Here is a 54,367-nt window from a genome sequence, read left to right on the forward strand (position 1 = left end):
CGGTCTTCGCCGGCTTCATGTTCGCCCCGGACCCGGTGATCAAGACGGTCGGCTTCGGTCTCACCATCGGCGTACTGATCGACGCCTTCGTCGTCCGGATGACCCTCGTCCCCGCCGTCCTCACCCTCCTCGGCAACCGCGCCTGGTTCTTCCCCCAGTGGCTCGACCGGATCACCCCAAAGGTGGACATCGAAGGCGACTCCCTGCACGTCCGCGAAACCCCCGACAAACAGCTCGTCACCGTCGACTGAGGTACAGCCGCCCACCCAGCAGCCATCGCGAGGTGAAGCAACCGGACCACCACCTACGAATACGGCCCGGCGGATCACCCTCCGCCGGGCCTTTTTCTTCTAGGTTCGTTCGACGATCGCCAGTGCTAGCTCAAGCGTGTCGTTCGAGGATGCGTTTCGTGTTCTGCCTGATCCAGCTGTCGGGGTGCTCTGCAGCTATGCGGCTGAACGCCTCGGCGTCAGCGGATTCCCATGACTTGGCCGCGGCCCGCAGGGCGTCGATGAGTCGGAAGTCGGACCAGGCCCCGAGGTCTTCCTGGATGATGGTGCGGCAGAAGTCGCCAACTCGGCGGTCCTTGATCTTGGCCAGGGAATCGAACCAGTAGGCGCGGAGATCTTCGACGTTGCCTGTGTTCTGTGACGCGAAGGTTGGTTCGCTGCACATCTCGAGTACGAAGTCGAGGTCTGCAGGCTTCACCCCGTAGCGATAGGCCTGGCTCACGCGACGCAGCAAGTCGCGGTTGGCAAAGCCACGGTCACCGCTTCGCCACGTCTCGGCGGCGGTCGCCGCGATCTGAGTCAGCAGCGTATGCACTCGGCGCAGGTGGTACGACTCCCGGAGCGCAGCCACCAGGACCTCAAGAACAACAGGTCCGGGCGAGGAGTCAATGATCCGCCGGCATCCCGCAAGGCGCACCTCGTCAGGTGTGAGCACCCAGTCGTCCCCCAGGTGCTCGCCCTTGTCGAGGTCGAGGTGGAGTTCCCTCGCCACGTAGGACTCGGACTCCAACCATGTCGAGCCATAGTCGAGGTTCGCCAGGAACTCGTCAGTATCGCGAGATGGTGACACCCGTACTCCTTTCGGATCCCCGATTTCACTCGGCTTGCACCGAGGAACAGACATTCAAGTATGACGCTGTCAGGCCTCTCTCAGCGGACGTAACAGTCCAACGGAGCTGACGGGTAAACATCCATCACTAGGGCTCATTTCCCAGTTCCTTCTCCATCATGGGGCCATGGGGCAACAGCTCTTGGGGTGCGGGCAGGAGGTGGCCTCGGACTTGTCAGGCCCCTGCGAGGTGGCCAGTCTCACTGAGATCACCTGGTGGGTGGGCAAGAGGGCTCGAACCAAGGCAGCGGGAGCGGCGACGGAGTCGCGGAGCTGGGGGTGGGGAGCCGGGCGAACGTAGGAGCCCGGCGGGGCGGCTGCTGTTCGTCGTACGGGAATGAGGCGGGGGTTGTCAGGGTTGAGGGAGATAGTTTATTCTTGAACTATCTAGAGCGAGGAGTTCATCATGCCTGCCGTCACGGTCCCTGACATCACGGTGCTGCCGCGGGTGCACCGGCCGGATCCTGCTGTCGCCAAGGAGCGTGCGGTCCGGTCGGTGACGTCGGCGCCGAGTGGGTATGAGGGCGAGGGGTTCCCGGTACGCCGGGCGTTCGCCGGGGTCGACCTGCGCGACCTGGACCCGTTCATCCACATGGACCAGATGGGCGAGGTGGAGTACGCGCCGGGTGAGCCGAAGGGCACTCCGTGGCACCCGCACCGCGGCTTCGAGACCGTCACGTACATGCTCGACGGGATCATGGAGCACCAGGATTCCCAGGGCGGCGGCGGTGTGATCTCCAACGGTGACACCCAGTGGATGACCGCAGGCTCGGGCTTGCTGCACATCGAGACTCCACCCGAGCACCTCGTGCTCAGCGGCGGGCTGTTCCACGGCATCCAGCTCTGGGTGAACCTGCCGAAGGCGCAGAAGTGGGCACCGCCGCGCTACCAGGACATCCGCGGCGGCGACTCGGCTCTCCTCTCGACGGCCGACGGCGGCGCATTGATCCGCGTCATCGCGGGCTCGGTCGACGGACACGACGGACCCGGTACGACGTACTCGCCGATCACCCTGGTGCACGCGACGGTCAGCCCGGGTGCCGAGTTGGTGCTCCCATGGCAGCCGGACTACAACGCATTGGTCTATGTGCTCGCCGGCCAGGGCACGGTCGGCGCGGAGCACCGCCCGATCCGCAAGGGCCAGCTGGCTCTGTTCGGCGCCGGAGACACGATCCGTACTGCGGCAGCGATCTCCCAGTCGCAGGCGGAACCCAACTTGGACGTACTGCTCCTCGGCGGCCGCCCGATCCGCGAACCCGTCGCGATGGCCGGCCCGTTCGTGATGAACACCCGCGCCGAGGTCATCCAGGCGTTCGAAGACTTCCAAGCCGGCAAGCTGGGCACGATCCCGGCAGTACACGGCCTGGGAACCGACCTGCACGAATCCAACTAACGCTTCAGCGGGCCCACCTTCGCAGGTGGGCCCGCTGGTAGTTTCGCTGCTCCTTCAGCTGGTGAGGTTGTAGACCGTACTGCTGCCGACGGTTTGGGCTGTGTAGTTGGCTTTCACCCAGGCGAGGATCTCACTGGCCGACGAGGTGGAGCCGCCTTGGCCACCGCCGCCCTGACCGCCTGCGACGTAGTACGAGATCTTGCCCTCGGCAACATATTGCTCGAACTGCGCCAGGGTCGGTGCGTTGTCGCCACCGCTCCAGCCGCCGATGCCGATCACGGCCTTGCCACTGGCCAGCTCCAGAGTCGCGGCGGACTGCGAACCGTTGGTCGCGGCAGCCCACGTGGACGTCGTCTTCGATAACAACGCCGTCAGTTCGGAGTTTGCCTGGCCGCCACCACCACCGCCGCCGCCACCGCCATCAGGCGCTCCTTGCTCACCGGTCGTGGACTGGCCGGTTGTGGACTGGCCGGTCGTGGATCGGCCCGGGGGCTGGCCGCCGGGGCCGCCGGTTCTGCCGCTTCCGCTGGGTGCACCCCTTCCGCCGGTGGCACCGCCTGCGCCGTGAGCTCCGCCTCCGCCCATCGCGTTGCTCGAGGGTCCTGAGGTGGGGATGGAGCCGCTGTGCGTCTGCGCAGCGGTCGACACGGCGTACGCGGTACTTCCGAGCCCGAGAGCCAGGACGACCGTGACGATCACGGCGGGCACGAGGCGACCCAACCGCCGTACGCCGAAGGCAAGAACCGCAGCAGCCACGAGGCCGAGTACCAGTACTACGAATCGCAACCAGGGAAGGAAATCTGGTGTACGGCCGAGCAGAACGTAGTCCCAGATCCCTGTGGCTGCCGTCATCGCCGCTAGCACTAGCCGAGGCACTAGGTCGGTACGGCGTTGCCAGCAGATGCGTACGCCGGTCCCGATCAGTCCGGCGATCGCCGGTGCCAGCGCAACCGCGTAGTACGGATGGGTGGTGCCGCTCATGTAGCTGAAGACAAGGGCCGTGACCACTAACCAACCGCCCCACAGCAGCAGCCCTACGCGGGCCAGGTCGGTCCTAGCTGCTCGACGAGTAACCCATAGTCCACCCACCATGGCGATCAATGCCGCAGGCAACAACCAGGAGATTTCCGTACCGAAGGAGTCCCCGAACATCCGGGTCAGACCGGTACTGCCGCCGAAGCCGGTGTTGCCGCCACCACCTCCGCCACCATTTCCGCCGCCGCCGTTGCCCGCGCCACCCAGGATGCGACCCAGGCCGTTGTAGCCCACCGCCAACTCCAGCAGCGAGTTGTTCGTGGATCCGCCGATGAACGGCCGGCTCGATGCGGGCCACAGCTCGACCAGCGCGACGTACCAGCCGGCGGAGACCACCACAGCCAGCAGAGCACCTACCAAGTGCAGCAGCCGCTTCCGCAGAGGTGTGGGCGCTGCGACCAGGTACACCAGCGCGAAGGCCGGCAGCACCAGGAAGGCCTGCATCATCTTTGTCAGGAAGGCGAAACCGATCGCAACACCGGCCAGCGCCAACCACTTCGGCCCAGCCTTCTCGACGGCTCGCACCACGCAGTACGCCGCGGCCACCATCAACAGCACCAACAGTGCATCAGGATTGTTGAACCGGAACATCAGTACGGCGACCGGTGTGACCGCCAGTACGAGGCCCGCCAGCAACCCGGCGACCGCACCAGAGGTGCGCTTGACCGTTGCGTAGAGCAACGCCACCGCCGCAACACCCATCAGGGCTTGCGGAACCAGCACAGAGAAGCTGGAGAAACCGAAGACTCGTGCGAAGGCCGAGCCAACCCACAGCGCGCCCGGCGGTTTGTCCACGGTGATCGCGCCGCCCGAGTCCAGAGCGCCGAACAGCCAGGCTTTCCAACTCTGCGATCCGGCTTGCACGGCGGCCGCGTAGAAGGTGTTGCCGTAGCCCGACGCAGTCAGATTCCACAGATACAGCACGGCCGTCATCACCAGCAACCCGAAGGCGGACGGCCGAACGAAGGCCGGCTGGTCAACCGGCCCGCGGATCAGCCGTCGAAACCGGCTCGGTGGAACGACCTGGGGGTCGGCTGACGTCTGCGGCGGAACGAGTAATGCAGTCATTTGGCGTTCTCCAGGTGATGACGGGTAGGCATACCTGGAACCCTGCCAAGCAGGACTGCAGCCTCGCTGTCAGCTTCCTGGGAACCTCCTGGGAGTCCAGCCGATCGCGAGTTCGACGGTGTTCATGACGTGTAGTTACCAGTGCTGTCGAGTTGTGCGTAGTGCTTGATGCGGGTGTCGTCGGGGTCGGCGCCGGCCAGTACTACGAAGTCGCGGGCAGCCGGGAGACCGCCGTACTGGGGATTGAGACCGTTGCTGAGACTCGTGTGCATCAGGGCGAGGTCGAGATACGGATCGCCGAGGCCGAGGCGGCTGACGTCGAGGATGCCGCTGAAGCGCAGCGTGGCGGGGTCGATGAAGACGTTCGGCGCGCAGTAGTCCCCATGCGTCACGACCGCTCGCGGCCCCGGAAACGGCGACGAGAACGGGCACTCGGTCAACGAGTGCAACCGCTGCAGACCTTCAGCAAGAGCAGCCAGTACTGCGGGGCGCTCGGCGGCGGGCCAATCCTGCGAGGCGTCACGCCCCCGGAGTTCGGTCGTGAGCATCCACCCGTCGCCACGCTCGAGCACCCGAGGCGCCGGAATATCAGTCGTAGCAAGCCAGCCAAGGCGGTCCGCCTCGTCCTCAACCCTGACTCCGGCCTTGTAATAAAGGGTTTCCCCCCGCCGCACCAGCCGCACAACGGTCGCCCCAGAGAACCCAAGCTCAACCGCCTCAGCCTCCGAGGCATCAAACCGCTTCAGCAAGCCAGGCAGATCCATGCAAGGAAGCCTACTTTTCAGTTCCCGAATCAGCCTGGCAATTTCCGCCAGCAGCCCGGAACGCTTGTTCTCCGCGGTCTGAAACAGCGTCAGTATCCGCCCGGGTGTTTCGAGAGCCACTCCTGATGCCGGGCGCGCAGGGCATCGCGGTCCTGTGGAGTTGGCGCGATGACGTCGACGCCCCCGTCGTACGGGGCGAAGAGCCAGGTCAGCTGTGGATCGCTGATCAGCACATTCCCGGTGGCGAAGTCCGCGACCAATCGCAGCACCTTGATCAGACGAGGACTGCGCCGGTCGAGGCGCGAGACGAACAGGTGCGACCAGCTCTCGTTATCGTCGTGCGGGGCGACACTGATCCACGGCGAGGCTTCCGGCACAGCCGCCGCGATCTCTTCACCGCGCTCGATGCGCTGTTCGCTGTCCGACCAGGACGAGGTGATGACGAGCAACTCCTCGCCATCCGTCAACGCCAGCAGTTCATCCAGCACTGTGGTCTGCCGATGGAACAGCTCGCGGTACTCCGCCAAGCCGTCGGCGTACCGTTTCGATTCCGGTAGCGAGTGGAAGCGCACCCACCTGTCGCTTTGACTTCCCCGCAAGGTGTAGCAGACAGGCCGACTGCCGGGGAGGCGGTCGATCCACAGGTTCGTCAGCGCGACGGCCTCTGGGGTCGTCGGCGCAGTTGTTCCCGGAATCTCGGCCATGCAAGCATCTTGCCGCGCCGAGCGAACCGAATGCTAGCCAATAAGAACCGGCCCGGCACCACGGGGTACCAGGCCGGTCAGTGTGCTCAGGTGCTTAGTGCAGGTTGTGGTGCAGGGCTGTGATGAGTTCTCCGGTGGGGGTGTCGCCGTCGAGGGACCAGATCATGGCGCCGCCTAGGTTGCGGGCGGAGATGTACTGGGCCTTGCGCTTCATCTCGATCGGGTCGTCCCAGGTCCAGAAGGTGGTGCCGTCGAAGAGCCAGGCGAAGCCGGCCTTGTTGTCGCGGTAGACCGTGAAGTCGGCGAGCTTTGCCTTGAGGTAGCGGTAGTCCTCGGTGCCGGGGTCGAACGTCGATGGGGCGGCACCGGTTGCCGGCTGGAAGAGACCGTGGTTCTCGTTGGTGACTCCGGTCCAGCCGTGTGAGTAGAACGGCACACCCATCACCAGTTTGCTTCGCGGTGCCCCGCGGGATAGGTACGAGTCGATGGTGACCTGTGAGCTGAACTCGGGTGTGGTCGGATCACCCGCGGGGCCGTCGATCGCGGACTGCTGGTTCGTCAGCGGCTCCCACGGGCCGTGGTAGTCGTAGCCCTGCGTCGTACCGAAAGTGAGATCCTTGAAGATCTGTTTGACGTCGAAACCCTTGTCGATCATCGTCGGGTTCGCCGGCAGGAAGGCGCTCAGGTTGTAGCGGCCGCGGAACGGCCAGGATGCCTTGTCCAGCTGGTTGCGGTACTCGTGCACCAGAGCGGCGAAGTTCTGCTTGTCCTCGGGCCGGATCACGTTGCCCGGGTTGCCTTCACTGGCCGGCCATTCCCAGTCGAGGTCGACGCCGTCGAAGATCCCCTTCGCGGCACCGGCCGGGGCGCCGGGCAGGTTGCCCTTGAGCCACATGTCCAGGCAGGACTTCACGTGCGCGGCCCGCGACGCCGGGGTGAGTGCTGCGTCGGAGAAGTACTTCGAACCGGTCCAGCCGCCGAGCGAGATGCTGATCCGGAGCTTCGGGAATTTCTTCTTCAGCTCCTTCAGCTGGTTCAGGTTGCCGGAGAGCGGCTGACCTGCCTCGTCGGCGACGCCGTTGACGCTCTGCTCGGCAGTGAACGGCCGTTGGTAGTCGGCCCACGGGTCACTGGAGACACAGTTGCCAGAGGCATCGAGGAAGCCGAACGCATAGTTCAGCTGGGTGAGCTTGGCGGCCGTACCGTTCTTGACCAGGTCACTCACCAGGAAGTTGCGGTCGTAGCCGCTCCACTGGGTGTAGTAACCGACAACTCGCTTCTGACTGTGGGCCTCGGCCGGCGCCGCGGACAGGCCAAGAGGCACTGTCACCGCGGCAGCCACCAGCAACGCAAGGCTCCGACGTTTCACCGACATGATTCTCCCCACCGGGCGGTTCGAGGGACATCGAGCCCGCTCACCATAGGCAGGCATCGAATAGTTAAGCAACCTCTCTACCGAAAGCATTTTCTGCCGTTCCCCCTTCGTGAGAGAGCGCTTTCTTACCCCATCCACTGGACGAACTGGCTCTCTGCCCTCGATGAGGCAGGAAGCGGACAGTAAGTCTCCCGGGAGTCGGAAGGTGTCTACTGTCGGGCGAGTGAGGAATCGACGCCGAGCGATCATGCTGGTCGCCGCTTGCGCGGCCGGGCTGTCGACGGGCTGTGGTGGCGGTCCGGCGAACAATGCCACCCGTACGCCGACGCCTACCGCCACGCTCACGCCGCAAGAGGTTCCGCCATCATCGGTCGCCTCGACGGCCACTCCTGCGAAGACCGTGCCCCCGAAGAAGGTGGTGACACCGGCACCGCCGCCGCGCTCCGGACCGCCGACCCAGCCGGTGCGGATCCGCAAGGGGCAGACGTCGCCGGGGGCGCGCTTGCGGTTCGGGCAGAAGGCGATCGTGCCGTTCCGGCACTACGACTCGTTCGAGAAGACCTACAGCGAAGGCGTGCTGGGGATTACGCCGCAGCCGTTCCGGCGGACGCCCGCGACCAACCTGGTCGGGAACTACGACGCCGCCAGCCGGGCCCGGATGAAGGGCCGTACGGCGTACTACTCGCGGATCGTGATCACCAACGAAGGCGGCACCGATCTCAGCGGCGTGGTCGTGCCGTCCTTCCTCGGCCTGACCCGGACCGGCGGAGATCCAGCGCTGCAGCTGCTGGGTGGTGACATCGCCTCCTGTCCGGAGAACCCCGGAGCGCCGGAGTCGTTCGACCACAAAGGCGCGACCTGGGTCACCTGCCATTTCGAGGTGTCGACCTCATCACGCCCCGTTCACGTGCTCGCGTACGACGAACAGCCGTACGGAACCGAGGAGCAGGTCTTCGACGACGACCCACCCCCACGCTTCAACCAGTACTACGACCTAGGCGACATCACCTGGCGCTGAGCCGGCCTTTCTAGACTTCGCCATGTGGTGAGCATCAGACCGGCGACTGCCGACGACGCGGAGAGCGTGCATGCGATCGCGCAGGAGGCCTTTGCGCACTACACCAGCCGAATTGGCCGGCCGGCGGTTCCGATGAGCGTCGACTACGCGGCAGCGATCGGGGCTGGGAAAGTCTGGGTTGCCGGAGAGCGTCGTACGGATGGGTTTGTGTTGTTGGAGAACACCGACGACTCGTTGTTGCTGGACGTCATCGCCGTCGTGCCCGCTGCTCAGGGTTCCGGAGTCGGCTCGGCGCTCCTCGCCTTCGTGGACACGGAGGCCCGCACCCGCGGCTACACCCGCGTCACGCTCTACACCAACGTGAAGATGACCGAAAACCTCGCCTACTACCCACGCCATGGGTACGTCGAGACCGGGCGGGAGTCCGTGCAGGGGTTCGAGCGGGTCTTCTTTGCGAAGGACCTCGGTGGGTCAGACGACGCCGGTGGATTTTACTCGGCCTAGCCAGCGTTCTCGCCAGGCTACTTTGAGGCCTACGGATCTGCGGTCGGGGTCCTGGTTGGTGCGTTTCCACTCGACGTTGGCCTGGGTTGCTCGGCAGAGGACGCTCAGTTTGTCGGGCAGGTCGTCCTCGGAGATCCCGGTCGTCAGGCGGACCGAGACCTTCGCGGAGCAGATCCGGCTGTCCCCGGTCATCCGGGAGCGGCAGTAGTCGAGCTGGGCGTCGGTGACGATCGGCGAATCCAGAAGCTCGGCGATCACGTCGTCGATGACCGTCAGCGAGTTGTGCGAAGCGACCGGGGCATGCCACTGCAGCCACAAGGGATGCGCCTTGTGTTCCGTGTCTGCCTCCCAGGGAACCGGTCCGGTCAGGCACATCTGGTAGTCCGCCGCGCGCGGAACGGTCAGCGAGCTCGGTCGACCGCACGCCGCCGCCAGCCAGTTGACACCCGCGACGGCCGACTGCACCCGTTGATCGTCCGCCAAAGGCTGCGGATCGCTCCCGGGCGGCACAGCGACCACCAGGTTGATGAAGGCCAGCTCCTGCAGGGACGCGACCGTCACCGCCAGACTGCCGACCCCGGCTTCCGCCAACGCCTCCAACACAGACGCCGACGATCCAACGCGAGCCGGTCCGACAAAAGTGACCAGCATCGCCTGACTCGGATCACCGGCAACGGCGTCCAGCTCACAGCGCTTCGAGGCGTACCGGTCGGGTGAGTACGCCACCGCCTGCTTCCATTCGCCGCGGACCCGGCCGAGCCGACGATCACCGAGATGCAACTGAAGCCCGAACTCCCGAGCGATCCTGACCGTTTCGCCGATCAGTGCGAGCCGCCCGTCGCTGTTGTCGCCGTCCACACCGACCGACAGCCGGATCGCCGTACCGCGGGCCAGCTTCGGCGGTTCACCGGCCTCGTTCTCCGGCCAGCTGGCCCAGTTCCGGAACGGCGCCACCGGCGACTGCAGCAGAAGGATCGGCGAGGTCGTCTCCTTCGACGCCGCAGCAGCTGCCAGCCTGGCCAACACCTTCGTCATCAGCAGAGCGTCGATGTGGTCCAGTTGCCACGGCTTCTCTCCCACCGACAGCAGCAACTCGTGATCGCGGGAGGAGTCGTAGAGGAACCGTGGATTGAGCGAAGCCGTTCCCTGGTACGAAAAGCCGCCCGCGCACGGGTGAGCGACGAGCGAACCGAGACCCGCCATCGTGCTGGCGGGCAACTTGGCGAACCCGGTGTGCACCCGGAAGCCGGCCGACGGCAAGTCGAAGACGAGGGTCTCGCGGCAAACACCTGCCCAGTCCAGGTCGGCCGGCATCGCCAGCGGAGTGGTCAGATGTTCGCGAATGCGGTGGATCACCTCGAACGCCACCGCGGGGCCGCCGAAGCTCGCTGCCTGAGCCAGAACGGTCGCCAGTTCAGCTGGTCGCTGACCCGCCCTAGACATGGCCGTCACGTCCCACAGTCGAGAACTCAGTCGTCGTCCTCCACCGATGCCGGCTCGGCGCACGGCGTACGTCGGCGATCAGCCAGCGAGGCACAGCCTCCTTGTTGGGCACCAGAGCCCTGCGCCGGTAGGCCTTGATGCCGCCGTCGACCAGTACGAACATCACGACCAGACAGAGCAGCAGCAGCGCGATCACCAAGGGGAACGCGAGATCACCGGCGTCACGGGTCGCAACGCACAAAGCGAGAGCGGACGAAACCGTGACCGCGGCGTACGCGACATAGCGCGAGAAGAGCCGCAGCCGCCCGAGCACGGTCTGGTGGGACGGGATGTCGAGCCGGGACAGCAACAGGCCCGGCACCAGCAGCAGGATCGTCACCAGCGCATCCGCCGTCGAGATCGGATCCTCACCGGGAGCAGAGCCGGCCGAGTTGCCCTTCGGCCCATCGGCCAACGCGTGAGACAACTCCGAGGGACCGATCTGGAGCAGTGCTGCGAGCGCGACCACCAGAGCGACGACAGCGAACAGCAGACGCCCGACACTCGCCGCCAGCGACGGCGGATCGTCGACGAAGGAGGCATAGACGGTCGCCTTCACCGGCTCCGCCGACTGATGGCTCGGACCGAACGACCTTCGGCTCCAGTGCGTATGCCCTGCATTCTCACGAGGATCGTTGTCGACGTGGATGTCCAGGTGCAGCTCTGCCTGGTCGATCTGCGTCGCCCAGCTCACCAGCAGCTCCGGCGACAACTTCGCCGTCAGATCGCGTAGATCGTCGGTAGTCTCCGACATCTCCGAGAGCTGCCACAGCAGCTCCACTGTCCGCCCTGGCGTCCCCAGCTCCTTGCAGAGCGTCGCTGCATCCGTCGGCAACGGCGGCGGACTAGGAAACTTGGGCAGCCGATGGGTGAACGTGCGATAGCAGGCGCGGATGTACCCGTGGTACGCCGCCAGGTCGCTGTGCCGTCGCCGTCCAAGCTCAGCAGCCCGAGAGACGATCGCCTGCAGCTCCAACTCCAGTACGTCGGGCGCTTCGCCCCTGAGCGCCTCGTACTGCCGAGCCAATGCGTGCATGTCCCCGACCAGCAGCCGTACTGCGTGCGCATCGTTGTCGCTGGTCATCAGCAGCCGCCGGACTCGCAGCTCCTCCGGCACCTCGACAGTCGCGTGGTAGGAGTTCACGGCCCGCGGAATGACGGTCTCGTAGGTCACGCTGAACTCGTGCTCCAGTGAGGCCCAGGAAGGCGGCCGCCACCGGCGAGCGGCGTACCGGGAGCCCTGGGTGTCGCTCTCCAACGCGGGGAGCACAGGAGCGTCGTACCGCAGTACGGCGTGATCTTGCGACGCATCCACTTCGACCACGAGCAGGTGCTCGGACGAGACCATCTCCAGGAGACTCAGGAACGGGTTGTCGGGTGTCGCGAACAGGATGTCGACGGCCTCGTGGGCGGTCTGCCGGATCTGCACCGAACGGCTCACGCCCGGGTCCGGCACTGCCTGGTGATGAGTGGTGGTGTGCGGGCCGTTCTCGATCAGGTTCGCCAGCGCGGCCTCGATCAGCCAGCTCGATCGGTAGAGGGTGTGCCGCAGGCGCTGCAGTTCGTGCCCCGGCCGGTGCGCGTCCGGGTTCGAGTCCAGCCAGATCATGAAGGCGCGCCGCAGCCCCTGGCCGAGCGCCCGGACCGTCGCGCGGTGGGTGATCGTGGTCAGCACGGCGCCACCCGCGTCGCGCACCTGGATCGGTGCCATGTCGGTCCGCGCGGTCCGGCCGAGCGGAAGCCAGATCGACTTCGGCTTCTCGTCGGTGTCGTGCGGCGAAGCCCGGAGCGCCTTGCGCTGGGCGTCCGTCAACCGCGCGAGGTTGATGTCGACCGCCACCGAGCGGGTCATGTGCGTCGAGTCGACGAGATGCAGCGACTCCGACATCCGGTCGACGTGGTCGAGCCGCAACGCGAGCGCGAGCAGGTTCAGGCCGAGCGCCTCGCGGTACGGATCCGAGGCCGGCGGCGAACTCGGCACCGGCGTACGCCAGATCGCCTCGTGCAACAAAGTCCGCTGCTGCCCGTTCCGCCCCGGATCGCCCACGAACATCTCCCCCAGTACGCCGACTCCTACCCTCCGTCAGGGTAGGAGCCGGGTGACACTAGTGGAAGAAGTGGCGGGTGTTGGTGAAGTACATGGTGATGCCGGCCTTGGTGGCGGCTTCGATGGCGGCGTCGTCGCGGATCGAGCCGCCGGGCTGGACGACTGCCTTGACGCCGGCCTCGATCAGCACCTCGAGGCCGTCCGGGAACGGGAAGAACGCGTCCGAGGCGGCGACCGAACCGGGGGCGCGGTCACCGGCGCGGGAGACCGCCAGCCGGCAGGAGTCGACGCGGTTGACCTGACCCATGCCAACGCCGATCGAGGCGCCGTCCGCGGCCAGCAGGATCGCGTTGGACTTGACCGCCCGGCAGGCCTTCCAGGCGAAAGCCAAGTCAGCGAGAACCTCAGGAGACGCGGCTGAGCCGGCGGCGAGCGTCCACGCGGCAGGGTCGTCACCAGGCGCCTGGAAGACGTCCTTCTGCTGCATCAGCAGGCCGCCGCTGATCGCGCGGATCTCGACCGGCTGAGCCGATGAGTCCGGTCCGCAGACCAGCAGCCGGATGTTCTTCTTCCCCTGCAGCACCTCGACCGCGCCGTCCTCGTACGCCGGCGCGACCAGCACCTCGGTGAAGATCTCCGCGACCTGCTTGGCGAGCTCGACCGAGACCGGCCGGTTGGTGGCGATCACGCCGCCGTACGCCGAGACCGGGTCGCACTCGTGTGCGCGCCGGTGCGCCTCGGCGATGTCCTTGCCGACCGCGATGCCACACGGGTTCGCGTGCTTGATGATCGCGACAGCGGGCTCACTGAAGTCGTACGCCGTACGCCGGGCCGCGTCCGCGTCGACGTAGTTGTTGTACGACATCTCCTTGCCATGCAGCTGCTCGGCCGACGCCAGCCCGGCGCCACCGTTGCTGTAGAGGGCAGCCGGCTGATGCGGGTTCTCGCCGTACCGCAGGACAGCCTTCTTCTCCCATGAAGCGCCGACCCACGCGGGGAAGCCTGAGCCCTCGGAAGTGTCGGTGAGCACATTGCCCATCCAGGACGCCACCGCCACGTCGTACTCCGCCGTGTGCACAAAGGCCGCAGCAGCAAGACGCGCACGCTCTTCCAGGGAGAAGCCGCCCTCGCCCAGCACCTTGTAGATCGCCTCGTACTGCGAAGGCGACGTCACCACGGCGACATTCGCGTGGTTCTTGGCAGCACCACGAACCATCGACGGCCCACCGATGTCGATCTGCTCGACACACTCGTCGACCGACGCGCCCGAGGCGACCGTCTCGCTGAACGGGTAGAGGTTGCTCACCAGCAGGTCGAACGGCTCGACCCGCATCTCGGCGAGCTGCTCGACGTGGTCCGGCTTGCGGACGTCGGCGAGCAGACCGGCGTGCACCTTCGGGTGCAGCGTCTTCACCCGCCCGTCCAGGCACTCCGGGAACCCGGTCAGGTCCTCGACCTTGGTCACCGGTACGCCGGCCGCCGCGATCCGGGCGGCGGTGGAGCCGGTGGACACCAGCTGGACCCCGGCGCCGGCCAGCGCCTTCGCGAGCTCCTCCAGACCGGTCTTGTCGTAGACGCTGATCAGCGCGCGGCGGATCGGCCTGCGGTCGGTGCTCACTTCAGTCGAACCTTTCGTCCGGTGATGGTCCAGCCGTTGCGGACCAGCTTGCCGACCCACTCCACCAGCTGGCGGCGTTCGACGTCCTTGATCCGTTCGGTCAGGGTTTCTTCGGTGTCGTCGTCCTCGACGGGAACGACCACCTGGCTGATGATCGGCCCGGTGTCGACGCCGCCGTCGACGAAGAACAGCGTCGCCCCGGCCACCTTGACGCCGTACTCGAGCGCGTCGCGGGGGCCGTGGATGCCGGGGAACGCCGGCAGCAGCGCATTGTGCGTGTTGATGTAACGGTCGCCGAAGGCAGCGAGGAAGTCGTCGCCGACCAGCTTCAGGAATCCGGCCGAGACGACCAGATCAGGCTTGTACTCCGCGACGGAAGCCGTCAGCGCCCGATCCCACGAAGCCCGCTCGGCGTGGTCCTTCACCTTGTGCACGAAGCTGGGCACTCCGGCGGCGGCCGCCCGGTCGAGCCCGGCGATCCCCTCGCGATCCGCGCCGACGGCGACCACCTGAGCGCCGTACGCCGGGTCTTCGCACGCATCCAGCAGGGCCTGCAGGTTCGAACCCGAACCCGAGATCAGCACGACCAGGCGCGCGGGGGGAGTCGGGTCTGTCACCCGGCAAACCCTATCGCTCGACGTCGCCCAGCCCCGGATCGGCCTCCGCAACCACCGGCCGGCGCGCGGCCACCACACCGGCCGTGATCGCCGCGGCGAGCGCCATCCCGGCCGTCAGCACCCCGGCCGCGGGAACCGCGCCGGGGATCCCGACCTCGGCCATCCGCCCAGGACCGGCCGAGCCACCCGCCAGCACCATCAGGATCATCAGCGTGAGCCCGGCGAGCAGAGCGGCGATCGCACCCCGCAGCGCGAACGCGTCCCAGCCCAGCGCCTCCGACTCCACCGTCTTCAGGCCGCGCCGAGTGATCACGAGCCCGGCGACCACACCGGCAGCCAGCGGCACCAGAGCCGTCAGCACCAGGAGGTAGGTCGAGGTAGCGCCGTCAGTCGGAACGGCGGCCAGCAGCGGCAGGGCCGGCAGGTTCCCCACGTCCACCCCGGTCGGCGCGATCGACGTCCCCACGCCGAGCTGGAAGCCGGGGCCGGCGAGGAACGCCACGACGTACAGGAGCACGTTCGGCAGGAGCATCAGGCAGATCGCGAACAACACGACCGAGCCGACCGGCCCTGCGTCCAGGAGCTCCAGCATCGAGGTGACCCGGGAGAAATGGATCGCCAGGATCACGGCGTACAGGAGTGCAGCGATGGCGACGACGGACAGCACTGCGGCGGCAGCAGCCGGTACTGCGTCACGCAGGCCGGTCGGGGTCGCATCGGCGATGTCCGCGGCGGCACCGGACTCCACCAGTACCCCTGCTGTTCCGGCGATGATCGCCAGTGTCGCGGCGCCGAGGAAAGCCGACCACGGCGAAATCTTGACCGAGTTGTCCGAGGTGAGCAATGCGATGAACAGCGCGGCGAGACCGTAGGTGACCGCGAGCACGCCGGAGGCCAAGGCCAGCTCTCCGGTCTTGTCGGCGCCACTGACGCGAGCAGTGAACCGCCCGGCGCGGTACAGGCACCAGGCGAGGAACAGGGTCAGCCCGAGCGGCGCGATCGTGACCGAGCCGCCACCGAACGTGGCACCCGCCTTGTGCGCGACCAGCCACACCGCGGCACCGGCCTTGACCGCTCCGGACGCGCCGCCGAAGGACGCGGCGAGCCAGCCGACCACCGCGACGGCCGCGCAGGCCAGCAGTCCGGTCAGCAGGCAGGCCCCGGCACCGATCACGGCGGCCAGCAGCACCGGCTTCGTCGGTGCTGCTGCCGGGTCGGGCGCAGGGGGCGGTCCGCCGTCACGGCTGCCTGGGCGGCTCAGCATGTCGGTCATCTGAGCTCCATCGTCGCCCGCGGAGAGGGGACCGCTCGTGCGGACACGCCGAGGTATGGAAGACTTCGGCAGGCTGGCTCTCCGGGTGTATGCCGGGCCACCGGGTACCGTCGGTCGGAATCAGTCAGGAGGTCGAGAGCGAGTTGTCGGGTTCCCACCGCGCACCACGCGGCGGCAGTCGTGCCGCGGCTCGGCAGGCACGCCGGGCGCAGGCCCGCCGCCGTAACCAGCTGATCGGCGCCGGCGCGGCCGTCCTGATCCTGGTCGGCGGCGGTGGCATCGCGGCCGTGAACGCGTTCGGCGGCGGCGACTCCGGGGCTGCGAAATCGGCGGCCGGGGACGACAAGCCGAGCGAGGACCTGCTCTCCGATCCCAAGGGCCTGATCGACGCCCCGACCGCGAAGTCGCTGACCCCCGCCGGGAGCTGGGCGGTCAGCGCCACCGCCGACGGCAGCAGCGCGCCGGACAAGTCGTTCGTCTGCCAGCCGCAGCGGTTCGCCGATCCGGCCGGCCTGCGCACCTGGGTGCGTAACTTCAAGAACACGACCACCAAGGAGAACGCGGTCCAGTACGTCGAGGTCTCGAACGACTCGGCCGCCGCGGACAAGACTTACAACACGATCACCGGCTGGCTCAGCACGTGTTCGACCCCGCAGGTGCGGCTGGTCGCCAGCTACACCACCGCCGGCCTCGGCAAGCGCGGCGTGGTCGCCGTCTTCGGCCAGCCCACCGGCGAGAAGACCAGCAACTTCCGGACCATCTCGGTCTCCACGGCCGGCCAGGCCACCATGGTGCTCGAGTACGACAGCACCGGGACGGCGGTCCCCAAGCCCGACGCCGTGATGAACACGGCGGCCGCCGGGCTGAAGCGGATCTGCGAGCAGCCGGGCGCGAACTGCAGCACCGGTACGCCGAGCGCCTCCCCGGCGTTGCTGCCGAGCAACGAGGCCCCCGGCTTCATGGCCCCGATCGATCTCCCGGTGCTGATCTCGGTGAACAAGCCCTGGGTGAGCGCGACGACCACCACCCGCAACGGCACCGGCTGCGAGAAGATCGACCTGAAGAAGGCGAAGGCGGTCAGCTACAAGTCGCTCACCTACGTGACGCCCGACGCCCAGGTGCCGCCCGAGTTCGGTCTCGACGAGACCCTGTCGCGCTATGCCAGCGCGACCGCGGCGGGTGCGTTCGTCACCGGCATCCGCAAGAACGTGGACAGCTGCAACAAATCCGGCCTGGACGCGGTGACGGTGAAGACGACCGGCACGCTGTCGTCCGGCTCGCTCAAGGGCGAGGCCTGGAAGGCGGCGTACGACACCGGCGGCGGCAAGGTCTTCACCTACCGGATCGGCATCGCCCAGAACGGGTCGAGCGCGGTCTATCTGACCTACCCGGTCCTGAAGGGCCTCGACATCGGCGACAAGGCGTTCACCGAGGTCCTCACCCGCGCCGCCGAACGCGCCGCGGAGTACAACTGAAAAACGGCCCCGGGGAATGATCCCCAGGGCCGTTCTCAAGGTACTTACTTGCTGAGGTTCTGCATGATTTCGCGCATCAGGTTGGCGGTCTCGGACGGCGTCTTGCCGACCTTGACGCCGACGGCCTCGAGGGCCTCCTGCTTCGCGGCCGCGGTGCCCGACGATCCGGAGACGATCGCGCCCGCGTGACCCATCGTCTTGCCCTCCGGCGCGGTGAAGCCCGCGACGTACCCGACGACCGGCTTGGTCACGTTCTCCTTGATGAACGCGGCCGCCCGCTCCTCGGCGTCGCCGCCGATCTCACCGATCATCACGATCGCGTCGGTGCCCGGGTCGTCCTGGAACGCCTGCAGCGCGTCGATGTGCGTCGTCCCGATGATCGGGTCGCCGCCGATGCCGATCGCGCTGGAGAAGCCGAAGTCGCGCAGCTCGTACATCATCTGGTAGGTCAGCGTGCCCGACTTGGAGACCAGGCCGATCCGGCCGGCGCCGGCGATGCTGGCCGGGATGATGCCGACGTTGGACTCGCCCGGCGTGATGATGCCCGGGCAGTTCGGCCCGATGATCCGGGTCGTGCCGGAGGCCTGCGCGTGCGCGAAGAACGCCGCGGTGTCGTGCACCGGGACGCCTTCGGTGATCACGACGACCAGCGCGACGCCGGCGTCGATGGCCTCGAAGACCGCGCCCTTGGTGAACTTCGGCGGCACGAAGACGACCGACACGTCCGCACCGGTCTCCTTCACCGCCTCGGCGACCGAGCCGAAGACCGGGATGGCCTGACCGTCGAAGTCGACCGACTGGCCGCCCTTACCAGGCGTCACGCCGCCGACGATGTTGGTGCCCGAGGCAAGCATCCGGGTGGTGTGCTTGGTGCCCTCGGAGCCGGTCATGCCCTGGACGATGACCTTGCTGTCCTTGGTGAGGAAGATTGCCATTTTTCTTCGATCCCTTACTTCGCAGCCAGCTCGGCGGCCCGCTTGGCGGCGCCATCCATCGTGTCGACCCGCTCGAGACCGGCCAGACCGGCGTTGTCCAGGATCTGGCGACCCTCCTCGGCGTTGTTGCCGTCCAGCCGGACGACCAGCGGCTTGCTCACGTGCTCGTTGCGGCCGGCCAGCAGTTCGAAGGCCTGCACGATGCCGTTCGCGACCGCGTCACAGGCGGTGATGCCGCCGAAGACGTTGACGAAGACGCTCTCCACCTGCGGGTCGGAGATGATGATCTCCAGACCGTTCGCCATCACCTCGGCGGACGCGCCGCCACCGATGTCGAGGAAGTTCGCGGGCTTGACCCCACCGAACTCCTCACCGGCGTACGCGACGACGTCGAGAGTCGACATGACCAGCCCGGCGCCGTTGCCGATGATGCCGACGGAACCGTCGAGCTTCACGTAGTTGAGGCCCTTGGCCTTGGCCTTGGCCTCCAGCGGGTCCTCGGCCGACTCGTCGGCGAAGTCCGCGTGCTCGGGGTGCCGGAAGTCGGCGTTCTCGTCGAGGGTGACCTTGCCGTCGAGTGCCTCCATCGAGCCGTCGGCCAGCTTGACCAGCGGGTTCACCTCGACCAGCGAGGCGTCCTCGGTGACGAAGACCTGGTACAGCTTGGCGATCTCGACCGCGGCGACGTCGAGTACGTCGGCCGGGTAACCGGCCTGCTCGGCGATCTCACGGGCCTTGGCCTCGTCGACACCGGTGGCCGGGTCGATCGAGATCTTGGCGACCGCGTCCGGGTTGGTGTGCGCGACCTCCTCGATCTCCATCCCGCCGGCGGCGGAGGCGATGCAGAGGTAGTTACGGTTCGCGCGGTCGATCAGGAAGGAGAAGTAGTACTCCTCGGCGATCGCGGCGGCCGGCACGATGTTCAGCGTCCGGACGATGTGACCCTTGATGTCCAGGCCCAGGATCGCCGTGGCGTGCTCCTCGGCCTCGTCCGGGCTCGACGCCAGCTTGACGCCGCCGGCCTTGCCGCGGCCACCGGTCAGCACCTGGGCCTTGACGACCACCTTGCCGCCGATCTTCTCGGCTGCGGCGCGGGCTTCGGCCGGCGTGCTGACGACCTCGCCGATCGTCGTCCGCACACCGTGCTTGGCGAAGACAGTCTTCGCCTGGTACTCCATCAGATCCACGACTGTGGTCCCTCTCTCGCCTGTTCGGGTAGGGCCGCGACGACAAGTGACTGTTGCGGTGCACGAAAGGGTGCTGGGGCACGGTCGCCGGCGCGTTCCGTCGGGCTGAGACTAGCCACCTTCACTGCCGCGGCGACAGTCGGGGTACGCGCTGAGACGACCGTCACAGCATCCTTGCGGGCGCGTGAAAGGCTGGATGGCATGACAGAACAAGCGAGCAGACCAGTTGACGACTGGTGGCGCAGCGCCGTCGTGTACCAGGTGTACCCGCGGTCGTTCGCCGATGCGGACGGTGACGGGACCGGCGACGTGAACGGCATCCGGGCCCGGCTGCCGTACCTGGCCGACCTCGGCATCGACGCGATCTGGATCAGCCCGTGGTACCCGTCCCCGCTGCTCGACGGCGGCTACGACGTGGCCGACTACCGCGACATCAACCCCGAGTTCGGCACGCTGGCCGACGCGGACGCGCTGATCGCGGAGGCGCACGCGCTCGGCATCCGGATCCTGATCGACCTGGTCCCGAACCATTGCTCCTGGGAGCACCCCTGGTTCAAGGCTGCCCTGGCGGCCGGCCCGGGCTCCCCCGAGCGCGACCGGTTCTGGTTCCGGGACAGCAAGGAAGGTGGCCTGCCACCGACCAACTGGCCGGCCGCGTTCGGCGGTCCCGCCTGGCAGCAGATCGACGACGGCCAGTGGTACCTGCACCTGTTCGACATCTCCCAGCCGGACTGGAACTGGGACCACCCGGACGTGATCGCCGAGTTCGACTCGATCCTGCGATTCTGGTTCGACCGCGGCATCGACGGCTTCCGGATCGACGTGGCCGACTCGATGGCCAAGGACGCGTCGCTGCCCGACGTACCGCTGCAGGACGGTGAACCGACCAGGGAGAAGTACGTCGGCAACCCGTTCTACGACCAGCCCGGCGTGCACACCATCCACCAGCGCTGGCGCGCCATCGCCGACGAGTACGCCGGTACGCCGCAAGGCGCGAGAGTCTTCGTCGCCGAAGCCTGGTTGTCGCCGGCCGAGCGACTCGCGCAGTACGTGCGACCCGACGAGTTGCACTCCGCGTTCAACTTCGACGTACTGCGGTGCGCCTGGGACGCCAAGGAGCTCCGCGAGGTCATCGACCACACCACGGAGAACCTCTGGGCCGTCGGCGCTCCGGCAACCTGGGTGCTGAGCAACCACGACACCATCCGGCACCGCACCCGGTACGGGCGGAGTCAGCGGGATGCCCTGGAAGGTGCCGGCGTGGTACCGACCGATCTCGAGCTCGGCCGGCGTCGGGCCCGTGCCGCCGCGCTCCTCGAGTTGGCGCTGCCCGGCGGCGCGTACATCTACCAGGGTGACGAGCTGGGGTTGCCCGAGGTGGAGGACCTGCCGGAAGAGGTTCTGGACGACCCGACCTGGGAGCGCTCCGGTCACACCGTCCGCGGTCGCGACGGCTGCCGGGTCCCCATCCCGTGGAGCGGCAGCGAACCGCCGTACGGCTTCGGCAGTGGCGACGGCCAACCCTGGCTCCCCCAACCAGCCGACTGGGCATCCCTGACCGCCGAGGCGGAAGCAGCCGATCCGGACAGCCACTTGTCGCTCTACAAGGCGGCCCTTCGGATCCGACGCTCCGAGGAAGCCCTCGGCGAAGGACGACTGACCTGGGATGCAGACGTCCCGGCCGGAGTCCTCTCCTTCACCCGCGACCCCGGCTTCCGCTGCGTGGTCAACCTGGGCGACACCCCGATCGACCTGCCCGGCAACGTCCTGCTGACGAGCGAGCCGCTCACCGACGGCAAACTCCCCAGCGACGCCACCGCTTGGCTGAAGCTCTAGAACAAGGAGGCCGGGGCCTGATTGCCCCGGCCTACTAGAATGCCGCAGGCTTCCGCAGGCACAACTGCCTCGTTACTGAGTGTGTATACTGAGCAAGCCAAGGCGGGAGCCGCGGAAGTGAACCCGGGAGCCAGCCGGACGACTGGTCGCCCGGGTTTTGCGCGTTCACGGCAACTGCGTGACGTCCGCGACGACGCACTCCACCCGCCGTCGCCAGTCACCACCTTTGCCGTAGGCCCAGGCAGTAGCATCCGCGGCCCACAGCAGCGGGTCAGCGGAGGGCACCGAGTGAAGCCAGACGAAACCCGTCGCCGCCCGTCGATTGAGAATGGGCTGGATGACCTGTTCGTCGCGGCGGTCCTGGCTACATGACTCGATCACCAGGCGCGTGACGCCCAGGTCCAGCAACGCCCCGACAAGAACCTCCAGGCATTGATCACGGCTGTCCCGGATCGGGCGCCCAGCGATCGCTGTCCGGTAGAGGTACACCTGCAAACCCAACCCCGCCAGGGTGCTGAGAATCTCTCGGCGGCGGCTGTCGTTCTCGTCCTTCATGTGCAGCCGACGCTGGCCCGGTTTGCAAAGTTCGCGAAGTTTGCCACGCGCCACGGACAGGTCGCCGGTCGCAACCACAGCGGCGGACAGCAGGTAATCGTTGCGGATCGACTCGTCGACGAACGCATGGGCAGGCACGGAGAGTAACTGTAGATGTGCAGTCAGCGCTCACCAAACCACGCGATGCCGAAGGGCTTACAGAGAAGGAGGCCGGGGCTGGTGCCCCGGCCTCCTTTCGTCAGTTGACTACTTGACGCCACCAGCTGTCAGGCCGGCCACGATGCGGCGCTGGAAGATCAGTACCGCGATCACCAGCGGGATCGTGACCACCACACCGGCGGCCATCTGGCTACCGAAGGGTTGGTCGCGGCCCGTCGTACCGACGAACTGCTGGATGATCACGTTCGCGGTCTGGATCGACTTCTTGTTGGTCATGCTCAGCGCGATCAGGAACTCGTTCCAGGCCGCGATGAAGGTGATGATCGCGGTGGTGAACACACCCGGTGCAGCCAGCGGGATGATCACCTTGCGGAACGCCTGGGCCGGCGTACAGCCGTCGACCATCGCCGCCTGCTCGAGTTCGCGCGGCATCTGCCGGAAGAACGCGGTCAGGTTCCACACCGCCAGCGGCAGGGCGAACGACAGGCTGGGCACGATCATCGCCTGGTAGGTGTTGATCCACTTGATGTTGATGAACAGCTTCAGCAGCGGGATCACCAGCGAGATGCCGGGGAACATGGACGTGGTGATGATGATCGCCAGCACCGCGTTCTTGAACTTGAAGTCCAGCCTGGCCAGTGTGTAGGCCGCGACCATGCCGATCAGCAGGGTCAGGATCGTCACGGTGCCGGCCACGATCAGGCTGTTCAGCAGACCCCGGCCGAACCCGTTGCCCTGGCCGAAGACGTCCTTGAAGTTCTGGATCGAGAACGGTGCCGGGATGACCTTGTTGGAGAACTGGTCGCTCGGCCGCCGGAAGGCCGAGACGACCATCCAGTAGAACGGCGCCAGACAGTAGATGACGATGAGGGCGACGCCGACCAGCGGTGCCCACTTGCGCCACGGGCTCGCTTCAGCCGCGGCGACCTTCACGTTCGTGCTCATCACTGACCTCCCGCAAGGCTTGCCGCCGGACCAGCAGCCACGACCCCACGCCGGCGCCGCCTGCTACCACCACCGGGCTTTCTCGCCCGGGCCTCACCGATCACGTCGGCACCGAGCACCTTCACGAAGACGTAGGCGGTCGCTGCCACATAGAGGAACAGCACGGTCGCGTACGCCGCGGCCGGCCCGTATCTGGTGTTGAAGGCTTCGTCGTAGCCGAGCATCGACAACGTCTCCACCGAAGGCTTGTGCGGCCCGACCAGCACGAACGGCAGGTCGAAGATCCGCAGCGTGTCGAGGATGCGGAACAGCACTGCCACCAGCAGTGCCGGTTTCACCAGCGGCAAGGTGATCCGGCGGAACGTCTGCATCACGCTCGCACCGTCCACCTTCGCCGCCTCGTACACCTCGGCCGGAATCGTCTGCAGGCCGGCCAGCACCAGCAACCCGATGAACGGCGCCGTCTTCCAGGTGTCGGCGATGATGATCGACAACTTGGCCTGCCAGCCGTCGGTCGACCAGAGGATCTGGGATCCGATCAGAGTGTTCGCGATGCCGTCGGCCTGGAAGATCCACTTCCACAGCAGCGCCGACACCACGGTCGGGATCGCCCACGGCACCAGGATCGCGGCCCGGACGACGGACCGGCCCTTGAACGCCTTGTGCATGATCAGGGCCATCGCGACCCCCAGCACCGTCTCGAGCACGACGCAGACGACGGTGAAGAAAGTCGTGTTGTAGAACGCGTTCCAGAACCGGTCCGCGGTCTCGCCGGAGAAGATCGCCGAGTAGTTGTCGAGGCCGACGAACGTCGATCCCTTGACCACGAAGCCGTTCTCGTCGAGTTTCGTGCCGCTGGTGTACAACGACTCCCGCAACGCCGAGACGATCGGGTACAGCACCACGAGGGCCAGCACGATCAGCGTCGGCGAGAGGAGGACCGCGGCCAGCCGGCCGGTGCCCTCGTTGAAACTCGTGATCCGCTTGCTGGCTTTGGTTTCCGACCTGTTGTTGACCGGGGCGGACTCACTCATCGCTGCCTCCTTCTGATGCCCGGGCGACCTGGCCCGGGGGTAGGGACAGGTCGGGGCCGGCGCGCAGCGGGATCGCTACACACCGGCCCCGACCGGTTACGTCACTGAGTGATGAGTGAGCTCAGCTTGGTCTGCAGATCCGTGAGGGTCTGCTTGGGATCCTTGCCGTTCTTCAGCGCGTCGTACGCCGCCGTCTGGATCGCGGCCGTGACATCGCCGTACTTGACCACCCGTGGCCGCGGCTGGGCGCCGAGGATCGAGGCCTTCAGCGGCGCCAGGTACGGGAACTGCTTGGTCAGCGCCGGGTCGTCGTACAGGGACGCGTACGTCGGTGCCTGCGAGGTGCCTTCGATGTTCGCCTTCTGGCGCTCTTCGCTCGCCATGAAGTTGATGAAGTCGACCGCGGTCGCCTTGTTCTTGGTGAACGCGCTGATCGCATAGTCGTGCCCACCCAGCGACGAGACACCGGGACCGGTCTTGCCCGGCAGCGGAGCGACGCCGAACTTGCCGGCGATCTTCGAGGAGCCGTCGGTCTTGTTGGCCAGCGCGTAGACGTACGGCCAGTTGCGCAGGAAGAGCAGCTTGCCCTCCTGGAAGGCGCGCCGGCTCTCCTCCTCCTTGAAGGTGATCGCGGACCGCGGGATGGCGCCGGTCTTGAAGCCGTTGGTCAGCTCCGTCAACCCGGCCAGTGCCTCCGGGGTGTCGATGTTCGGCTTGCCGTCCTTGCCGACCACCTCACCGCCGGCCGAGTTGATCGCCTCGGAGAAGTTCACCGTCAGGCCTTCGTACTTCTCGAACTGGCCCGCGTAGCAGCTCATCCCCTTGGCGGACGGGACCTTGCCCTGCACGGCCAGACAGGCCGCGAGCATCTCGTCCCAGGTCTTCGGCACCTGCACGCCTGCCTGGTCCAGCAGATCCTTGCGGTAGTACAGCAGCCCGCCGTCGGAGGTGATCGGCACGGCGTACAGCTTGTCGCGGTACTTCGCGGTCTCGACCGTGGCCGGGATCAGCTTCCCCAGATCCGGCACCTTGTCCTCAGGGATCTGGGTGATCCACTGGTTCGCCGCGAACTCCGACGTCCAGACGACGTCCATGTTCAGCACGCTGAAGGCGTCGGACTTGTTCTGCGCGTTCTGGATCATCTGCTGACGCTGGGCGTCGGCGTCCTCGGGCAGTTCCTTGATCTCGACCTTCTCGGTCGGGTGCTGCGAGTTCCAGGCCTCGACCTGCTTCGGCAGGAAGCCGGAGGTGTCCTTGCCGGTGGCAAAGGTGATCGGGCCACGCCCCTCGAGCGCACCGGTCGTACCCCCGCCGGAACCGCTGCCGCCGTCGTCACCGCCACACGCGGACGCGAGCAGCACCAGGCTGCCGGCGACGGCCAGAGCCACGGCCCGGCGTGTGTGTGATCGTTCAAACCTCATCGTGTACCTGCCCTCTCCCGATGGGACTCAGTTGGCCTGCGTCGGTCCGTTCGCAGTCCCCCACCGTCCTGCGAGCGGCCCTGTCCGGACAGTAACCGAGAACGGGGCCGATGTGTCCTGAGCCACACATCTCATCCGCACTCAGCGTCATGAACAGACAAACGCATGGCTTATGCGACCGCGATTCGCGGGCCCGCACAACCAGGTGTTTCTTAACGATTCGGTATTACCGATCAGTAACCAGCCCGAACCGCTCCGGAGAGTCGCGGGGAAGCGTCAGGCGGTGGCGGAGGCGTCGCCCACGTTGGCGCGGATCCACTCGACGATCTCGGTGGTGGTCGCGCCCGGAGTGAAGATCCGGTGGACGCCGAGTTCGGCCAGCGGCTGCAGATCGGCCTCGGGGATGATCCCGCCGCCGAACACCACGATGTCGTCGGCGTCCCGCTCGGTGAGCAGCTCGCGGACCTTCTTGAACAGCGTCATGTGCGCGCCGGAGAGCACGGACAGCCCGATCGCGTCGGCGTCCTCGGCGATCGCCGTCTCGACGATCTGCTCCGGGGTCTGGTGCAGGCCGGTGTAGATGACCTCCATCCCGGCGTCCCGGAGCGCGCGGGCGACCACTTTCGCGCCCCGGTCGTGGCCGTCCAGTCCCGGCTTGGCGACGACGACTCTGAGTGGGCTCGTGGCAGACATGCTCGCAGGTTAGCCGAGCATCACCTCACGGATAAGACACGGTGCTGTGTGTTCCGGACCACGCGAACGGGGAACCGGTTACCGTGAGAAGAGATCGGACCAGTACGTCGGGGGGTCTGATTGAGTGAGGAGACCGCCGATGAGCATCTTCGACGGATTCAAGTACGGCGCGCGCTCGGCCCTGTCGCCCCGGGTCCTGCAAGGTGCGGCCGTCGAACTCGGCTGGATCACCACCCATCTGGCGATGTACCCGTTCGGCCTGGTCGGCGGTTCGCAGTACCAGGCGGACCGGCTCAACCTGGCCGGCCTCACCCCCGCCCAGCGCAGCCTCCTGGTCGGCGACGTCCAGGCCGCCGGTACGCCGATCCTGCTCGCGCACGGGATCATCGACAACCACACCGTCTTCGCCCTGATGCGCCGCCAGCTGCTCCGCCGCGGGTTCACCCGGATCCACACGTTCTCGTACTCACCGCTGACCCTCGACGTCCGCAGTACGGCGGAACGGCTCGGGACCGAGATCGAGAAGATCTGCGAGGAGTCCGGATCCGAGCAGATCCACGTGGTCGGGCACAGCCTCGGCGGGCTGATCGCGCGGTACTACATCCAACGTCTCGGCGGCGACGAGCGGGTGCACACCTGCGTGACGCTCGGCACCCCGCACCAGGGGACGGTGGCCGCCCGGCTGCTGCCGTGGCCGCTGGTGAGGCAGCTCCGGCCGGACAGCGACCTGATGGCCGAGCTGGCCGAGCCGGCGCCCGGCTGCCACACCAGGTTCATCGCGTTCTACAGCGACGTCGACCAGCTGATCGTGCCGCAGCGGCGGGCCCGGATCAGCCATCCCGACCTGTACGCGCAGAACATCCGGGTGAACGGCGTCGGCCACCTGTCGCTGCCGTTCCACGGCGAGGTGGTGCATCAGATCACCGGGGTTCTGTCACATCTCGACGAACAGGACACAGTTGCCTAACGAGATTTGCTGACTCCGCAACCGGTTTACGGCTCACGCCAGATGCACGTGCAGCCGCGCATGCAAAGGTTTCGTGAAGGTGGCCGGAAAAAAGGGGTGGCGGGGTTTGTGGGCTCGTGACCCATCCGTTATGGTGCATGCACCCCCGAGGGGAATAAACCTCGCGGGGGTGGACAGTGCCCCTCCCCTGTGACCGAAAGGCCACGTTGTGTCCCAGCACCGTGCCGCGGCTCGCCGCGTCACGCCAGGCAACGCTGCGCAGAACGTCAACGCGGCGCGTCACAGTGCAAAGCATCGTGTAGCCCGGCGTAACACCCCCAGCAGTACCCAGATCGTCGGTCTGACCGCAGCCCTCGCAGCTGCGGCCGGAGCTGTCGGCTTCAGCTACAGCTCACTGGCCTCGCCGACCCAGGCGAACTCCGCGATCAACCTGGCCGCGCTCAACCTGGGCGACAACCAGCTCTCCGAGGTCACCACGGCCCGGATCGAGCGGCGCCAGCTGGCCACCCGCGACTCCTCCCGCGTCGAACTCACCGGCGCCGACGCGAACAAGAAGCAAGCCGCGGCCGATCGGTTCGCGAAGGCCCGGGCCGCGAAACTCGACGCCACCCGGGCGCTGACGGCCAAGCGGGCCGCCGCCCTGGCCGCCGCGAAGATCGCCGCCGAGAACTCCCGCACCTCCCCGACCCGCTGCGAGATGATGATCTCCGGTTACCACATCACCGCCGGCTTCGGTCAGGCCGGCGGCCGGTGGGCCCGCAACCACACCGGCACCGACTTCGCCGCCCCGATCGGCACCCCGATCCGGACCGTGATGAAGGGTGTCGTGCTGAGCGCCGAGTTCGCCGGCGCCTACGGCCGGCAGGTCCGGATCCGGCACGAGGACGGTACCGAGACCTGGTACAACCACATGTCGAAGTTCAGCGTCACGGTCGGCGAGACCGTGTACGCCGGCGACCAGGTCGGCGCGGTCGGCGTCACCGGCAACACCACCGGCCCGCACCTGCACTTCGAGGTCCGGCCCGACGGCGGCGACCCGATCGACCCGATGCCGTGGCTGCGCAACCACTGCGGCCTCAACCCCTGATCCTTAATCGCTTGGCGGGTCTCGCTCGCTGCTGACTAGGCTGCCGCGCATGCGTCCGGCTCCTGGTGAAGTCCTGCATTTCTCCGAAGACCCGACGATCCGTCGGTTCAGTCCCCATGTCGCGCCGACCTCGACGAAGAAGGTCCCCTACGTCTGGGCCGTCGGCCACGACCGTGCGCCAGACTACTGGTTCCCCCGGCAGTGCCCCCGCGCGATGGCCTGGGTCGTCCCCACCACCACCGAGGCCGATCGGCTCCGCATCATCGGCGAGGGCAGCGGCACCCGCGTGCACGCGATCGAGTACGGCTGGCTCGAAGCGATCCGCACGGTCGAGCTCTACGCCTACCGGTTGCCGGCCGAATCCTTCTCCCCAGGCGAGGCCGCGGTCGTCGCGACGACCGACGTGGAACCACTCGGACCACCCGAGCGGGTCGGCGACCTGTTCGCGCTGCATGCCGAGGCCGGCATCCAGCTCCGGGTGCTGCCCACCCTCCATGATTTCTGGGATGCGGTGACCGGAAGCACCCTGGAATTCAGCGGGATCCGGCTGCGCAACGCCGTACCGCGTCCTGGTCCCCCGCTCGGTGACACGATTGGTCGATGACGTCTGCCCGGACACCTCGTGAGGTCGCCGAGGCCGCTTGGCGGTGGGTGCTCGACCAGGTCCGCTGGGACGACGGTCCGTGGATCCCGGACTCCGACAGCGACGGCATCCCCGACCAGCGCGACGGCACGTACGCCGGGATCGGCGGGCTCGTCCAGGCGCTGAGCGAGATCCGGTTGTCCCGGCCCTGGACGGCCGAGGAGCAGCGGTTGGCCGTTGCGATCGGCGACCGGCTGCGCGGCCAGGTCCCGACGATGACCGACTACACCTACTTCGACGGCCTGGTCAGCGCGATCGGCGTCTTCACCGCACTCGGGATCCCGGGCGCGAGCGACGCCGTACGGCGGCTGTCGGACCTCGCGCAGCCGGACGGGTGGCAGCAGACGTTCCTCGAGCCGCCACGGGCGCTTGCGGACGCACGGTTCAACGACCTCACCCTCGGTACCGGCGGAGTCCTGCTGGGCGCCTTGTGGGCCTTGCGGCACGGTGTCGAGGGGGCGCGCGAGGTAGCCGACCGGGCCGCGGACATCCTGTTGGTCGAGGGCAAGCCGGCCGCCGACGGAATCAGCTGGCCGTTCGTGCCTGATCGCTTCGTCTGCGAGAAGCCCTTCGCGCTGATGCCGAACCTGTCGCACGGGACGGCCGGCGTCGCCACCGTGCTCGCGCTTGCCGGAGCTGAGCTCAACCGCCCCCAACTGACGGCCGCAGCGGTCGACGGCGCGAAGTACCTGGTGTCTGTCGGCGTCACCGACGGGCAGGGATTCGTCGTACCGCGCTACATCCCCGACGACGACTCGGACGAGGACAAGTACACCTACAACTGGTGCCACGGGGCGTCCGGGACGTCCTTGCTCTTCCTCGCCCTGGACCAGGCGGAGGTCAAGGAGATCGCCGGCGACCCACCGCTGGCATGGCATCGCCGCTGCCTGCACAGCGTCCGTACGTCGGGGCTGCCGGCGCGCGTGCACCCCGGCTTCTGGGACAACGACGGGCGCTGCTGCGGTACGGCGGGCGTCGGCGACATCTTCCTGGATTCGTGGCTCCGCTCCGGTGAGCACGACGATCTCCGCTTCGCGTTGCACCTCGCGGACACGTTGGTCGAGCGTGCTGTCCGGGAAGGGCCGCATGCCTACTGGCGGTTCATCGAGCACCGGGCGGACGAGCCGTTGCTGCCACCGGGTGTCGGCTGGATGCAGGGGGCGGCCGGGATCGCCACGTTCCTGTTCCGCGCGAACCGGGTGCGCGACGAGGGTCCGAACGCGACGGCAGTACCCCGGATGGAGACCTGGTGGGCGCTACCAGGAGCCCGCGCGGCAGTACGCGGTACGGGCGGTTAGCGGCTGTCCGCAGTACGGCTGGTTAGCGGCGCCAGACCTCGGCGGTGGTGAGGAAGGCGGACGAACCGGGGCGGTCGGCTGAGCCGTCGACCTGGACGAAGCCGGGGACCGAGGCGCCGCCGATCGAGACGGTGGCGGCGCGGACCGGCGCGATCACCAGGCTGAGGCTGTGCACGCCGTCGGCGAGCTGGAAGTTGTCGGTCGCGAACAGCCTGCGGTCCAGCACGCCGCTCATCTCGATCTGGATGTCGGCGGCTTTGACGCTCAGCCCGTCGGCGAGGCTCATCGAGACCTGGACCAGGTCACGTTCCACCGCGGGCTCGTGCCAGGGCAGCCCTTGGACCTCCAGGAACGAGCGGACGAAGTACCGCTCCAGCCAGGAGGCCAGGTCGACGTCCTCGGAGACCACCCGGACGATCCCGTCGAACCAGAGCACGACGGCCGTCCCGGCCCCGCAGATCGACCAGTCCACCATCCAGATCGAGGCGAACGCGGTGACCTTGCCGTCCTTGTCGAACAGCCTCAGCCCAGGGTTCGCTCCCGCCAGGATGATCCGGCGGTTGTTCGCATCTGGTGCCTTGGGCATGGGCTGGGACCTTCGTCCAGGGAGGGCCGAAGCTCTGATTGTCGCAGCACGAGGTCAATTCGGCACGTCGAGAGCTAAATCTTTTCCACCGGTGCGTATCTGAGCAGCAGGCGCTTGACTCCTTCGGAGCCGAAGTCGATGTCGGCCTGGGACTGCTGGCCCTCGCCGCGGACGACCACGACGGTGCCCATCCCGAAGCTGTCGTGGACGACGCGGTCGCCTGGGTTCAGGCTGATCACGGCCTTGTCCGCGGCGGTCCGGCGGGCCGGCTCCCAGCGACTCTGAACCCCGCCGGCGCCCGACGTACCGGTCCCCGACCAGCGGGTGATCGCCGACTCGTCGCGCCGCCAGTCGAGCAGCTCGGCCGGGATCTCCTCGAGGAACCGCGACGGCGGGTTGTGCTGCGGAGCCCCGTACGCCGACCGGACGGCGGCCCGGGAGATCGCGAGGCGTTGGCGCGCCCGGGTGATCCCGACGTACGCGAGCCGTCGTTCCTCCTCAAGCTCCTTCATGTCCGTCAGCGACCGGGAGTGCGGGAAGACGCCGTCCTCCATGCCGGTCAGGAAGACGACCGGGAACTCCAGGCCCTTCGCGGTGTGCAACGTCATCAGCGTGACGACACCGTCGGTCGCGGCGTCCGGGATCTGGTCCGCGTCGGCGACCAACGCGACCCGCTCCAGGAACGCTTGCAGGTCAGCCGGTTCGGCGGCCGCGGTGCGTTCCTCGACGAACTCGCGGGCGACCGAGATGAACTCGTCCAGGTTCTCCAGCCGGGTCTCGTCCTGCGGATCCGGTGACTTCTGCAGCTCCTCGTAGTACCCACTGCGGTGCAGGGCGACGTCCAGGATGTCGTCCGGCGGAGCACCCGAGTCGACCATCGCGGTCAGCTCGTCGAGGATGTCGACGAAACCCTGGACCGCGTTGGCGCTCCGGCTGGCCATCGCCGGGGCGTCCTGGGCCCGGCGCAGCGCGGCCGAGAAGGTGATCCGGTCTCGCAGGGCGAGCGCCTCGATCGCGGCCTCGGCCCGTTCGCCGATGCCGCGCTTGGGGACGTTGAGGATCCTTCGCAGCGAGACGGTGTCTTCGGGGTTCGTCAGCACCCGCAGGTACGCGAGCGCGTCGCGGACCTCCTTGCGCTCGTAGAACCGGACGCCGCCGACCACCTTGTACGGATGGCCGGTGCGGATGAAGACTTCCTCGAACACCCGGGACTGCGCGTTGGTCCGGTAGAAGACGGCGACGTCGGACGGCTTCACTCCGTCGGCATCGGTCAGCCGGTCGATCTCGTCCGCGACGAACTGGGCCTCGTCGTGCTCGTTGTCGGCGACATAGACCGCGATCTGCTCGCCCTGGCCGGAGTCCGACCACAGGTTCTTCGCCGGGCGGCCCTCGTTGCGGCTGATCACCGCGTTGGCGGCGGACAGGATCGTCTGGGTGGAGCGGTAGTTCTGCTCGAGCAGGATCGTCTCGGCGCCGACGAAGTCCTCCTCGAACGCGAGGATGTTGCGGATCGTCGCGCCACGGAACGCGTAGATGCTCTGGTCGGAGTCACCGACGACCATCAGCTCGGCCGGCGGGCTGACCGGGCCGTCGTTCGGACCAGGCTCCAGCTCCGCGCAGAGCTCACGGATCAACGTGTACTGCGCGTGGTTGGTGTCCTGGTACTCGTCGACGAGGACGTGGCGGAACCTTCTGCGGTAATACTCCCGGACCTCGGGGAACGCCTGCAGCAGGTTGACCGTGGTCATCAGCAGGTCGTCGAAGTCCAGCGCGTTGGCCTGCGCGAGCCGCTCCTGGTAGATCCGGTAGCACTCGGCGTACGTCTCCTCCAGGTGGTTGGAGGTCTTCGAGGCCGCCGACTCGTGATCGATCAGCTCGTTCTTCTGCGTGCTGATCCAGTTCAGGATCGCGCGCGGGTTGTATCGCTTGACGTCCAGATCGAGCTCGCGGCAGACCAGCGTCATCAGCCGGCGGGAGTCGGTGTCGTCGTAGATCGAGAAGGTCGAGCTGATCCCGAACCGCTTGATGTCGCGGCGCAGGATCCGCACACAGCTGGAGTGGAAGGTCGAGACCCACATCAGCTTCGCCCGGTTGCCGACCAGCTCGACCACCCGCTCGCGCATCTCCGCGGCGGCCTTGTTGGTGAACGTGATCGCCAGGATCGAGCCCGGATGCGCGTCCCGGGCCGCCAGCAGATACGCGATCCGCCGGGTCAGCACCCGCGTCTTGCCCGACCCCGCCCCCGCGACCACCAGCAGCGGCTTCCCCGCGTGCACGACAGCGGCCCGCTGCTGCGGGTTCAGCCCTTCGAGCAGTTCTTCCGGGTCGGGCCGGTGCTTCTTGGGCTCCTCGAGCGGCATCGGGAGTTCATCTGGAGAGAAGAGCGTCGTCATCGCCCACCACCTTAGACACCCCGACCGACAAACACCGATTGCGTGGGACGAAGGTGTCTCACCCGTCCTTGCCGGAGGTGCGGATCAGGCCGGATTCGTAGGCGGCGATCACCAGTTGGGCCCGGTCGCGGGCGTCCAGCTTCGTCAGCAACCGGCTCACGTAGGTCTTCGCGGTCAGCGGACTGATCACCAGTTGTCCGGCGAGTTCGGCATTGCTCAGGCCGCGGCCGATCAGCGTCAGTACCTCGCGTTCCCGCCTGGTCAGCGCGGCCAGTGCGCCGGGTGCCGGGCCGGCCGGATCGGGTTGCCTCAGCACTCTTTCGATCAGCGCCTGGGTCGCGCCGGGGGACAACAGCGCCTCGCCGCCGGCCACGGTCCGGATGGCGGCCAGCAGGTGCGCGGGTTTGGTGTCCTTGACCAGGAATCCGCTCGCCCCCGCACGCAACGCGGCCACCACGTTCTGGTCGCTCTCGAACGTGGTCAGGATCAGCACCCGTACGCCGCTCAGGTCCTCGTCGGCCGCGATCGTGGCGGTGGCAGTGATCCCGTCCGTCCCCGGCATCCGGATGTCCATCACGACGACGTCGGCCCGGGTCGACCGGACCAGCTCGACCGCCTCGTCGCCGTCGGCGGCCTCACCGACGACGTCCATGTCCGGTGCGGAGCGGACGAGCATCGCGAAGGCGCTCCGGACCAGTTCCTGGTCGTCGGCCAGCAGCACCCTGATCATCGCGCTCCCGGAGTAGGTACGGTCGCCGCGACCCGGAATCCGCCGTACCGGCCGGCGCCGGTGACCAGCTGACCACCGACGGATTGCGCCCGCTCGTTCATCCCCGCGATGCCGTAGCCGGCTGTGCTGCCGCTGTCGGAGCTGCCCCGGCCGTCATCGGTGACCTCGAGCCGGACCTCCCCGACGTCGTACTCGAGCTGCACCAGTGCCTGTCGGGCGTGCGCGTGCTTCACCACGTTGGTCAGGGCCTCCTGCGCGATCCGGTACAGGGTGATCTCGACGGCTGGCGGCAGCGGCCGGCTGGTGCCTTTGATGCGCAGCTCGACCTGTACTCCGACTGCTGTGGTGACCGCTACGAGCCGGGCCAGGCCGGCCAGGTCCGGCGTCGGGTGCCGATCCGCGTCGACCTCGTTGCCGCGGAGTACGTCGAGGGTGGTTCTCAGCTCGGCCAGTGCGCCGCTGCTCGCGTCCGCCACCGTGTGCAGCGACTGCGAGATCGGCGCGAGGGCCGGATCGTCGGTGCGCTCGTCGAGCAGATGAGCGGCCACGCCGGCATGGGCGTTGATCACCACGATGTGGTGGGCCAGCACGTCGTGCAGGTCGCGCGCGATCCGCAGCCGCTCCTCGGCGACCCGGCGCTCGCTCGTCTCCGTGAGCAGGGCACGGTGCAGCCGCATCGCCTGGCCACCGACCGCGGCGACCACGAACCAGCCAAGAGGGCTGATCACCTCCGCGCCGATCGATTCGTCTCGCGGGACGCTCGCGCTCACCAGGACTCCGGCGACGCTGATTCCGACCATCGCGAGCGTCGAGGTGCGGGAGGTGGCCAGGGACACCGTGTAGATGAGGACCACCACTACCGGGAGCATGACTTCGTGCGTGTAGTTCAAGGCGTGGTAGGCCATCTGGACGGCTACACAGAAGAGCAGCGCCTGGATCGGGTAGCGGCGTCTGACGAGAACCGGCATGGTCGCCAGAACGAGCAGGGTGATCCCGAGAGCGTCGAGTTGCCTGTCCTCGAGCCAGTGCCACGGCAGGGCGAAGACGGCGGCCAGCGGCAGGATCAACAGCGCCCCGGTCAGCAGCAGGTCGCCCCTGCCGATCCCCCACCGCCTCGCTCCCGCCAGGGCCACCGTCCCCATCCCTCAGCTCCGTTCCTCGCCGATCAGCACCGACTCGTCCGGGACTGCTGCCGGTGGTGGGTTGTCCGTGGGGTGGCTCGGCCACCAGATCCATCGGCGCAGGCCCACCACCAGCGGCGCCAGCATCGCAGGCGCTACCAGCAGAGTCTGCAGCAGAACCCCGACGGCGACCACCACGCCCATCTCCACCATCGGCACGAACGGCAACGACGCCAGCACCGAGAAGGTTGCCGCCAGCACCAATCCGGCCGACGCGATCACCGGTGCGGTGGCCCGCACCGCCCGCCGGGTGGCGACGGTGGTACCGAGTTCCTTGCGGTCCTCGGTGATCCGGGCGACCAGGAAGATCGCATAGTCGACGCCGAACGCCACCAGGAACACGAACACCAGCACCGGCAAGGTCGGCTCCACGCCCCTGAACCCGAGCACGTTCTCGAACACCAGAGAGCCAAGTCCAAGTGCCGCGAGCCAGGAGAGCACAACCGCGGCCACGACGAGCAGCGAGGCGACCAGCGATCGGAGCAGCAGGAACAGAACCAGCAACACCACGGCGAGTACGAGGGGAATCACCAGTTTGGTGTCGGCGGCGCTAGCCTCCTGGACGTCGACGCGCTCGGCCCCTTCGCCACCGACCAGCGCCGCGGGTGGCAGATCGGCCCGCAGTCGCTTGATCACGGCCGCTTCGTCATCGCTGTCCGGCTGAGCCGCTGGTACGACCTCGACCAGCGACCAGCCGTTGCCCTCGCGCTCGGTTTCCGCTGACACCACCTTGTCCGTCGCACGGGCCACGGCGAGCACCTTCGCCACCTGGTCGGTAGGAGTCGCAACGGTGAAGGGCCGGCCACCCTCGCCCGGGTAGGCCCGATCAAGCGTCGCGAACCCCGTCACCGACTCCGGAGTGTTGGTGAACGAGTCGGCCTCCTTCAGGTCCGTCGACAGCCCGAGCACCCCGAGTCCCAGCAAGCCGAGCGCCAGCGCCGAAACCGCGGCCGACCGCAACGGCCGGGCGAAGACCCACCGCCACCAGTCGCGGCCGGCGGGCGCAGTACTGGCCAGGACAGGGACACGCGGCCAGAAGACCTTGCGGCCCAGCGCCGTCAGTACTGCGGGGAACAGCGTCAGCATGGTGACCAGCGTCGCCAGGATGCCCAGCGCACCGATCACGCCGATCCCTGAGATGTCGTTCATGTCGGCCACGAACAGGCACCCCAGGCCGAGGGCGACCGTCGATCCCGACGCGAGGATCGCCGGTCCCACGCCCTTCAGCGCGGCCCGCATAGCGGTGTGCACGTCGCGGTGGTGGCGCAGTTGCTCGCGGTACCGCGCGACGATCAGCAGCGCGTAGTCGGTCCCGGCGCCGAACACCATCACGATCATGATCGACGAACTCTGCGTGCTCACCTTCAGGTCCAGCGCGCCGGCGACGACCCGGACCACTGCCATCGCCAGGTACGCGGCTGCCCCGACGCTCAGCAGCGGCACCAGCCAGAGGAACGGGCTGCGGTAGGTGATGATCAGCAGGATCGCGACGACGATGACGGTGACGAGCATCAGGGTGGTGTCGATTCCGTCGAACACCGCGTCGACGTCCGCCCCGATCGCGGCCGGGCCGGTCACCTCGGCCCGCAGACCACTCGGCCGGTCGGCGGTGACCGCCCGGACCCGCTCGACGAACCTGGCGACACCCGGGTCGTCCGCGCTCGCCGGCTGGCCGACGGCGTACATCAGGGCCGTGCCGTCCTCGGAGGGGACCGGCGGCATGTCGACCTTGAACTCCCGTGCCAGCGCGGCGTGCTGCCGCGCCACCGCCTGCTTGTCCCCGTCGGCGAGACCGCCGTCGCGGTGATAGACGACGATCAGCTCGTCGTCCTCGGAGCCCGGGACGCGGTCCTCGGTCTGATGCACGAGCGTCGATTCCGCGCCGCCCGGCAGTTGATCGGTGGCGTCGTCGCTCTGCACATCGCTCAGGCCCGCGACCAACGGGAACACCGCCACCAGCAACAGCACCCAGACCGCTACGACACCCCACTTACCCCGCCGCCCAGCCGGCAACGTGAACATGAATACCTCCCCTGTCTGTGGACCTCAAACACTGGCCCAGCAGCGTGAGGTGAATCGTCCGCCCACAGTGGACAGTCCGCAGTACTCCCGTGGTCGACAACTGCACTCGATCGGCTGAGAGCAGACCTGCTGACAGCAGAAAAGGTGGGGTGGCGGGCGAGCGGCGTACAGGCTGAAGACATGTCTGAAGAGTCCAAAGTGCCCATGTTCAGTCCGGAAGCCAGGCAACAACTGCTGCGACAGCGGGTGATTGTGCTCGATGGGGTGTTGAACGACGACAACGGGACGTTGCTCGCGACGCAGATCCTCACGCTTGCCGCCGAGGATCCGGGGACCGATATCGCGTTATGGATCCACTCACCCGGCGGGTCGGTCCCTTCCATGCTGGCGATCCGGGACGTGATGCGGCTGGTGCCGTGTGATGTGTCGACGCTCGCACTCGGGCTGGCCTGCAGCGCGGGCCAGTTCCTGTTGTCCGCCGGTACGCCGGGCAAGCGCTTCGCGCTCCGGCACGCGCGCATCCTGATGCATCAGGGCTCGTCCGGGATCGGCGGATCGGCGGCCGAGATCGAGATCCAGGCCGACGACCTGCGGTACATCCGCGACACCGTGCTGAACCTGATCGCCGAGGACACCGGTCAGCCGCTGGAGACCGTGCACGAGGACTCCCTGCACGACCACTGGTACACCGCCCCGGAGGCGCTCGAGTTCGGTTTCATCGACCACATCGTCGAGTCGTTCGGCCAGGTCATGCCGTTGCAGCACGAGAAAGTTGGAGTTACCCGATGAGCAGCTACACGATCCCCAACGTCATCACCCAGAGCCCGCGCGGCGAGCGGATCATGGACGTCTACTCGCACCTGCTGTCCGAGCGGATCATCTACCTCGGAACGGCGATCGACGCCGGCGTCGCGAATGCGCTGATCGCCCAGCTGCTGCACCTCGCGGCGGACAAACCCGAGCAGGAGATCGAGCTCTACATCAACTGCGAGGGCGGCGACATGTCCGCGATGCTCGCGATCTACGACACCATGCGGTTCATCCGTACGCCGATCGCGACGGTCTGCGTCGGTCAGGCGATCGGCGTCGGCGCCGTCCTGCTGGCAGCCGGTACGGCGGGCAAGCGCGCGATCCTCCCGCACGCCAGGGTGGTCCTGCATCAGCCGGCCGCTCGCGGGCAGGGCACGATCCCCGACCTGATCCTGCAGGCCGACGAGCTGGTCCGGGTCCGCAACCAGCTGGAGGAGATCCTCGCCTCGCACTCCGGGCAGTCCGTGGAGAAGCTGCGGCACGACACCGATCGCGATCACGTGCTGACCGCCGAGGCCGCGCACGAGTACGGCATCGTCGACCAGGTGATCCTCTACCGCCCCGGGATGCCCGCCTTCGAGAACGCGTGAACTACCGGGGATGGCTGCCCTCGGGAACGCGTGAATTAAGGTCGGGATGTGAGCCTGCCTGCCGGAAATCCCCGTCCTGACGAAGAGATCGAGCGTGTCCTGGTCGTCGTCGCCCACCCCGACGACGTCGACTTCGGTGCCTCCGGGTCGATCGCCGGCTGGACCCAGGCCGGTATCGAGGTGAGCTACTGCCTGGTGACCGACGGCCAGGCCGGCGGGTTCGAGCCGGAGCGCGACCGGGCCGAGATGCCCGCCGTGCGCCGCGCCGAACAGACCACGGCGGCCGAGCACGTCGGCGTACGGGACCTGCATTTCCTGGGCTACTCCGACGGGGAGCTCGAGCCGTCGCTCGGGCTCGTCCGGGACATCGTGCGGGTGATCCGGAAGGTCCGGCCGCAACGGCTCGTCACCTCGTCGCCCGAGCGGAACTGGGCCCGGATGCCGGCCTCGCACCCGGATCACCTGGCCGCCGGCGAGGCGACCACCCGGGCCTTCTTCCCGGCCGCCGGCAATCCGTATGCCTTCACGGACCTGCTCGAGGACGAGGGCCTGGAGGCGTGGACCGTCGGCGAGCTCTGGCTGCAGGCGCACCACGAGAACAACCATTACGTGGACATCACCGACCACTTCGATGCGAAGGTCAAGGCGATCCTGTCGCACGTCAGCCAGCACCCCGATCCGAGCCAGCTGCCGGAGCGGATCAGGGCTTGGAACGCTCAGAACGCTGCTGCCGCAGGCTTCCCCGAGGGCCGGCTCGCGGAGGGCTTCGCGGTCATCCGGCTGGGCTGAGTCGCCGGCTGATCAGCCAGGCAGCCGCGACGAACACCACGAGGAAAGTCAGTCCTGCCCTCAGTGACGTCCGGTCGACGACGGCTCCGATCAGTGGCGCGAACAGTCCGCCAGCCGAAACCGCCAGTCCTAGCGTGACTCCACTGGCGGTTCCTGGTCGCGTCGGCAACATGTCCTGGCCGAGTGTGATGTGCAGGGAGAACGGCAGCGACAACGCAGTACCGACTAGGACTACTGCGACGTACAACGAAGGCCCTGGAACCACGACGAGCACCGGCAACAGCAGAGTCGTAGCAAGATAACCAGCCCGTACTACGGGCAGCCGGCCCCATCGCTCGGCGAAGCGGCCGCCCAGTACCGTCCCGATGGCTGCCCCGGCGTAGAGGGCGAACACGGCGGCTGTTGCGGCTCGGCCTCCTCCGCCGACGCGCTGCACGGCGTACAGGCCGATGAATCCTGCGAGACCTAAGTACGCGATGGAGCGCAGTACGACGATCAATGTGAGCTTGCCGAACGCAGGCCAGTCGTCAGAGCCCTTTGCTGCAACACGGTTGGCAGTAGTTGGCTTGTACTTCGACAGCACAGGCACTGTCACTGCTATGCCCACTAGAGCCGGTACTGCGAGCCAGGCAGTCGCGTGCAGACCTAGTTCGGACAGGACTGGGCCTGCGACGAGTGGCGCGAGTACGAAGCCTGCATTGCCCCCAAGAGAGAACCAGCTCATCTCCCGATGACCGCCGCCTGTCACTGTCCGAGCGATGCGAGCAGCAGACGGGTGGTACGCCGCTACGCCCAGCCCGACGATCGCAGCGGCGACCAGGGTCATGCCGAAGGAACTGGACGCGCCTAGTAGCACCACGCCTGTCACGCAGGCCAGCATGCTGGCCGGGAGGATCCAGGGAAGTGTCCGGCGATCCACTAGCCAACCGAAAGCTGGCTGCGTTGCAGCGGACGCCACTGTTCCAGCTAGAACGACGATGGAGACAGCTGAGTAGCTGAGACCTCGGTCGAGCACCAGGAACGGTACGAGGACGGGGATCAGTCCCTGGTAGAAATCCACGCCGGAATGACCGACTGCCATCACCAGGGTTGCAGTGCGTTTCGCCATGCTGACAGGCTGCAACCTAAAGGGCATGGCTGGCTTCCGCTAATCTGACAACATATGTCAGAAATCCGCCAGCAACCCGAAGCACCGACCGCCCTGCGCCAATTGGCCGGCGGCGAGCGGATCGACCTGCATGTCCACGACGACCACCAGATCGTCTACGCGGCCGCCGGCGTCAACTCGATCACCACCGACCAAGGCACCTGGGTAGCACCCGCCACCCGTGCGATCTGGGTCCCCGCTCGCACGCCCCACGCCCACCGCGCCTACGGCGAAACCGCGCTCCACCTAGTCGGCCTCACTGACAACCCCCTCGGCCTCAACAAGCCAGCAGTCCTCTCAGTCCACCCCCTGCTGCGTGAACTGATCATCGCCTACACCGACGACCCTTCAGACGACAGTGCACCTCGCCACCGCCTCCGCGCAGTACTGCTCGACCAACTGCAACTCTCCACCGAGCAGACAGCCCTCCGCCTCCCAGCACCCCGCGACTCCCGCCTAGCCGCAGTCTGCGCAATCCTCAACACCACCCCAGCCGACAACCGCTCCCTGTCAGCCCTGGGCTCCGCAGTAGGCGCCAGCGAACGCACCCTCTCCCGCCTCTTCCGCACCGAGTTCGCCATGACCTTCCCCCAATGGCGCACCCAACTCCGCCTCCACCACGCCCTCATCCTCCTAGCCGACTCCCACCCCGTCACCACAGTCGCCCTAACCTGCGGCTGGTCCACCCCCAGCGCCTTCATCCACACCTACAAACAAACCTTCACCACCACCCCCGGACAGCGGCGGGCTGGCGCCCCAACTCGCGGTGCAAAGTACTGAACACCCGTGCCTCGCTCTCGTCTACGGGTTTCGAGAGTGGCCGCCGGCCGCTGGCGGTATCTACCGTTTCCCGCCACCGTTTGTCGGCGGTGGAGGGGGAGGTGTACGGGGCCGCGGAGGTGCCGCAACTGTTTTCGGGCCCTTCCAGCCTTCCTGTATGCCCGCCTTGTTCGGGCTCGCTTCGCCTCTCGGACTATCGGGCACTGCTGACGCCTCCGCTGCTTCCTCCTGATGGTGGGGGCGGGGGAGGGGTACGCGGAGGCGCCGCGGCCGGCTTCGGTTTCGCGGGCTTCCAGCCCTTCTCTTCACCCGGTTGGTTGGGCCGTGCTGGCAGTCGATCGTCTCTATTTGGCATTGGTCGCAGCTCCTTTGCTGGGCCGGGGTGGCGGCGGTGGCGGAGTTCGAGGTGGTGTCGGGGCGATTGCTACCGGACCTTTCCAGCCGCGTTCCGCCGTCGTCTGGTTCTCCCCGGTGATCCGCGTTCGTCTATTTGGCACTGGTCGCGCCCCCGTTGCTTGGACGCGGGGGCACGGGCGGGATCCGCTTCCCTGCAGAATCGTTCTTGGTCTTTTGCTCAGCCTTGCCGCCTGCTGGCTTGGCGCGATACCCGCCATGGCTTGGCGGCAGTTTCTTCGACATACCTCTCCTCTCTTCGACCTTTAGCTCAGGGTCAGACGTAGCCGGCGCCGGCGGCGCGGCTCTTCCGGAGCTTCCGGTGCTCCAGGGGTTCCTGGTGCGAGCATCTCGATCAGGACCGCGCCGTCACACTGAACGACTAGGCCATAACTGTCCGGCATCGCTTTGCCGATCCGGCCGTTCTCATCGATTTCGAACCCCCACTCGAGGTAGACCTCGTGCTTCTCGGGGAACGACGACGCGTAGGACGATGTCCCGTAGTACCCGGCAATCCACTTGTTGTTCGCGGTCAGGATGCGTACGAAGCACTCCTGGCCTTCCTGGAAGGCCTTGTCCCATGCAGTTGGTGTTACGTCGTAGGAAGCCCGCGCTGTCAGTTTCCTCCAGAGCCTTGCTTCGGAGAGATCCACCAGTGCGACCGCGGCCGGGATGCCGAACATTGCCACCAACGCAATGAGGGCTCCGAGGCGAGGATGACTGATCAGCCAGCCTTCACCGTTCGCTGCCTCGACGAGCAACGAGCCCGCGATCGCGAGGTAGAGCAGACCGAAGACGGCCGACGTGACCATGGCGGTGATGAGCCGGGTGGAGAACTCGACGTCGGCGGGCCGCCGGCCCCGCATGTTGATCCGGGCGCCTTGGTAGACGAAGCCGGGTACGACGAACAACAGCAGGATCAGCAGCTGGGTGCTCGTCGATGGGATCGACACTTAGCGGCCCTCCTCTTCGTTGGGTACTGATGTGAGACTCAGCGCCGGCTCGAAGAACTTTTCTCCATCCTTGGCGCCTGACTCCGACTCAGTTCTCTCGCCGAACATCCTTGAAAGCCCAGAGCTCCAGATCGTGTCGCCCAGGAGAAGGTCCGGGCTTACTAGGCGGCTTCTTCTTCGTCCGAGTGCTTCACCAGCTTCACACCTGTCGGGTCGACGTCGTCGGCTGCTACGAGGCACGGCATCTCGTACTCGCCGCCGGCGAGTTCGACCGCTGCCTTGCCCGCCATGTGGGCGGAGCTGACGGAGTGTCCGTTGGCGATCGAGGCGTACAGGCTTGTCGCGTAGGTGATTGCGTCGATGTCGTCGACCGCGCCAGTCATTCCGATGGCAATCGGTGCGAAACGCGCGACTAGCCGTTCAGCGGCCGACGCGGTTTTGCATGCGTTCAGCACCACCAGGATGGGCGGAGTGTCGGTCGCGGCACAGGCCGAGCCGAAGCCGTCCACGGTGACAACGACACCGATGTGGCGCTCGTCGACGTCGTCCTCGAAGCCGATGATTTGGTCGGCACCGTGCCCGCTGAAGTGCACGACGTGCGGGCGGAACCTGGCGATCCCGTCAAGCAGATCGTCGGTGGTTGCGGCGGTACGAACGTCGAGTTCGATCTGCTCGCGGTGCAGGGCTCGCTCGACGGCCTTACGGATCTTGGCTTGCTCCCGGCCGACGCGCAGGTCCCCTTCGGGTGACGCTCCGAGCATCAGGACCCGTAGCTTCTCCGCCTTCGGTGCAGCAAGTTTCCGCAACGCGTGATCTGCCTTCGCTTCCGTAGCGCTGAGCCGGTTCTCGATCCGGTGCCGCTCGGCCGCGACTTCCCGAGCTTGACGCAGTTGCTCGGTCTTGCGCTGCTGCTCGTCGCGTTTGCGCTTCCGCTCGGCCTGGTCAGCTTCGGCCTGCTCCGCCTTCGCGATCTTCACCTGCAGGTCCGCGGCTTCGCTGCCGTAGCGCGCCGCCTTCTTCTCGAGCTCGGAGGCTTCCTTGCCGTACCTGTTGGCCGCAGTGAGGGCGCGATCGGCGTCGTTCATCCGCGACTTGTACGTGGTGGGACTTGTGCACTTCTGAGCCGCCCCTTGCGCCTTGTTCGCGTCCTGCCGTTTCGCGGCTTCCTTCGTGCGCGCCTCAGCCGCCTTCTTCTGAGCGTCCGCTGCTTCCTTGACCTTCTGCTGGTACTGACGTCGGTACATCGAAATGCTCATGGTTCAGGAGTCCTGTCTTGTCCTCGGGATTGCCAGACGGAGCACGCAGCAACTGGGGGACGGCGAACTGTCCCCCAGTTGGTGCGGCTACTTGCGCTTGTGCCGAGTGGCGTCGTCCAGGACGTACCGCTCGCCCTTCTGGGCCGGCGGCAGTCGGTGCCCTTCGGTGGACGTGACCTCGCGGCCACGGTCGCCACCACGGGGTCCCACAACCTTGTACTGACCGGACTTCGGTGCCGGGGTACCCGGCGTGTACTTCGGCTTCTCAGCCATGGAAGTTCTCCTTCGTCTCGCGTAGGCGAAGGTCAGAACCGGACCACTCGCGTCCGAAGTGACGCACGTCCTGTGCATCGCCCCGGAGGAGTAGGTATGGTCAGAAGCGCGTAGCCCTGGAAAGCACGCATCTGGCCCCGGTTTCGGCCTCCGACCCAGTCGGAGTGTCCGACCGGGGCTGCTTTTGTTCACCTAATGGTCTCACAGCGTGCCGACAGTACCTGCCATGGAAACAAGGGGCTACGTTGTCAACGCCCCGAAAAGCCCCCTCTGAGCGCCGAAGGCCCCATCTATTTGTCCCCCTATTAACACAGGCCCGTCATCCGCTTAAAGCAGCGTTACTCCTGAATGAACACTCAGTGCGACATTCTGTCTCTAAGTGTCACATGGGGTGAGGGCCGAGCGCGGGTTGAACGGACGTAGCGGATCGGTGACCGTCTCGGGCGCGTCGGGCGCGGGTCCAGGCTGGACTCCCCAAAGGGTCCGTGGCCGGGTCTGATCCTGGAGTGGGGTCATGCGCTGTCCAATGACTGGCAAGTTCTGGTCACGTACGTCACCGAACCCGCGCGATACCCGCGTTGCCGAGATGTGCGTCTCCGCAGCGCCGATTCGGCCCCTCGAACCGCGTGCAGCGTCGCGGGCATCACGAAGACGTCGCGCGCTGTGCCGCCAACGACGGCAAAGCAATGCAGCGGAAGGCGCTCCAACACCCCAGCACTCCCGTACATCGCACCCAGACCGCTTCACTGCACCGCCGCAGGTTGCCCTTCAATTTGAGGAGCCCCGCTGCCCGCTCCAGGTGCATTCCACTCCCCAGTCGCCTCGCCCAACGGCGCTAGTGCGGGATCGACCGCCGCGGGCGACGAGGAGCTTCCTCGCGATACAGCTCGATGGCAAGCGAAACCTCCACCATCTGTTCGAGGTCCTCCAGTTGCGGCAGATAGCCGACGTTCCGAGCCAGGCCGACCAGGTCGACCGCGAAGTACATCGCCATCAACGGGTTGACGAACAGTTCGCTGCCGCTAGTCCGGCTGGTGAACCTGACGTCGCCGAAGTCTCCCCGCAGCGCCGCGGCGATCTGACCATTCACGATGCTCGGTCGGGCCGGTGTCGCCGTCTGCGCATGCTCGACCGCCTCCCGGTACGCCGTGGCCTCGGCCGAGCTCGCCGGGATGGACAAGGCGCCGAGGTAAGCACCATCACGATCCAGCGCCGCCAGATTCTCCAGTACGTCGGCGTGGCTGACCCCGTGGTACGAGTCGATCCCGAAACCGAGGCAGACCACCAGCCGTTCGATCCCCTCGATCCCGGCGACCGCGCAGAGGCTGCTCATGTCTTCCTCGGGTGTACCGAGGCCGACCTCGTCGCCGCACATCAGGATGTCCGTGCCTCCGTCCACCAGGACGATCGCGTCCAGCTCGTACTCCGCGACCAGCCGCCGGTACGCCGTACGCAGCAGCGCCGGACCGACCCGGGGAAAGGCATGCACCTCTACAGGTATGCCATCCCGGCGCGCCAACCAGCGCGCCAGAGTCCGCTCAGGGAAATAGCCCACGTCTCCAGGACTGTCGGCGCGAACGGTGGCGACGTGGTCCCGCAACTCCAGGGCGCTCAGGTCTGCGAACGACAGGTTCGCCAGGTGAACCTGCTTGCCTTGTCCGACCAGGGCCAGCGCGAGCGGCAACCCGGCGTACACATCGAAGCCGCCGCCGGCACCGGCGATAAGCACTCGACGGGCAGCACGCAGCCGGGTGAACAGCGGTGGTTCCGCAAGGGTGAACACTCGGCGAGACTAGCTGGGCAGGAGCGCTGCCGAACAAACGATTTGCGGGGACTGGTTGGGGGGAGTCAGGGTTCGGGGCATGAGTATTCGGAGTTGGGTGGTTGGGGACGGGCCGTCGGTGGTGCTGGTGCATGCGGGGGTGGCGGATTCTCGGATGTGGGCCAGGCAGGTGAGTGATCTGAGCCGGGATCATCGGGTGATCACGGTGGATCTGCGGGGGTTCGGGGAGACGCCGGTCGAGCCCAAGTACTCCGATGCGCGGGATCTGCTGGCTGTGCTCGATGAGGTGGGCGCGGAGCAGGTTGCCGCCGTGGGTGCGTCGTACGGTGGGTACGTCGTGCAGCAGGCTGCCTGTCACTCGCCGGAGCGGTTCAGCCGGGTGATCCAGTTCTGCTCGCCGACCGACAACGTGGTGCCGACGCCTGATCTCCGGGCGGTCTGGGACGAGGAGAACCGGCTGGTCGAGGCCGGTGACCTGGACGGTGCCGCGGAGCTGACCGTCGAGAAATGGATCGGGCCCGACGCCGATGACGAGGCTCGCGAGCTTCTGCGAACCATGCAGCGGCGGGCTTACGAGCTGCAGGTGCCGGCCGGAGATGTGGACAACGAGGAGCTACCAGTGGATCCGGCCAGGCTGACGATGCCGGTGCGGATGTTCACCGGCGCCAAGGACTTCGCCTGGTTCACCGACTGCGCGAACTATCTGGCCGAGCGCCTTCCCGACGGCCAGATCGTCGAGCTCCCCTGGGCCGGTCACCTCCCGACGCTGGAGCGCCCGGAGGAAGGGACCGCGCTCATCCGCGCAGCACTCTCGTAGTACATGACAACGCCCACCTCAAGTAGCGAGGTGGGCGTTGAAAGTGGAGAGCGTCAGTCCGCGAGGGCACCCATCGGGTCCCAGGCGGGGAGGACGATCGGGGCGTCGTCCAGGCGGGCCTGGAGTTCGGCGGGCAGGGCGGAACGGCGTACGGCGATCTCGAAGACGTGTTCGGCGTACCAGGAGTCGTTCATCGTCCAGAAGCCGTCGGCGCCCTTCTCGTCGCCCCAGCTGTTCTCGACCCGCCAGCGGCGCGGCTTGCCGTCGAGCACGTCGACGCCGGTGAACAGCATCGCGTGCGTCATCAGCGTCTCGTGGTGCACCAGTCGCTCGGCCTTGTCCAGCGTGAACTCGGTGTCGTAGACGGACTCGAAGTCGTACAGCTTCGCGTCCCAGTAACCGAGGTCGGCGTTCATCTGCTTGCCGACGTCGCAACCGAACCAGACCGGCTCGCCGCCGACGATCGCGTCCTGGGTGAGCTTCTTCATCAGCTCGATGTCGACGTTCAGGTAGACCACCGGCGGCGCGTCGATCACGTTGCCGAGATAGTCCACGGTGAAGGTCTTGCCGACCGGGCTGGACGGGCGCGGGTCGTGCACGATGCAGACGTATTCGTCGACCGGCAGCGTCACGTACGCCGCGGCGAACTCGGCCGGCGTCGTCCAGCCGTCGCGGTGGAAGCCCTTGTCGCTGTCCTTCCACTGCCACAGGAACTTCTGCGGCGGCGTCCCGAGGTGAATGCTCAGCACCCGGTGGATCGTGGTCAGCAACTGCTGCTTGTGCGCCCGCTTCGCCTCGATACCGTCGAGCTTGCGCAGGTCGCGCGCGCCCTGGCGGAGCAGCCGGCGGAGCGTGTCGTTCATCTGGCCGGTCGACGAGGAACTCTCGGTCTCCGGCATCGCTGTCTTCGGCACCAGGCCGTGCTTGCGGACCAGCGCGACGAACATGTTCCACTGGCCGCCGTCACCGATCGGGTCGGACAGCAGGTGCGCCACCGTCCGGTCGTCGGCGTCGCGGTCGCCGGTCTCGATCATCGCCTCGAGGAAGAAGTTCGACCGCTCGAACTTGTCCCAGAACAGCAGGTAGTTCTGGGAGAACTCGAAGTCCTTGACGCCGAGCTTCTCGGCGGCGCCGACCCGGAGCAGGTTCAGCCCGGCGAACAGCCAGCACCGGCCGCTCTTCTTCTGGTTCGTGACCTTCCAGTCGTCGAGCAGGTTCGACACCGAATGGTCGATGCTCGTCACCACCTGACGATCGAGTGCGATCGTCGCGATGGGTGTCTGGGTGACCGCGTTCTGCATCACCCGGTACGCCGGGTGCGCCGCGAACTCCTTCTCGAAGAGTTCGAGCTGTTCGGCAGTGAGATTCCGCTCCATAGGAATCGACGGTATAACAGCGCCAAAGCCCCCGGCGCCCCTGTCGGGGTGGCGAACATGTGCCCTGTCCAAATCCCGCCACCCCCGCCCGCACTGCGGCGCGCACCGAGGCTCATTTCGGATCTTGTTGAAACGCTTGAAAGTGGGATTCCGGATGGCGGACGGTGAGGGAGGTAGGTCGAGCCGACGCACTGGGGGTTGACGGTTGACGAGCGAGGTTCTGGCACGCATCCAGCCGGAGTTGATCGGGCAGGCACTCCGCTTCCCTCGCGTCTATCAGGCCTACCAGGACCTGTACGCCGTACGGCCCACCGCCGAGCAACAAGCTGAACGCCAGGCCCAACGCCTGGACGCCCTTCTGCGCCAGGTGCTGACCGACGTGCCGGCTTGGCGTGACCTCGGCATCAACCCCACAGACGACCCCCACGAACTCCTGCGCTCCCTGCCGACGCTGACCAAGGAGCAGATCACCGACGACCTCTCCGCCCACGTCTCCGATCAGCTAGATCCAGCACAGTGCGTGGCAGTGGTGACCTCCGGTACGACGGGCCGTCCGCTCCGGATCATCCACAGTGCGGAACATCTCATCCATTCCGCCGCGACCGAGCTCGCCCGCCAAACGGCGTACGGGCTGCCCTTCGACCGCAAGACGCTGCAGCCGTTCAAGATGGGCGGCGCCGGCTGGCTGGAGTACACGGCGGTCAACACCGGCTTCACCCGCGTCGCCGAGTTCGGCTTCCTCGAAGAGATGGACAAGGCAGCCAGAGCCGAGATCGCCCGGCGCTGCGTCGCCTTCGCCCCCGATGCAGTCTTCAGCCACCCCACCCGGATCGCCGGCCTGGTGGAGTTGCTGGTCGAAGCCGGTATCGACCACCTCGCCGTACCGGTGATCCGCACCTTCGGCGAGACGCTGACCCAGCCACTCCGCGAGCTGTTCAGTGACTTCTTCGGCGGCAAGGTCCGCAACCAGTACGCGCTCAACGAGGTCAGCACGGTCGCCTCCGAATGCGACCACGGCAGCATGCACGTGGACACGCATCGCCTGTGGGTGGAGATCCTGGATGCCGACGGCGAGCCGGTCCCGGCCGGCGTACCGGGCGAGGTCACCGTCACCAACTTCTTCAACCCCGTGATGCCGTTCGTCCGCTACCGCACCGACGACATCGCCGCCTGGTCCGGCGAGCCCTGCGGCTGCGGCGACCCGGCACCGACCCTGAGCCTGATCGCCGGCCGCGACCACGGCGCGATCGCCTTCGGAGACGGAACGTCGATCGATGCCCTGCGGGTCGTCCGCGCGATCGAGCACGTACCCCTCAGCCGCCTTCAAGTCGTCCAGGACGAACAAGGCCTGACGATCCTGGTGAGCCCGCTGCCGCACACCCCCGATGAGCGCCGGCCTGACGGGTGGGTTGACGGCCCCTGCGTCGACGGGGTTGCCGCGGCCGTCGAGCAGGCGGTCCGATCGGTCGTCGGCGACCGGCTCACCATCACGGTCCGGGAAGCGGCGGAAGCCGACTTCCACCGGACCGGCCGACGGGAGAAGACGCCGAGCTTCGTCTCCCTCGTCCCCACCAGCGTCCGGTGACCGGCACCGGCGATATCCCACAGATGAAGGAGGAGAGCCACTATGGGCAAGGAACAGCTGATCGAGAGCATCGAGGAGGCCGTTCGCTTCGGCGACGCCAACCTCTGATCGACGGCGGGCCAGGACGATGACCACCGTCCTGGCCCGCCACACCACGGCCCCGGTCCGGCAGGCTTCTTCGCTCGCCCACGTCGGCCTGGCCGACCTGGAAGAACTGCCCGTACTACGGACCGCAAGCTTCTCTTCCTCGACCAAAGCCGCCCTCTTCGACGGCTTGCTGCGATCGGCCGAGGACGCCGCGGATCGCCTGGCAGCCAAGGCTCCTCGCGATCCCGAAGCAGCACTGATCCACCTGCTCACCCGCAACCGCTTCCTCAAAGGATCACGATCGAACGCCCCGGCAACGGACCGCCACATCACCCAGGCGATCGCCGCCGGCGAGCCGATTCCCCTTGCTCTGCGTGGATTCCCCTTCAAACAATGCGACAACGGCCTGAAGGCATCCGGCCCACTCCCCGACCTCGCCGAGGCGGGGGCCCTGATCAGGCTGGCCGAACTAGCGGGTGCCTACCGACAGCTCTACAGCCCAGGCGTCCACATCACCCTGCTAGCTGACGGCGGGTACTACCGCCCACGCCCCGCTAGCGACCTATCGATCTACCGGCAAGCACTCGAAGACCTGATCACGGGACTCCATCTACAGAACACAGTGACGATCGTCGACCAAGCAGCAGCACTAAAAACCGCTTCTCCCGAGCGCTGGTCACAACGCGCTTCCCTGATCGAACGTCTACACCGACAGATCGCGCAGACGATCCGGTACTGCGACGCCGCATCCGCAACCAACCGCCTGAACAGCCTGGCAGCAGTTCCCTTCGATGCCTTGTTCCGCTCGATGATCTATTCCGTACCGGTCCCCGGCGGCTCCGACCCTGCATGGACCACTGCAGTCCTCTCCGACATCTACACGACGACTGGACCGCTAGGAGAAGCACGACGTGAAGTACTGCGACGGGCATGGCAAGACACCACGCAGTACACCGCAGTAGCGACCGCGGACCACCAACTGCAACTCTTCGACACCCTCCCGTATCTCCGACTCGCCAGTGGCGCGCCCCGGCCAGGCGCCTTCGGTTTCAGCTACCTAGGCGGTTCACTGCTGCCCTGGCACGGCACGGGCTTCATCGACGAGCGTCACCGCGTCGGTGTCGACTTCGCGGTCACCCTGCGCGCAGCCGGCTACGTCGCACTCGGAACTGACCAGCCGTTCGCCTACGTCGCCCCGTCGCTCGTCGAGGAGACCCTGCGAACCGACCTGATCAGGCTGAAGTCTCGATGAGTGGAACCTTCGCCAAGCTCTGGGCCGCGGACACGGTCAACCAGGCCGGCACGTCACTCAGAACGACCTCGATCCCACTCGTCGGCGTCACCGTACTCGGCGCCTCCGCCTGGCAGATGGGCATCCTGACCGCCTCCGCAACCGCCGCCTTCGCCATCGTCGGCCTGCCTGCCGGAGCCTGGGTCGACAGGTTCCCCCGGCGCCGCGTGATGATGCTCGCCAACCTGGCCCGCTTGTTGCTGCTAGCAACGATCGTCTCAGCGGCGGCGCTCGAACTTCTCACCTTCGTCCAATTGGTGGCGGTCAGCCTGCTGATCGGCGCGATGACAGTCCTGTACGACGTTGCGTCGCCGGCGATCGTGCAATCCGTAGTACCGGCTGATGACCTGACTCGGGCGAACGGGCGGATGCAGACGACCCAAGCTGCCGCTCGTCTCGGCGGTCCGCCGTTGGCCGGGGCGGCCGCCCAGTTGATCGGCGCAGCGAACACGACCGGCCTTGCGGGGTTGAGTTATCTCGCCTCGGCCCTGCTGATCCGGCGGCTTCCTGAGCCCAGACCGGCTCAGCGCACCGGTACGTCACTGCGGTCCGAGGTGGCGGCGGGGCTGCGCTTCACCTTCGGCCATCCGGCGATCAGGGCGCTCGTCGTCTGCGGTGCGGCGTACAACTTCTTCCTCAACCTCGGCTTCGCAGTACAGGTGCTGTTCCTGGTGGATCAATTGCGGCTTCCGTCAGCTGCCGTTGGCGCGTTGCTGGCGGCGAGCGGGCTCGGACAGGTCCTGGGCGCCGCATCGGCCGGGGCTTGGAGCAGGCGGTTCGGGGACGTTCGGGCGATTGTGGTGGTGCTTTGCGTCGCGCAGCCGTTCGGGCTGTTGCTTCCGCTGGCCGGGCGCGGATGGGCGATCGCATTGTTCGCGACGGCGACGTTCTCCACCGGCTACGGGATCGCGGTCTACAACGTGCTCAGCCTGACGTTCCGGCAGCACACGTGTCCGCCGGAGATGTTCGGGCGGATGTCGGCGTCGGCCAGGATGCTCAGCTGGGGCGCGATCCCGCTGGGCGCGCTCGCCGGTGGCGGTCTGGGTCAACTCGCCGGGTTGCGGGCGACGCTGTGGATCGCGGCCGTGGGCGGACTGCTTCCGGCGCTGTGGTTGCTGTTGTCACCACTGCGCCAGATGCGGTCCCTGACGGCTGCGGGCTCAGACCAGGCGGCGATCGGTGGCCCAGCGGGTTAGCTCATGGCGGTTGGAGAGCTGGAGCTTCCGTAGTACGGAAGAGACGTGCGTCTCGACGGTCTTCACCGAGATGAAGAGCTCGCGCGCCACCTCCTTGTAGGCGTAGCCGCGGGCGATCAGCCGCAGCACCTCGCGCTCGCGCTGGGAGAGCCGGTCCAGATCCTCATCCACCGACGCGATGTCGATCGCGCCCGAGAACGCGTCCAGCACGAACCCGGCCAGCCGCGGCGAGAACACGGCGTCGCCGTCGGCCACCCGGCCGATCGCGTCCACCAGCTCGGTCCCACTGATGTTCTTGGTGACGTAGCCGCGGGCGCCGGCCCGGATCACGCCGATCACGTCCTCGGCGGCGTCGGAGACCGACAGCGCCAGGAACTTGATGTCCGGGTGCCGCTGGTGCACCTGCTTCATCACCTCGGTACCACCGCCGCCGGGCAGGTGGACGTCGAGCAGCACGACGTCGGGTTCGGTCGCGACGATCGCCTTCACCGCGGAATCGACGTCGGCCCCTTCGCCGACGATGTCGACCGAGGTACCGATCTCGCTACGGACACCGGCCCGGAACATGTCGTGGTCGTCGATGACGACCACTCGCCTCTGTGTCATCTGTCCATCTCCAGTCGCACTTCGGTGCCGGTTTCCGGGTTCGACCGCACCGTTGCGCGGCCGCCGTGCCGTTCCATCCTGCCCATCACGCTGTGCCGCAGACCGAGCCGGTCCTCCGGCACCCCGTCGGTGTCGAAACCCTTCCCGCGATCCCGGACGAAGATCTCCGCCCGGTCGCCGTCGACCTCGACGAACACGTCAATCTTGTCAGCTCCGGAGTGCTTCGCGGCGTTCACCATCGATTCCCGTGCCGCCCGCACCATCGCCGACAGTCCCTCGGTCAGCTCGCAGTCGCCGACGGTCACCACTTCCACCGGTACGCCGTGCGAATCCTCCACCTCGGCAGCGGCCCGCTTCGCCGCACCGGACAGCGTCTGGTCGGTCTTGTCGTCCTCGTCGTACAACCAGGACCGCAGGTCGCGTTCCTGAGAACGGGCCAGCCGTACGACGGCGCGCGGGTCGTTCGCCTGCTTCTGGATCAGCGCCAGCGTCTGCAGCACCGAGTCGTGCAGGTGCGCGGCCATGTCGGCCCGCTCCTGCGACCGGATGCGCTCACCGCGCTCGTTGTTCAGGTCGCGGCTGAGCCGGTGCACCCAGGGCCCGGCGATGACGCCGATGCCGACCACCGCGAGCAGCAGCGCGATCAGTACGTCGCCGACCATCGACAGCCGGCCGTTCTGCACCAGGAACACGGTCACCGCGGTGCCGAGCAGGATCAGCCCGACCGCGACCCGGATGATCGACTTCCAGCCGCCCTTGCCGAACAGCATGCCGAGCGTCGGCGCCTTGTTGGTCCAGGCAGCCTTCTGACCCTCGTCGGCTTGCCGCCAGATCAGCGCCAGGCCGGTCCCGGCGAAGACGAGCGGCCAGAACATCTTGCCGGCGATCCCGAGGCCGGCGACGTTGAGCAGCAGCAGTACGCCGATGCCGACGACGACCAGGGCGGTCATCTGTCCGCGGTTCTTCTCGCGTCTCCGCGCCTTGCTTTCGGTCATCGGCGGCGGCTGGTCCGATCTGAGGCCGCCGCGAGTGTGCGCCGCCAGCCCAGGCGCAGCCGGCACGGTCGGAGCCGCGAGCGGCATCAGAAACCAGAGCGCTGCATAGATCAGTACGCCGAATCCGCCGAACACGGTGGCGGCAATGAAAACCAGCCGGACGACGGTGTCGGACACATTCAGGTGATCCGCCACCCCACCCGCAACCCCACTGACGACCCGCCCCTCGGCCCGCCGATACGCCCGCCGAACCGGCGGCACCTCCTGCTGCCCACCCCCGTACGCCGACCCGCCAGCCCCCGGCGCACCGGCGTACGAACTCCCCGGTGCACCGCCGTAAGGCAAGCTGCCGGAGCCGTTGGTGCCCGGGGCACCGACGGTCGGCGTACCGGCGTACGGGCTGCCGCGGGGTGGGGTGCCGCCGGGGGCGCTGCTGCCCGGCGTGCCGGGGGCATGCTGGCCAGCGGGCGGGAGCC

At 67.2% G+C, this 54,367-nt stretch carries 48 protein-coding genes (1 of these 48 running past the window's edge); 18 read left to right on the forward strand and 30 right to left on the reverse strand.

Annotated features, from left to right (window positions below):
• Positions 1 to 251 carry the final stretch of an MMPL family transporter gene (locus ABZ004_RS28190; RefSeq protein ID WP_355684086.1) on the forward strand. Its footprint begins 1,924 nt before the window's first position, so 251 of the gene's 2,175 nt are visible here — the last part of the coding sequence; its start codon lies beyond the left edge, outside the window; it ends in the stop codon at positions 249 to 251.
• A gap of 130 nt (positions 252 to 381) precedes the next feature.
• On the opposite strand, the gene ABZ004_RS28195 is transcribed toward ABZ004_RS28190, so the two are convergent.
• Positions 382 to 1,080, reverse strand: coding sequence for a hypothetical protein (locus tag ABZ004_RS28195; RefSeq protein ID WP_355684087.1), 699 nt, complete (start codon positions 1,078 to 1,080; stop codon positions 382 to 384).
• A 445-nt stretch (positions 1,081 to 1,525) separates the two neighbouring features.
• On the opposite strand from ABZ004_RS28195, the gene ABZ004_RS28200 reads away from it, so the two are divergent.
• Entirely contained in the window at positions 1,526 to 2,512 is a 987-nt protein-coding gene (locus tag ABZ004_RS28200) for a pirin family protein (RefSeq protein WP_355684088.1), read from the forward strand.
• Positions 2,513 to 2,566: 54 nt separating this feature from the next.
• Here ABZ004_RS28200 and ABZ004_RS28205 read toward each other — a convergent pair whose 3' ends face one another.
• The 4 genes from ABZ004_RS28205 to ABZ004_RS28220 form a co-directional block, all read right to left on the reverse strand.
• A complete protein-coding gene (locus tag ABZ004_RS28205; RefSeq protein ID WP_355684089.1) occupies positions 2,567 to 4,615 on the reverse strand; it encodes a glycosyltransferase family 39 protein in 2,049 nt (682 codons plus the stop codon).
• Positions 4,616 to 4,737: 122 nt separating this feature from the next.
• Positions 4,738 to 5,379 (reverse strand): phosphotransferase, encoded by a 642-nt coding sequence (locus tag ABZ004_RS28210; RefSeq protein ID WP_355684090.1) that lies wholly within the window; start codon positions 5,377 to 5,379, stop codon positions 4,738 to 4,740.
• Positions 5,380 to 5,468: 89 nt separating this feature from the next.
• Positions 5,469 to 6,083: a hypothetical protein gene (locus tag ABZ004_RS28215; RefSeq protein ID WP_355684091.1), complete on the reverse strand. Its 615-nt coding sequence runs from the start codon at positions 6,081 to 6,083 to the stop codon at positions 5,469 to 5,471.
• A gap of 94 nt (positions 6,084 to 6,177) precedes the next feature.
• A complete protein-coding gene (locus ABZ004_RS28220; protein WP_355684092.1) occupies positions 6,178 to 7,458 on the reverse strand; it encodes a glycoside hydrolase family 18 protein in 1,281 nt (426 codons plus the stop codon).
• A gap of 223 nt (positions 7,459 to 7,681) precedes the next feature.
• On the opposite strand from ABZ004_RS28220, the gene ABZ004_RS28225 reads away from it, so the two are divergent.
• Both ABZ004_RS28225 and ABZ004_RS28230 read left to right on the forward strand, forming a co-directional pair.
• Complete coding sequence (locus ABZ004_RS28225; protein ID WP_355684093.1) at positions 7,682 to 8,476, forward strand: hypothetical protein; 795 nt, start codon at positions 7,682 to 7,684, stop codon at positions 8,474 to 8,476.
• Positions 8,477 to 8,500: 24 nt separating this feature from the next.
• Complete coding sequence (locus ABZ004_RS28230) at positions 8,501 to 8,980, forward strand: GNAT family N-acetyltransferase (RefSeq protein WP_355684094.1); 480 nt, start codon at positions 8,501 to 8,503, stop codon at positions 8,978 to 8,980.
• Here the strand turns inward: ABZ004_RS28230 and ABZ004_RS28235 are convergent.
• The 5 genes from ABZ004_RS28235 to ABZ004_RS28255 are packed head-to-tail and all read right to left on the reverse strand — an operon-like array spanning position 8,948 to position 16,017.
• Entirely contained in the window at positions 8,948 to 10,423 is a 1,476-nt protein-coding gene (locus ABZ004_RS28235) for a hypothetical protein (RefSeq protein WP_355684095.1), read from the reverse strand. The genes ABZ004_RS28230 and ABZ004_RS28235 overlap by 33 nt on opposite strands.
• The gene (locus tag ABZ004_RS28240) at positions 10,416 to 12,509 is read right to left on the reverse strand and encodes a hypothetical protein (protein WP_355684096.1); all 2,094 of its coding nucleotides are present in this window, start codon (positions 12,507 to 12,509) and stop codon (positions 10,416 to 10,418) included. Before ABZ004_RS28240 ends, ABZ004_RS28235 begins: the two co-directional genes overlap by 8 nt.
• A 58-nt stretch (positions 12,510 to 12,567) precedes the next feature.
• Complete coding sequence (gene purH, locus ABZ004_RS28245; RefSeq protein ID WP_355684097.1) at positions 12,568 to 14,127, reverse strand: bifunctional phosphoribosylaminoimidazolecarboxamide formyltransferase/IMP cyclohydrolase; 1,560 nt, start codon at positions 14,125 to 14,127, stop codon at positions 12,568 to 12,570.
• Positions 14,124 to 14,744, reverse strand: coding sequence for a phosphoribosylglycinamide formyltransferase (gene purN, locus ABZ004_RS28250; protein ID WP_355684098.1), 621 nt, complete (start codon positions 14,742 to 14,744; stop codon positions 14,124 to 14,126). The genes purH and purN overlap by 4 nt, the downstream gene beginning before the upstream one ends.
• A 10-nt stretch (positions 14,745 to 14,754) precedes the next feature.
• Positions 14,755 to 16,017 (reverse strand): DUF6350 family protein, encoded by a 1,263-nt coding sequence (locus tag ABZ004_RS28255; RefSeq protein WP_355684099.1) that lies wholly within the window; start codon positions 16,015 to 16,017, stop codon positions 14,755 to 14,757.
• A gap of 89 nt (positions 16,018 to 16,106) precedes the next feature.
• Here ABZ004_RS28255 and ABZ004_RS28260 point away from each other — a divergent pair, with 89 nt between their 5' ends.
• On the forward strand, positions 16,107 to 17,492 hold the full coding sequence (locus tag ABZ004_RS28260; RefSeq protein WP_355684100.1) for a hypothetical protein: 1,386 nt from the start codon (positions 16,107 to 16,109) through the stop codon (positions 17,490 to 17,492).
• A 44-nt stretch (positions 17,493 to 17,536) separates the two neighbouring features.
• On the opposite strand, the gene sucD is transcribed toward ABZ004_RS28260, so the two are convergent.
• Positions 17,537 to 18,427, reverse strand: coding sequence for a succinate--CoA ligase subunit alpha (sucD, locus tag ABZ004_RS28265; RefSeq protein WP_355684101.1), 891 nt, complete (start codon positions 18,425 to 18,427; stop codon positions 17,537 to 17,539).
• 14 nt (positions 18,428 to 18,441) lie between these two features.
• Positions 18,442 to 19,614: an ADP-forming succinate--CoA ligase subunit beta gene (sucC, locus tag ABZ004_RS28270; protein ID WP_355684102.1), complete on the reverse strand. Its 1,173-nt coding sequence runs from the start codon at positions 19,612 to 19,614 to the stop codon at positions 18,442 to 18,444.
• Positions 19,615 to 19,815: 201 nt separating this feature from the next.
• Between sucC and ABZ004_RS28275 the strand changes: the two genes are divergently transcribed.
• Entirely contained in the window at positions 19,816 to 21,450 is a 1,635-nt protein-coding gene (locus tag ABZ004_RS28275; RefSeq protein WP_355684103.1) for an alpha-amylase family glycosyl hydrolase, read from the forward strand.
• A gap of 165 nt (positions 21,451 to 21,615) precedes the next feature.
• On the opposite strand, the gene ABZ004_RS28280 is transcribed toward ABZ004_RS28275, so the two are convergent.
• The 5 genes from ABZ004_RS28280 to ABZ004_RS28300 all read right to left on the reverse strand — a co-directional run bounded on the left by ABZ004_RS28280 (position 21,616) and on the right by ABZ004_RS28300 (position 26,257).
• Positions 21,616 to 22,143 carry a hypothetical protein gene (locus tag ABZ004_RS28280; protein ID WP_355684104.1) on the reverse strand — a complete coding sequence of 176 codons (528 nt, stop codon included), beginning with the start codon at positions 22,141 to 22,143 and terminating at the stop codon, positions 21,616 to 21,618.
• A gap of 108 nt (positions 22,144 to 22,251) precedes the next feature.
• Positions 22,252 to 23,109, reverse strand: a complete 858-nt coding sequence (locus tag ABZ004_RS28285) for a carbohydrate ABC transporter permease (RefSeq protein ID WP_355684105.1) — start codon at positions 23,107 to 23,109, stop codon at positions 22,252 to 22,254.
• Positions 23,109 to 24,143, reverse strand: coding sequence for a sugar ABC transporter permease (locus ABZ004_RS28290; protein WP_355684106.1), 1,035 nt, complete (start codon positions 24,141 to 24,143; stop codon positions 23,109 to 23,111). The genes ABZ004_RS28285 and ABZ004_RS28290 overlap by 1 nt, the downstream gene beginning before the upstream one ends.
• A gap of 101 nt (positions 24,144 to 24,244) precedes the next feature.
• On the reverse strand, positions 24,245 to 25,531 hold the full coding sequence (locus ABZ004_RS28295) for an ABC transporter substrate-binding protein (RefSeq protein WP_355684107.1): 1,287 nt from the start codon (positions 25,529 to 25,531) through the stop codon (positions 24,245 to 24,247).
• Between the two features lie 309 nt (positions 25,532 to 25,840).
• Positions 25,841 to 26,257, reverse strand: a complete 417-nt coding sequence (locus ABZ004_RS28300) for a cobalamin B12-binding domain-containing protein (RefSeq protein WP_355684108.1) — start codon at positions 26,255 to 26,257, stop codon at positions 25,841 to 25,843.
• Between the two features lie 139 nt (positions 26,258 to 26,396).
• Between ABZ004_RS28300 and ABZ004_RS28305 the strand changes: the two genes are divergently transcribed.
• From ABZ004_RS28305 to ABZ004_RS28320, 4 genes are all read left to right on the forward strand, one after another.
• Positions 26,397 to 27,224, forward strand: a complete 828-nt coding sequence (locus ABZ004_RS28305) for an alpha/beta fold hydrolase (RefSeq protein ID WP_355684109.1) — start codon at positions 26,397 to 26,399, stop codon at positions 27,222 to 27,224.
• Positions 27,225 to 27,432: 208 nt separating this feature from the next.
• Positions 27,433 to 28,311, forward strand: coding sequence for a M23 family metallopeptidase (locus tag ABZ004_RS28310; protein ID WP_355684110.1), 879 nt, complete (start codon positions 27,433 to 27,435; stop codon positions 28,309 to 28,311).
• A gap of 49 nt (positions 28,312 to 28,360) precedes the next feature.
• Positions 28,361 to 28,915 (forward strand): DUF6886 family protein, encoded by a 555-nt coding sequence (locus ABZ004_RS28315; RefSeq protein ID WP_355684111.1) that lies wholly within the window; start codon positions 28,361 to 28,363, stop codon positions 28,913 to 28,915.
• Positions 28,912 to 30,252, forward strand: coding sequence for a lanthionine synthetase LanC family protein (locus ABZ004_RS28320; RefSeq protein WP_355684112.1), 1,341 nt, complete (start codon positions 28,912 to 28,914; stop codon positions 30,250 to 30,252). The genes ABZ004_RS28315 and ABZ004_RS28320 overlap by 4 nt, the downstream gene beginning before the upstream one ends.
• Positions 30,253 to 30,274: 22 nt before the next feature.
• Here ABZ004_RS28320 and ABZ004_RS28325 read toward each other — a convergent pair whose 3' ends face one another.
• The 5 genes from ABZ004_RS28325 to ABZ004_RS28345 form a co-directional block, all read right to left on the reverse strand.
• Positions 30,275 to 30,838, reverse strand: a complete 564-nt coding sequence (locus ABZ004_RS28325) for a hypothetical protein (RefSeq protein WP_355684113.1) — start codon at positions 30,836 to 30,838, stop codon at positions 30,275 to 30,277.
• 74 nt (positions 30,839 to 30,912) lie between these two features.
• Entirely contained in the window at positions 30,913 to 33,198 is a 2,286-nt protein-coding gene (pcrA, locus tag ABZ004_RS28330; protein ID WP_355684133.1) for a DNA helicase PcrA, read from the reverse strand.
• A 91-nt stretch (positions 33,199 to 33,289) separates the two neighbouring features.
• Positions 33,290 to 33,961: a response regulator transcription factor gene (locus ABZ004_RS28335; RefSeq protein WP_355684114.1), complete on the reverse strand. Its 672-nt coding sequence runs from the start codon at positions 33,959 to 33,961 to the stop codon at positions 33,290 to 33,292.
• Positions 33,958 to 35,103, reverse strand: coding sequence for a sensor histidine kinase (locus ABZ004_RS28340; protein ID WP_355684115.1), 1,146 nt, complete (start codon positions 35,101 to 35,103; stop codon positions 33,958 to 33,960). The genes ABZ004_RS28335 and ABZ004_RS28340 overlap by 4 nt, the downstream gene beginning before the upstream one ends.
• A 3-nt stretch (positions 35,104 to 35,106) precedes the next feature.
• Positions 35,107 to 37,164: an MMPL family transporter gene (locus ABZ004_RS28345; RefSeq protein ID WP_355684116.1), complete on the reverse strand. Its 2,058-nt coding sequence runs from the start codon at positions 37,162 to 37,164 to the stop codon at positions 35,107 to 35,109.
• Between the two features lie 180 nt (positions 37,165 to 37,344).
• Between ABZ004_RS28345 and ABZ004_RS28350 the strand changes: the two genes are divergently transcribed.
• Genes ABZ004_RS28350 through ABZ004_RS28360 form a run of 3 tightly spaced genes read left to right on the forward strand, consistent with a single transcriptional unit; the run spans position 37,345 to position 39,353 of the window.
• Entirely contained in the window at positions 37,345 to 37,953 is a 609-nt protein-coding gene (locus tag ABZ004_RS28350) for an ATP-dependent Clp protease proteolytic subunit (RefSeq protein WP_355684117.1), read from the forward strand.
• Complete coding sequence (locus ABZ004_RS28355) at positions 37,950 to 38,564, forward strand: ATP-dependent Clp protease proteolytic subunit (RefSeq protein WP_355684118.1); 615 nt, start codon at positions 37,950 to 37,952, stop codon at positions 38,562 to 38,564. Before ABZ004_RS28350 ends, ABZ004_RS28355 begins: the two co-directional genes overlap by 4 nt.
• Positions 38,565 to 38,612: 48 nt before the next feature.
• The gene (locus tag ABZ004_RS28360) at positions 38,613 to 39,353 is read left to right on the forward strand and encodes a PIG-L deacetylase family protein (protein ID WP_355684119.1); all 741 of its coding nucleotides are present in this window, start codon (positions 38,613 to 38,615) and stop codon (positions 39,351 to 39,353) included.
• Here the strand turns inward: ABZ004_RS28360 and ABZ004_RS28365 are convergent.
• Positions 39,337 to 40,461: an MFS transporter gene (locus ABZ004_RS28365; RefSeq protein WP_355684120.1), complete on the reverse strand. Its 1,125-nt coding sequence runs from the start codon at positions 40,459 to 40,461 to the stop codon at positions 39,337 to 39,339. The two genes, ABZ004_RS28360 and ABZ004_RS28365, sit on opposite strands and share 17 nt — an antisense overlap.
• A gap of 54 nt (positions 40,462 to 40,515) precedes the next feature.
• Here ABZ004_RS28365 and ABZ004_RS28370 point away from each other — a divergent pair, with 54 nt between their 5' ends.
• Positions 40,516 to 41,280 carry a helix-turn-helix transcriptional regulator gene (locus ABZ004_RS28370; RefSeq protein ID WP_355684121.1) on the forward strand — a complete coding sequence of 255 codons (765 nt, stop codon included), beginning with the start codon at positions 40,516 to 40,518 and terminating at the stop codon, positions 41,278 to 41,280.
• 659 nt (positions 41,281 to 41,939) lie between these two features.
• On the opposite strand, the gene ABZ004_RS28375 is transcribed toward ABZ004_RS28370, so the two are convergent.
• From ABZ004_RS28375 to ABZ004_RS28390, 4 genes are all read right to left on the reverse strand, one after another.
• Positions 41,940 to 42,626: a DUF6338 family protein gene (locus ABZ004_RS28375; protein ID WP_355684122.1), complete on the reverse strand. Its 687-nt coding sequence runs from the start codon at positions 42,624 to 42,626 to the stop codon at positions 41,940 to 41,942.
• 161 nt (positions 42,627 to 42,787) lie between these two features.
• Entirely contained in the window at positions 42,788 to 43,882 is a 1,095-nt protein-coding gene (locus ABZ004_RS28380) for a CHAT domain-containing protein (RefSeq protein WP_355684123.1), read from the reverse strand.
• 87 nt (positions 43,883 to 43,969) lie between these two features.
• The gene (locus tag ABZ004_RS28385) at positions 43,970 to 44,155 is read right to left on the reverse strand and encodes a YjzC family protein (RefSeq protein WP_355684124.1); all 186 of its coding nucleotides are present in this window, start codon (positions 44,153 to 44,155) and stop codon (positions 43,970 to 43,972) included.
• A gap of 835 nt (positions 44,156 to 44,990) precedes the next feature.
• The gene (locus tag ABZ004_RS28390) at positions 44,991 to 45,938 is read right to left on the reverse strand and encodes a DUF1152 domain-containing protein (protein WP_355684125.1); all 948 of its coding nucleotides are present in this window, start codon (positions 45,936 to 45,938) and stop codon (positions 44,991 to 44,993) included.
• Positions 45,939 to 46,017: 79 nt separating this feature from the next.
• Here ABZ004_RS28390 and ABZ004_RS28395 point away from each other — a divergent pair, with 79 nt between their 5' ends.
• Positions 46,018 to 46,755, forward strand: a complete 738-nt coding sequence (locus tag ABZ004_RS28395; RefSeq protein ID WP_355684126.1) for an alpha/beta hydrolase — start codon at positions 46,018 to 46,020, stop codon at positions 46,753 to 46,755.
• 53 nt (positions 46,756 to 46,808) lie between these two features.
• On the opposite strand, the gene ABZ004_RS28400 is transcribed toward ABZ004_RS28395, so the two are convergent.
• The gene (locus ABZ004_RS28400) at positions 46,809 to 48,131 is read right to left on the reverse strand and encodes a C1 family peptidase (RefSeq protein WP_355684127.1); all 1,323 of its coding nucleotides are present in this window, start codon (positions 48,129 to 48,131) and stop codon (positions 46,809 to 46,811) included.
• A gap of 205 nt (positions 48,132 to 48,336) precedes the next feature.
• On the opposite strand from ABZ004_RS28400, the gene ABZ004_RS28405 reads away from it, so the two are divergent.
• From ABZ004_RS28405 to ABZ004_RS28415, 3 genes are all read left to right on the forward strand, one after another.
• Positions 48,337 to 49,716 (forward strand): AMP-binding protein, encoded by a 1,380-nt coding sequence (locus tag ABZ004_RS28405; protein WP_355684128.1) that lies wholly within the window; start codon positions 48,337 to 48,339, stop codon positions 49,714 to 49,716.
• Between the two features lie 127 nt (positions 49,717 to 49,843).
• The gene (locus ABZ004_RS28410; protein ID WP_355684129.1) at positions 49,844 to 51,055 is read left to right on the forward strand and encodes an L-tyrosine/L-tryptophan isonitrile synthase family protein; all 1,212 of its coding nucleotides are present in this window, start codon (positions 49,844 to 49,846) and stop codon (positions 51,053 to 51,055) included.
• A complete protein-coding gene (locus tag ABZ004_RS28415) occupies positions 51,052 to 52,290 on the forward strand; it encodes an MFS transporter (RefSeq protein WP_355684130.1) in 1,239 nt (412 codons plus the stop codon). Before ABZ004_RS28410 ends, ABZ004_RS28415 begins: the two co-directional genes overlap by 4 nt.
• Here the strand turns inward: ABZ004_RS28415 and ABZ004_RS28420 are convergent.
• Both ABZ004_RS28420 and ABZ004_RS28425 read right to left on the reverse strand, forming a co-directional pair.
• On the reverse strand, positions 52,255 to 52,896 hold the full coding sequence (locus ABZ004_RS28420; protein ID WP_355684131.1) for a response regulator transcription factor: 642 nt from the start codon (positions 52,894 to 52,896) through the stop codon (positions 52,255 to 52,257). The two genes, ABZ004_RS28415 and ABZ004_RS28420, sit on opposite strands and share 36 nt — an antisense overlap.
• On the reverse strand, positions 52,893 to 54,367 hold a 1,475-nt coding region (locus ABZ004_RS28425; RefSeq protein ID WP_355684132.1), incomplete at its 5' end, for a PspC domain-containing protein. The genes ABZ004_RS28425 and ABZ004_RS28420, both read right to left, overlap by 4 nt.

Source organism: Kribbella sp. NPDC006257 (genome assembly GCF_040613535.1).
In the GTDB taxonomy this organism is placed as follows: Bacteria; Actinomycetota; Actinomycetes; order Propionibacteriales; family Kribbellaceae; genus Kribbella.

What these genes read in the sequence shown, in the direction of transcription:
- ABZ004_RS28325 (WP_355684113.1), bottom strand. Translation starts at nt 30,838, where the DNA reads ATGCCCAAGGCACCAGATGCGAACAACCGCCGGATCATCCTGGCGGGA.
- ABZ004_RS28420 (WP_355684131.1), bottom strand. Translation starts at nt 52,896, where the DNA reads ATGACACAGAGGCGAGTGGTCGTCATCGACGACCACGACATGTTCCGG.
- ABZ004_RS28255 (WP_355684099.1), bottom strand. Translation starts at nt 16,017, where the DNA reads ATGACCGACATGCTGAGCCGCCCAGGCAGCCGTGACGGCGGACCGCCC.
- ABZ004_RS28210 (WP_355684090.1), bottom strand. Translation starts at nt 5,379, where the DNA reads ATGGATCTGCCTGGCTTGCTGAAGCGGTTTGATGCCTCGGAGGCTGAG.
- ABZ004_RS28215 (WP_355684091.1), bottom strand. Translation starts at nt 6,083, where the DNA reads ATGGCCGAGATTCCGGGAACAACTGCGCCGACGACCCCAGAGGCCGTC.
- ABZ004_RS28260 (WP_355684100.1), top strand. Translation starts at nt 16,107, where the DNA reads ATGCCGGGCCACCGGGTACCGTCGGTCGGAATCAGTCAGGAGGTCGAG.
- ABZ004_RS28415 (WP_355684130.1), top strand. Translation starts at nt 51,052, where the DNA reads ATGAGTGGAACCTTCGCCAAGCTCTGGGCCGCGGACACGGTCAACCAG.
- ABZ004_RS28275 (WP_355684103.1), top strand. Translation starts at nt 19,816, where the DNA reads ATGACAGAACAAGCGAGCAGACCAGTTGACGACTGGTGGCGCAGCGCC.
- ABZ004_RS28350 (WP_355684117.1), top strand. Translation starts at nt 37,345, where the DNA reads ATGTCTGAAGAGTCCAAAGTGCCCATGTTCAGTCCGGAAGCCAGGCAA.
- ABZ004_RS28290 (WP_355684106.1), bottom strand. Translation starts at nt 24,143, where the DNA reads ATGAGTGAGTCCGCCCCGGTCAACAACAGGTCGGAAACCAAAGCCAGC.
- ABZ004_RS28205 (WP_355684089.1), bottom strand. Translation starts at nt 4,615, where the DNA reads ATGACTGCATTACTCGTTCCGCCGCAGACGTCAGCCGACCCCCAGGTC.
- ABZ004_RS28285 (WP_355684105.1), bottom strand. Translation starts at nt 23,109, where the DNA reads ATGAGCACGAACGTGAAGGTCGCCGCGGCTGAAGCGAGCCCGTGGCGC.
- ABZ004_RS28365 (WP_355684120.1), bottom strand. Translation starts at nt 40,461, where the DNA reads ATGGCGAAACGCACTGCAACCCTGGTGATGGCAGTCGGTCATTCCGGC.
- ABZ004_RS28385 (WP_355684124.1), bottom strand. Translation starts at nt 44,155, where the DNA reads ATGGCTGAGAAGCCGAAGTACACGCCGGGTACCCCGGCACCGAAGTCC.
- ABZ004_RS28370 (WP_355684121.1), top strand. Translation starts at nt 40,516, where the DNA reads ATGTCAGAAATCCGCCAGCAACCCGAAGCACCGACCGCCCTGCGCCAA.
- ABZ004_RS28400 (WP_355684127.1), bottom strand. Translation starts at nt 48,131, where the DNA reads ATGGAGCGGAATCTCACTGCCGAACAGCTCGAACTCTTCGAGAAGGAG.
- ABZ004_RS28355 (WP_355684118.1), top strand. Translation starts at nt 37,950, where the DNA reads ATGAGCAGCTACACGATCCCCAACGTCATCACCCAGAGCCCGCGCGGC.
- ABZ004_RS28410 (WP_355684129.1), top strand. Translation starts at nt 49,844, where the DNA reads ATGACCACCGTCCTGGCCCGCCACACCACGGCCCCGGTCCGGCAGGCT.
- ABZ004_RS28395 (WP_355684126.1), top strand. Translation starts at nt 46,018, where the DNA reads ATGAGTATTCGGAGTTGGGTGGTTGGGGACGGGCCGTCGGTGGTGCTG.
- ABZ004_RS28340 (WP_355684115.1), bottom strand. Translation starts at nt 35,103, where the DNA reads ATGGGGACGGTGGCCCTGGCGGGAGCGAGGCGGTGGGGGATCGGCAGG.
- ABZ004_RS28315 (WP_355684111.1), top strand. Translation starts at nt 28,361, where the DNA reads ATGCGTCCGGCTCCTGGTGAAGTCCTGCATTTCTCCGAAGACCCGACG.
- sucD (WP_355684101.1), bottom strand. Translation starts at nt 18,427, where the DNA reads ATGGCAATCTTCCTCACCAAGGACAGCAAGGTCATCGTCCAGGGCATG.
- ABZ004_RS28335 (WP_355684114.1), bottom strand. Translation starts at nt 33,961, where the DNA reads ATGATCAGGGTGCTGCTGGCCGACGACCAGGAACTGGTCCGGAGCGCC.
- ABZ004_RS28200 (WP_355684088.1), top strand. Translation starts at nt 1,526, where the DNA reads ATGCCTGCCGTCACGGTCCCTGACATCACGGTGCTGCCGCGGGTGCAC.
- ABZ004_RS28235 (WP_355684095.1), bottom strand. Translation starts at nt 10,423, where the DNA reads ATGTCTAGGGCGGGTCAGCGACCAGCTGAACTGGCGACCGTTCTGGCT.
- ABZ004_RS28345 (WP_355684116.1), bottom strand. Translation starts at nt 37,164, where the DNA reads ATGTTCACGTTGCCGGCTGGGCGGCGGGGTAAGTGGGGTGTCGTAGCG.
- ABZ004_RS28320 (WP_355684112.1), top strand. Translation starts at nt 28,912, where the DNA reads ATGACGTCTGCCCGGACACCTCGTGAGGTCGCCGAGGCCGCTTGGCGG.
- ABZ004_RS28305 (WP_355684109.1), top strand. Translation starts at nt 26,397, where the DNA reads ATGAGCATCTTCGACGGATTCAAGTACGGCGCGCGCTCGGCCCTGTCG.
- ABZ004_RS28300 (WP_355684108.1), bottom strand. Translation starts at nt 26,257, where the DNA reads ATGTCTGCCACGAGCCCACTCAGAGTCGTCGTCGCCAAGCCGGGACTG.
- pcrA (WP_355684133.1), bottom strand. Translation starts at nt 33,198, where the DNA reads ATGCCGCTCGAGGAGCCCAAGAAGCACCGGCCCGACCCGGAAGAACTG.
- ABZ004_RS28380 (WP_355684123.1), bottom strand. Translation starts at nt 43,882, where the DNA reads ATGAGCATTTCGATGTACCGACGTCAGTACCAGCAGAAGGTCAAGGAA.
- ABZ004_RS28220 (WP_355684092.1), bottom strand. Translation starts at nt 7,458, where the DNA reads ATGTCGGTGAAACGTCGGAGCCTTGCGTTGCTGGTGGCTGCCGCGGTG.